At 45.1% G+C, this 57,671-nt stretch carries 43 protein-coding genes, 1 pseudogene and 1 riboswitch (1 of these 45 running past the window's edge); of the genes and pseudogenes, 22 read left to right on the top strand and 22 right to left on the bottom strand.

The features are described 5' to 3' along the window. Positions 1-755 carry the 5' portion of a D-alanyl-D-alanine carboxypeptidase family protein gene (locus tag R8N49_RS17620; RefSeq protein WP_186585074.1) on the bottom strand. It extends 403 nt beyond the left edge of the window, so the window shows 755 of its 1,158 coding nt (coding positions 1-755); it begins with the start codon at positions 753-755; its stop codon lies beyond the left edge, outside the window. A gap of 210 nt (positions 756-965) precedes the next feature. Here R8N49_RS17620 and R8N49_RS17615 point away from each other — a divergent pair, with 210 nt between their 5' ends. Together R8N49_RS17615 and R8N49_RS17610 are read left to right on the top strand one after the other, a co-directional pair. Further along, on the top strand, positions 966-2,261 hold the full coding sequence (locus tag R8N49_RS17615) for an alpha/beta fold hydrolase (protein ID WP_186585073.1): 1,296 nt from the start codon (positions 966-968) through the stop codon (positions 2,259-2,261). A 455-nt stretch (positions 2,262-2,716) separates the two neighbouring features. After that, entirely contained in the window at positions 2,717-3,697 is a 981-nt protein-coding gene (locus tag R8N49_RS17610) for a rhodanese-related sulfurtransferase (protein ID WP_005374899.1), read from the top strand. Between the two features lie 68 nt (positions 3,698-3,765). On the opposite strand, the gene R8N49_RS17605 is transcribed toward R8N49_RS17610, so the two are convergent. Next, complete coding sequence (locus R8N49_RS17605; protein WP_005374898.1) at positions 3,766-4,071, bottom strand: DUF6482 family protein; 306 nt, start codon at positions 4,069-4,071, stop codon at positions 3,766-3,768. A gap of 108 nt (positions 4,072-4,179) precedes the next feature. Between R8N49_RS17605 and R8N49_RS17600 the strand changes: the two genes are divergently transcribed. From R8N49_RS17600 to gbpA, 3 genes are all read left to right on the top strand, one after another. Then, entirely contained in the window at positions 4,180-5,661 is a 1,482-nt protein-coding gene (locus R8N49_RS17600; protein WP_017820144.1) for a cryptochrome/deoxyribodipyrimidine photo-lyase family protein, read from the top strand. Positions 5,662-5,741: 80 nt separating this feature from the next. After that, complete coding sequence (locus R8N49_RS17595) at positions 5,742-6,242, top strand: fasciclin domain-containing protein (RefSeq protein ID WP_186585072.1); 501 nt, start codon at positions 5,742-5,744, stop codon at positions 6,240-6,242. 272 nt (positions 6,243-6,514) lie between these two features. Further along, positions 6,515-6,615, top strand: a riboswitch (cyclic di-GMP riboswitch). Between the two features lie 98 nt (positions 6,616-6,713). Continuing rightward, the gene (gene gbpA, locus R8N49_RS17590) at positions 6,714-8,177 is read left to right on the top strand and encodes an N-acetylglucosamine-binding protein GbpA (protein ID WP_186585071.1); all 1,464 of its coding nucleotides are present in this window, start codon (positions 6,714-6,716) and stop codon (positions 8,175-8,177) included. 53 nt (positions 8,178-8,230) lie between these two features. On the opposite strand, the gene R8N49_RS17585 is transcribed toward gbpA, so the two are convergent. Then, positions 8,231-9,103 (bottom strand): patatin family protein, encoded by an 873-nt coding sequence (locus R8N49_RS17585; RefSeq protein WP_186585070.1) that lies wholly within the window; start codon positions 9,101-9,103, stop codon positions 8,231-8,233. A 190-nt stretch (positions 9,104-9,293) separates the two neighbouring features. Beyond that, the gene (locus tag R8N49_RS17580; RefSeq protein WP_186585069.1) at positions 9,294-9,935 is read right to left on the bottom strand and encodes a MarC family protein; all 642 of its coding nucleotides are present in this window, start codon (positions 9,933-9,935) and stop codon (positions 9,294-9,296) included. A gap of 195 nt (positions 9,936-10,130) precedes the next feature. On the opposite strand from R8N49_RS17580, the gene nfsA reads away from it, so the two are divergent. Next, complete coding sequence (nfsA, locus tag R8N49_RS17575) at positions 10,131-10,853, top strand: oxygen-insensitive NADPH nitroreductase (protein WP_054728823.1); 723 nt, start codon at positions 10,131-10,133, stop codon at positions 10,851-10,853. Positions 10,854-10,922: 69 nt separating this feature from the next. Here the strand turns inward: nfsA and R8N49_RS17570 are convergent, their stop codons facing one another. Further along, positions 10,923-11,816 carry a hypothetical protein gene (locus tag R8N49_RS17570; protein WP_318190026.1) on the bottom strand — a complete coding sequence of 298 codons (894 nt, stop codon included), beginning with the start codon at positions 11,814-11,816 and terminating at the stop codon, positions 10,923-10,925. Positions 11,817-12,274: 458 nt separating this feature from the next. Here R8N49_RS17570 and R8N49_RS17565 point away from each other — a divergent pair, with 458 nt between their 5' ends. The 3 genes from R8N49_RS17565 to R8N49_RS17555 all read left to right on the top strand — a co-directional run bounded on the left by R8N49_RS17565 (position 12,275) and on the right by R8N49_RS17555 (position 16,182). Continuing rightward, positions 12,275-13,393, top strand: coding sequence for a polysaccharide export protein (locus tag R8N49_RS17565; RefSeq protein ID WP_017820139.1), 1,119 nt, complete (start codon positions 12,275-12,277; stop codon positions 13,391-13,393). Between the two features lie 128 nt (positions 13,394-13,521). Then, complete coding sequence (locus R8N49_RS17560) at positions 13,522-13,962, top strand: phosphotyrosine protein phosphatase (RefSeq protein ID WP_085569411.1); 441 nt, start codon at positions 13,522-13,524, stop codon at positions 13,960-13,962. Between the two features lie 51 nt (positions 13,963-14,013). Then, positions 14,014-16,182, top strand: coding sequence for a polysaccharide biosynthesis tyrosine autokinase (locus R8N49_RS17555; protein WP_186585067.1), 2,169 nt, complete (start codon positions 14,014-14,016; stop codon positions 16,180-16,182). Positions 16,183-16,247: 65 nt separating this feature from the next. Here the strand turns inward: R8N49_RS17555 and R8N49_RS17550 are convergent, their stop codons facing one another. Continuing rightward, positions 16,248-16,619, bottom strand: coding sequence for a hypothetical protein (locus R8N49_RS17550; protein ID WP_017634450.1), 372 nt, complete (start codon positions 16,617-16,619; stop codon positions 16,248-16,250). A gap of 7 nt (positions 16,620-16,626) precedes the next feature. Further along, on the bottom strand, positions 16,627-16,935 hold the full coding sequence (locus tag R8N49_RS17545; RefSeq protein WP_186585065.1) for a monooxygenase: 309 nt from the start codon (positions 16,933-16,935) through the stop codon (positions 16,627-16,629). Positions 16,936-17,044: 109 nt separating this feature from the next. On the opposite strand from R8N49_RS17545, the gene R8N49_RS17540 reads away from it, so the two are divergent. The 3 genes from R8N49_RS17540 to R8N49_RS17530 all read left to right on the top strand — a co-directional run bounded on the left by R8N49_RS17540 (position 17,045) and on the right by R8N49_RS17530 (position 21,175). Next, positions 17,045-17,935 (top strand): LysR family transcriptional regulator, encoded by an 891-nt coding sequence (locus tag R8N49_RS17540; protein ID WP_033906667.1) that lies wholly within the window; start codon positions 17,045-17,047, stop codon positions 17,933-17,935. Positions 17,936-18,215: 280 nt separating this feature from the next. After that, complete coding sequence (locus R8N49_RS17535; protein ID WP_186585064.1) at positions 18,216-19,481, top strand: DUF1835 domain-containing protein; 1,266 nt, start codon at positions 18,216-18,218, stop codon at positions 19,479-19,481. 389 nt (positions 19,482-19,870) lie between these two features. Then, complete coding sequence (locus tag R8N49_RS17530) at positions 19,871-21,175, top strand: dicarboxylate/amino acid:cation symporter (RefSeq protein ID WP_186585063.1); 1,305 nt, start codon at positions 19,871-19,873, stop codon at positions 21,173-21,175. Between the two features lie 104 nt (positions 21,176-21,279). On the opposite strand, the gene R8N49_RS17525 is transcribed toward R8N49_RS17530, so the two are convergent. The 4 genes from R8N49_RS17525 to R8N49_RS17510 all read right to left on the bottom strand — a co-directional run bounded on the left by R8N49_RS17525 (position 21,280) and on the right by R8N49_RS17510 (position 24,157). Further along, positions 21,280-21,654, bottom strand: a complete 375-nt coding sequence (locus R8N49_RS17525; protein ID WP_053303903.1) for a YkvA family protein — start codon at positions 21,652-21,654, stop codon at positions 21,280-21,282. Between the two features lie 164 nt (positions 21,655-21,818). After that, complete coding sequence (locus tag R8N49_RS17520) at positions 21,819-22,943, bottom strand: M20 family metallopeptidase (protein ID WP_186585062.1); 1,125 nt, start codon at positions 22,941-22,943, stop codon at positions 21,819-21,821. A gap of 9 nt (positions 22,944-22,952) precedes the next feature. Then, entirely contained in the window at positions 22,953-23,420 is a 468-nt protein-coding gene (locus tag R8N49_RS17515; protein ID WP_005374849.1) for a YjiG family protein, read from the bottom strand. Next, positions 23,420-24,157, bottom strand: coding sequence for a nucleoside recognition domain-containing protein (locus tag R8N49_RS17510; RefSeq protein WP_186585603.1), 738 nt, complete (start codon positions 24,155-24,157; stop codon positions 23,420-23,422). The genes R8N49_RS17515 and R8N49_RS17510 overlap by 1 nt, the downstream gene beginning before the upstream one ends. A 448-nt stretch (positions 24,158-24,605) precedes the next feature. On the opposite strand from R8N49_RS17510, the gene R8N49_RS17505 reads away from it, so the two are divergent. Together R8N49_RS17505 and R8N49_RS17500 are read left to right on the top strand one after the other, a co-directional pair. After that, the gene (locus R8N49_RS17505; RefSeq protein WP_049872671.1) at positions 24,606-24,893 is read left to right on the top strand and encodes a hypothetical protein; all 288 of its coding nucleotides are present in this window, start codon (positions 24,606-24,608) and stop codon (positions 24,891-24,893) included. Between the two features lie 96 nt (positions 24,894-24,989). Further along, complete coding sequence (locus R8N49_RS17500; protein ID WP_005384623.1) at positions 24,990-25,706, top strand: DsbA family protein; 717 nt, start codon at positions 24,990-24,992, stop codon at positions 25,704-25,706. A 69-nt stretch (positions 25,707-25,775) separates the two neighbouring features. Here the strand turns inward: R8N49_RS17500 and R8N49_RS17495 are convergent, their stop codons facing one another. From R8N49_RS17495 to R8N49_RS17475, 5 genes are all read right to left on the bottom strand, one after another. After that, entirely contained in the window at positions 25,776-27,836 is a 2,061-nt protein-coding gene (locus R8N49_RS17495) for an alpha-amylase (protein WP_186585602.1), read from the bottom strand. 180 nt (positions 27,837-28,016) lie between these two features. Beyond that, on the bottom strand, positions 28,017-28,691 hold the full coding sequence (gene mtgA, locus R8N49_RS17490; protein WP_186585601.1) for a monofunctional biosynthetic peptidoglycan transglycosylase: 675 nt from the start codon (positions 28,689-28,691) through the stop codon (positions 28,017-28,019). Between the two features lie 137 nt (positions 28,692-28,828). Continuing rightward, positions 28,829-31,021, bottom strand: a complete 2,193-nt coding sequence (gene glgB, locus R8N49_RS17485) for a 1,4-alpha-glucan branching protein GlgB (RefSeq protein WP_250156841.1) — start codon at positions 31,019-31,021, stop codon at positions 28,829-28,831. Positions 31,022-31,304: 283 nt separating this feature from the next. Beyond that, a complete protein-coding gene (gene malQ / locus R8N49_RS17480; protein ID WP_005374838.1) occupies positions 31,305-33,485 on the bottom strand; it encodes a 4-alpha-glucanotransferase in 2,181 nt (726 codons plus the stop codon). A 117-nt stretch (positions 33,486-33,602) separates the two neighbouring features. Then, positions 33,603-36,056, bottom strand: coding sequence for a glycogen/starch/alpha-glucan phosphorylase (locus tag R8N49_RS17475; protein WP_005374836.1), 2,454 nt, complete (start codon positions 36,054-36,056; stop codon positions 33,603-33,605). 734 nt (positions 36,057-36,790) lie between these two features. On the opposite strand from R8N49_RS17475, the gene malT reads away from it, so the two are divergent. From malT to sstT, 7 genes are all read left to right on the top strand, one after another. Then, positions 36,791-39,499 carry an HTH-type transcriptional regulator MalT gene (gene malT / locus R8N49_RS17470; protein ID WP_318190025.1) on the top strand — a complete coding sequence of 903 codons (2,709 nt, stop codon included), beginning with the start codon at positions 36,791-36,793 and terminating at the stop codon, positions 39,497-39,499. Positions 39,500-40,077: 578 nt separating this feature from the next. After that, a complete protein-coding gene (locus R8N49_RS17465) occupies positions 40,078-40,995 on the top strand; it encodes a DUF368 domain-containing protein (protein ID WP_025998607.1) in 918 nt (305 codons plus the stop codon). Between the two features lie 243 nt (positions 40,996-41,238). Beyond that, positions 41,239-41,664 (top strand): hypothetical protein, encoded by a 426-nt coding sequence (locus tag R8N49_RS17460; RefSeq protein WP_017634464.1) that lies wholly within the window; start codon positions 41,239-41,241, stop codon positions 41,662-41,664. Between the two features lie 9 nt (positions 41,665-41,673). After that, entirely contained in the window at positions 41,674-42,288 is a 615-nt protein-coding gene (locus tag R8N49_RS17455) for an SCO family protein (RefSeq protein WP_017634465.1), read from the top strand. Next, positions 42,278-42,586, top strand: a complete 309-nt coding sequence (locus R8N49_RS17450; protein WP_017634466.1) for a PTS transporter subunit EIIB — start codon at positions 42,278-42,280, stop codon at positions 42,584-42,586. The genes R8N49_RS17455 and R8N49_RS17450 overlap by 11 nt, the downstream gene beginning before the upstream one ends. Positions 42,587-42,861: 275 nt before the next feature. Next, positions 42,862-43,938, top strand: a complete 1,077-nt coding sequence (gene rsgA / locus R8N49_RS17445; RefSeq protein WP_258489192.1) for a ribosome small subunit-dependent GTPase A — start codon at positions 42,862-42,864, stop codon at positions 43,936-43,938. A 356-nt stretch (positions 43,939-44,294) separates the two neighbouring features. After that, entirely contained in the window at positions 44,295-45,512 is a 1,218-nt protein-coding gene (gene sstT, locus R8N49_RS17440; protein ID WP_005374821.1) for a serine/threonine transporter SstT, read from the top strand. Between the two features lie 65 nt (positions 45,513-45,577). Here the strand turns inward: sstT and pdxY are convergent, their stop codons facing one another. The 6 genes and pseudogenes from pdxY to R8N49_RS17410 form a co-directional block, all read right to left on the bottom strand. After that, positions 45,578-46,447 carry a pyridoxal kinase PdxY gene (gene pdxY, locus R8N49_RS17435; RefSeq protein ID WP_186585600.1) on the bottom strand — a complete coding sequence of 290 codons (870 nt, stop codon included), beginning with the start codon at positions 46,445-46,447 and terminating at the stop codon, positions 45,578-45,580. A gap of 101 nt (positions 46,448-46,548) precedes the next feature. Further along, entirely contained in the window at positions 46,549-46,737 is a 189-nt protein-coding gene (locus tag R8N49_RS17430; protein ID WP_042522194.1) for an AbrB/MazE/SpoVT family DNA-binding domain-containing protein, read from the bottom strand. 147 nt (positions 46,738-46,884) lie between these two features. Continuing rightward, entirely contained in the window at positions 46,885-48,195 is a 1,311-nt protein-coding gene (gene potE / locus R8N49_RS17425; protein WP_042522196.1) for a putrescine-ornithine antiporter, read from the bottom strand. A gap of 61 nt (positions 48,196-48,256) precedes the next feature. After that, positions 48,257-50,353 (bottom strand): annotated as a pseudogene (gene speF, locus R8N49_RS17420) (ornithine decarboxylase SpeF); the annotation flags it as partial. 479 nt (positions 50,354-50,832) lie between these two features. After that, positions 50,833-51,279: a helix-turn-helix transcriptional regulator gene (locus R8N49_RS17415; protein WP_025768646.1), complete on the bottom strand. Its 447-nt coding sequence runs from the start codon at positions 51,277-51,279 to the stop codon at positions 50,833-50,835. A gap of 537 nt (positions 51,280-51,816) precedes the next feature. Continuing rightward, on the bottom strand, positions 51,817-53,013 hold the full coding sequence (locus R8N49_RS17410) for a tetratricopeptide repeat protein (RefSeq protein WP_186585598.1): 1,197 nt from the start codon (positions 53,011-53,013) through the stop codon (positions 51,817-51,819). Between the two features lie 545 nt (positions 53,014-53,558). Here R8N49_RS17410 and pulA point away from each other — a divergent pair. Beyond that, positions 53,559-57,548: a pullulanase-type alpha-1,6-glucosidase gene (pulA, locus tag R8N49_RS17405; RefSeq protein WP_186585597.1), complete on the top strand. Its 3,990-nt coding sequence runs from the start codon at positions 53,559-53,561 to the stop codon at positions 57,546-57,548. Positions 57,549-57,671: the final 123 nt, after the last annotated feature.

The following is a 57,671-nucleotide window of genomic DNA, read 5'->3' as shown; positions in this document are numbered from 1 at the left end:
ATCACCACCGAGATAAGGCGCATTCTTCCTTCTTTGGCCGAGCTCACCAAGCTGTATCCGGCATTGCTGGTGTAGCCGGTTTTGCCCCCGTCGACATCAATGGAATTGTCCCATAACAACTTATTGCGGTTGTACTGCGTAATGTCGTTCCACTTGAAGACTTTCTCGCTGTATAGCGCATACACATCAGGAACATCGCTGATGATCGACTGCATGAGTTTTGCCATATCGGTTGGTGAGGTTTGGATGCCATCACTATCAAGACCATGGGAGTTCACAAAATAGGTGTCTTGCAGTCCTAATTTCTCCGCCCAACCATTCATCAAGGCGACAAAGCCGCGTTCACTGCCTGCAACGTGCTCAGCCAGTGCAACGCACGCGTCATTTCCTGATTGGATGATCACGCCGCGCATTAAGTTCGCAACACTAATTTCATCTTTCGGTTTGATGAACATTTTAGAAGAACCGGGAAACTTGGCCGACCACGCGTTTTCGCTCACGGTGACAACATCATCCCATTTCAAACGCCCCGCTTTGATTTCTTGTCCAACTACATAAGCGGTCATCAACTTGGTTAAACTCGCCGGAGCAAGGCCTGCTCGCCCGTTATGCTCGGCAATAATGGCACCGGATTGAAAGTCCATTAATACGTAACCTTTTGCCTGTAACTGAGGTGGGTTGGGCGTAACAACGGCAAAAGTAGGTACGCTCATTAAACAAGTCACAATTGTCCATCGAGCCAGTGACACTTTCATCCGACTTCCTCCATGCTCTTACTTTGTCGCAACTCTATTGAGCATAGCTCACTCAACCAGTTGCACCAGTCGCTAATCGTTTCATTTTCTTGAACTTACATTGATTTGACCAAGGTATAGAACTGAAGAGGCAATTGGGAAATAGCGTTGGTTCTTCGCGCCATTCGCAGTAAAGTAGCGCTACCCCTCAATAAGGAAATAAAGATAACAATGAACGCTCAATCATTTATCGACGCAGGATTGCATTACACTCCCCACAGTTTTACCGTTCCTCTGGATTACCAAGACGCAAGCAAAGGCACCATTAGAGTCTTCGCCCGTTCGGTTTGCCTAGTTGGCGATGAAGAATCGACCAAACCTTGGTTGGTTTACTTTCAGGGCGGGCCTGGCTTTCCCTCTCCACGTCAAAACGGCAATAATGGCTGGGTAAAACGCGCCCTGCAAGAGTACCGAGTTTTGCTTCTCGACCAGCGCGGTACGGGCAACAGCAGCGTAATTAATCACCAGACGCTTGCTCACCTCACGCCAGAGCAACAAGCAGACTACTTGAGCCACTTCCGAGCGGATAACATCGTGCGCGACGCGGAATACATTCGTGAGCAATTTGGCGTCGAAAAATGGGCGATCTTAGGTCAAAGCTTTGGTGGGTTTTGCTCCCTCACCTATTTGTCTTTGTTCCCAGACAGCTTGCTACAAAGCTACATCACAGGTGGCGTGCCATCAGTCTCGCGTCATGCCGACGATGTGTATGAAGCCACCTTCAAACGCACCATGGAGAAAAACCAAGCGTTCTTCCAACAATTTCCAAGTGCGCAACAACTTTGCCAAAACATTGCGAATCACTTGCTGGAAAATGAAGAGTACCTACCAAATGGTCAACGCTTCACGGTGGAACAATTTCAACAAATCGGCATCAATTTTGGTGTGAGTGATACTTTCTTGCCAACTTACTATTGGCTAGAAAGCGCGTTGATTGAAGTGAACGGCAAACCACAACTTCGCTATGAGTTCTTGAACGATATGTTGGCGCAGCAAAACTTCCAAACCAACCCGATCTACGCCATTTTGCATGAATCGATTTACTGCCAAGGCTTTGCGTCGAGTTGGAGTGCGCACCGTGTTCGCCAAACCCGACCAGAGTTTAATTATGAACTTGGCCAGCCATTTTACTTTACGGGGGAAATGGTCTTCCCGTGGATGTTCGACCAATACGTCAACCTTAAACCACTAAAAGACGCCGCAGAAATATTGGCCGCGAAAGACGATTGGGCTGCGCTGTACGATCAAAATCAACTGGCTCAAAATAAAGTGCCTGTCAGTTGCGCCGTTTACGCCGATGATATGTTTGTTGAAATGGATATCAGCCGAGAGACGCTCGCGTTAATCCCAAATTCAAAAGCGTGGATCACCAACGAGTACGAGCACAACGGTTTGCGTGCCGACGGTGAACGCATTCTCGACAGGCTCATTGCCATGGGTAAACAGACCGCAGCTGCGTTGAAATAAGCAGGACAGACGTTAGAAATACGCCTTTTTAGTATTTGATGAAAAGGCGTTTATAGCGGTTTATGAACAATGGCGATCAGTCATTCACTCTTTGTCCCTAAACCTTTATCCCTCACCACCTCATGTATAAAACTGCGACATGTCCTTTCCTTGTCAATGACTCCGGTGATTACTTGGTGCTTCTTGCGCCTAACTTTTTTGAAGGGCCCAAAACAGCATAAATTTAAACCAAAAGTATCGGCTCCAACCTACCTAACCCACTATAATTAATGCTTATAATTTGAACACATAGCGGCTTCACCTGCGGACATGCTCCCCCTATCAAAGACCGCCAGGCCCCGCCTACTCATAATATCCGTATAATTTGTCCGTATTTCCGACTAGTTTAGTCAGGTATACTTCGTGCCGCTAAAATTTTAAGGTCGTTGACCACCTGTATTTTTAAAGGAAACCTCATGAGTCAGTATGTAGTTTGTGCGCTGTACAAGTTTGTTGAGCTGAATAACTATCAAGAGCTACGCGAGCCATTACTTGCGTTGATGGAAAAACACCATATTCGCGGAACATTACTACTGGCAAGTGAAGGTATCAACGGTACTGTTGCATCTGATCGTGCAGGTATTGATACGCTACTGGAGTGGCTAAACAACGAACCTCGTTTGACTGGCACCGTATACAAAGAGTCGTATTCTGAGACCCAGCCATTCAATCGCACCAAAGTGAAACTGAAAAAAGAGATCGTAACATTAGGTGTTGAAGGTATAGACCCTCGCCACGTGGTGGGTACTTACGTGAAACCTCAAGAGTGGAACGATCTTATTGCTGATCCTGAAGTGTTTGTTGTCGATACACGTAATGATTACGAAATCGAGATCGGGACATTCAAAGGCGCTGTAAACCCAAATACTGAAACCTTTCGTGAATTCCCAGACTATGTAAAAGAAAACATGGACCCGGCAAAACACAAGAAAGTTGCGATGTTCTGTACCGGTGGTATCCGCTGCGAAAAATCAACGGCTTACATGAAAGAACAGGGCTTTGATGAGGTCTACCACCTAGAAGGCGGCATTCTTAAATATCTTGAAGAAGTTCCTCAAGAAGAGAGCATGTGGGAAGGCGATTGTTACGTATTTGACGGTCGTGTTGCAGTGAACCACCAGCTAGAAAAAGCAGATTACGATTTATGTAACGCTTGTCGTCTACCGATCACTGAAGAAGACAAACAGTCAGAATTGTTCGAGCAAGGCGTGAGCTGTCCAAAATGTCACGGCACACACTCAGAAGAACAAATTGCTCGATTCCGCGAGCGTGAAAAACAAGTTGTTCTTGCAGAGCAGCGAGGCGAGCAGCATGTTGGTGGTGAAAGTGCCAAGCAAAGAGAAGCCCGACGTGCCGCTAAGTACGCGCAAAAAGAAGCGCAGCGTAAACAAGACTAAGCCCAACTCTCCTTATATTTAGCGAGCTGCCGTAAGGTGGCTCGCTTTTACTACGCAACAATACTCTTTCAATACAATTTTGTATCCCTCACCAATACCTCTAGTTGATTGTCTCTTTTGCCTTCGGGTAGCCCCACCATTTCATCATAAGCACTTTGATGTACTAAAACCTGCTTATTTGCTTTGATATTCCTGCACTTCTTTTGCATCTCGATCAGGGAATGAGCCCTCAAAAAGATACCGTTGTCATCAGTGATAAATTGCGCTTCTCCATCAATCACGACAGATGCCTGGTACAATGCGAGATCAAGCGAATGAATGACCAATTTGTCTACATAGAAGTATTTTTGTAACTTACTCAATGGTATTGCCATGTGTCACCTCCCTGAAAGTTACCTCTACGTTTTGTAGAATAAAACCGATCATTGGATGAGATTTCTTCGGTTTACTTGCGTACAACATCGGAAACAAAGAGGATTCCGATGCAAACAATCAATGTCGTGTGGTTAAAGCGAGATTTAAGGCTGACTGACCATCAACCACTAACTCAAGCATTATCAACAAAGCACCCAACTGTGCTTTTGTATATTGTTGAACCATTGCTATTGAACAACCCACACTATTCTGAGCGCCACTGGCGATTTGTTTGGCAATCACTGCAAGACATGGATGAAACGCTCAAAGCGTATGGGCATCGAATCACGGTGCTGTTTGACGATGCCTTAGCATGTTTCCAATCAATTCAAGCGCAATATCAAATCAACGCTGTTTTTTCTCACCAAGAAATAGGACTCAACTGCACCTTTGAACGAGACCGACAAGTTGCCGCTTGGCTGTATGAGCAGAACATCGACTGGTTTGAATTCGAACACGGTGCTGTAATCAGAGGTGCAATAAACCGGCAAGGTTGGGACAAACATTGGGACTCTGTCATGAGAGCCTCAATAAGCCCTATTGAGCTCCAAACCGACTTATTGCATTCATTGGATGCAGAAGCTCTCGGCTGTTCGTTTTCGCCACCATCATCCTGGCTATCAAAATGCAAAGGAATGCAAACGGGAGGAAGCCGGCTCGCTTGGAAAACACTAGAGGACTTTTTCCATCGTCGAGGTCGTGATTACTATCGAAGCATTTCTAGTCCCACAGCCTCACGCACAGCCTGTACTCGACTTTCTCCATATCTCGCTTGGGGTAACATATCCTTGCGTGAAGTTTATCAATACCTTTTGAAACACTGGCAAGTCGCTGGGTTTCGTCGCAGCTTAATTGCATTGTCTTCACGGCTTCATTGGCACTGTCACTTCATCCAAAAATTCGAATCGGAATACGACATGGAGTTTTACTGCGTTAATCGGGCTTACGAACCATTGATTAAACAAAGTAGTACTTTCGATGAAGAAAAGTTAGCAGCATGGAAATCCGGGCATACTGGCGTACCTTTGATTGATGCCTGCATGCGCTGTTTGCACCACACTGGTTACATTAACTTTCGCATGCGTGCCATGCTGGTTAGCTTTCTTACTCACCACATGAACATGAATTGGCGAGTAGGTGTAACGCATTTAGCGCAACTGTTTCTCGACTTTGAGCCCGGAATTCATTACCCACAATTCCAAATGCAAGCAGGAGTAACCGGGACTAACACAATCCGTATTTATAATCCGATCAAGCAAGCCCAAGAACATGATCCTGACGGCACGTTCATCTACAAGTGGGTACCTGAATTGCAAATGGTTCCTCCCCCTCTTTTATTCGAGCCTTGGACAATGACCCAGATGGAAGCTGTCATGTATCAGTTGCAGCCAGATAGCCGTTACCTTGCACCTATTATCACACCAGACAACGCAGCTAAGGCAGCAAGAGAGCGCTTATGGACGTGGCGGAAACGAGCCGATGTGAAACAAGAAGGCAGACGAATTCTTGCGCGACATGTTAGACCCTCAAAAGAAAGTAGGACGCGATGATCATCTCTCAATCACAATGCGTACAAATGCAAACACACTCCAGGGAACCAGTTGTACCCTCAACTAGTAAGGAACACATTATGTTCAAACGTATCTTAGTTATCGCGGCGACACTGATGGTGACGTTATCTTTTATGCTTCCCGTCAAGGCTCATGAGCATGGCATGATGAAAGCCGATATTGTCGACGTTGCCGCTGAAAACGGCTCTTTCAATACGCTTGTTGCTGCGGTAAAAGCAGCGGGCTTGGTTGACACTCTCAAAGGGGAAGGCCCATTTACTGTTTTTGCACCAACGGATGACGCTTTTGCAAAACTGCCAGACGGCACAGTCGACATGCTCTTAATGCCGGAAAACAAAGACAAGTTAGTATCTGTTTTGACTTATCACGTCGTCCCAGGGAAAGTGATGGCTGCCGATGTTGTTAAGCTAGACAAAGCGACTACGGTTCAGGGGCAAGATGTGATGATTAAAACCATGGGCGATAAAGTCATGGTTAACGATGCAAATGTCATTGCAACCGATGTGAAAGCTAAAAACGGTGTCATTCACGTGATTGATACTGTCATCATGCCGAAATAACACCATTCAAAGGGCGGTACACTCCGCCCTTTAGACAGAACTTCTTCCACCCTTAGCACGATTCCTCTCCACTTATCCCCAACAAACCCCCACTCATTCACGATGACTATAAAAAAGATAAAAACAAAATTAAAATCAATACCTTGCAAGACAACACTGCACAATATTGACGAGGTTAAGATATCGTTATCTTTCAATTTGAGAACAGGATTCCATGTCAGTGACGTTTACTTTTCCACATGTAAATTCTTAAGCTAAATTTTGGCTGCTCAATCACATTTCGGCAAACCATTCGAAAGGGTGGGACGCAAAGCTTCCGGTCTGTCAGCATTTAAAAATCTAAAAGAATGCTCATGATAGCGGGGTTACCATGACGCAGTGTTACAGAAGTCCAATTTCTGTAGAGTTGCTTTATGCTCAGCATGCGCCGGAGTGTGACATTAGTTTGTCAGCCATAACAGAGGACATGTGATGAAATCATTTCCAACCAAATCCGTACTCGCGTTAGCACTTGCAAGCATTAGCTCAGGTGCTGCGGCTCACGGTTATGTATCAGAAACCAATGGTGGTGTCGCTGCAAGTCGCTCGGCACTATGTAAGTATCCAACGCCAGATACTAACGAAAAAAATAATAACTGCGGTGCGATTCAATATGAACCGCAAAGCGTTGAAGGCCCTGATGGCTTTCCCGAAACAGGGCCTCGCGATGGTAAAATAGCGAGTGCCGAAACCGCTTTAGCAGCTGCCCTTGATGAGCAAACTGCCGACCGCTGGGTAAAACGCCCTATTCAAGCAGGTACACAAACTTTTGAATGGACATTTACCGCTAACCACGTGACGCGCGACTGGAAATATTACATCACCAAGCCTGATTGGAACCCAAACGCTTCACTATCACGAGACTCTTTTGATCTAACTCCTTTCTGTGTCATCGACGGCAATATGGTTCAACCCCCGAAACAGGTAAGCCATCAATGTAATGTGCCTACTCGCGAGGGATACCATGTCATCCTGGCAGTATGGGATGTTGGCGACACTGCAGCCTCATTTTATAACGTGATCGATGTGAAATTTGATGGTGACAGTCCCGTTATTCCAGATTGGAAGCAAGGCGGTCAAATTATTCCTACAATGGATTTAAATATTGGGGATTCGGTTTATACACGCGTATTTGATCAAGCAGGTGAAAACGTGGCGTATAGAACTGAACTAGAAATTACCGATGCAGCAATGGGCCAAGCGAAAAACTGGTCTTACGCACTCGCGACTAAGCTAAACCAAAAACAAGCAAAACTGCAAGCCGGGCAGTATGCAGAGGATAAATTCACTCCTGTTTATGGTACTAATCCGGTGTATCTGCAAGCAAATAGCGGCCTTGAGCGAGTAGAGATCGGCTATAACATTGAAACTCCTGTCCCAGAATACTCACTCACAGTAGATGGCTTAGCAGACGAGTATATCATTGAGTCAACACCGACAACGTTGGATCTGACACTAACTGCTGAAGGCGATTTAAATGCAGAACTCACCGTTTACAATCACCATCGCGAACCACTTGCAAGTTGGGCAAACGAAATGAAAGACGGCTCGGTAGAGGCGATATCGCTCGCTTTAAGTAAATCGGAGCCGGGTCACCATATGCTCGTAACACGTATTAAGGATAAAGATGGCAACTTGGTGGATCAGCAAACACTCGACTTTCACTTAAAAGAAGAGTCAGTTACTCCACCACCATCTGGTGAGTACGATTTTGTCTTCCCTGAAGGACTATCTAGCTACACGGCGGGCACAAAAGTGCTTGCCAGCGACGGGGGCATTTATCAATGTAAACCTTTCCCATACTCTGGTTACTGTATGCAGTGGAAAGAAAGCGCAAACCATTACGAGCCTGGAATAGGTTCACACTGGGAGATGGCTTGGGATAAAGTCAACTAAATCACCCTTTGAACGTTAAGTAAAAAGAGCCTCACTATGAGGCTCTTTTATAATCAAACGCAAAAATGACAGCTTTCCCGGTCTAAACCATGAACACCAGATAAACTAGTGAGATGCGCTCGCCCCTCAATCAGCCCCATTTCATACCCTTCTAGTAAAACGGATTGTCGCATTGATAAGCGCTGAACATGAAAATTATCTGGTGGGGCAATCACCCTAACATGTGTTCCTGGTGGAGGGTTACGAATAAACTCTAATGATTGATTATAGTTATCTGCACGTCTTAACATCGCATCCGCCATTTTGGGGTGCTCCGCAAACAGTTTCTTCATCAGCCATGTGGTCTTAACTGGTTTTTTGGCATAATTCAGCGGGTGAGAGAGTACTACGGTTATGTCGCGAGCCCCTCGACGATAAGCCTCACGCACTGGGATAGAATCAGCGACCCCACCATCGGTATAACAACCACCAGAAAAACAAGGGGTATGCTTGTAGGCAATCGGTAACGCTGTTGTCGCTTCAATCGCATGGTGAAAATTATCACGTGTCACGCGATAGTAATCTGCTTGCCCTGTATCTACATTTGTTGTCGCTGCGAGAAAAGGAACGCCATTAAACAGTTTATTTTCATCGACGGGATACAAGCGATTAGATTCTTCAAACAACCACTTCACATCGATGAGGTCCCCACCTTTAACGAAGCGAGTCGGGTCAAAAAAGCGTTTGCTTGTGGCCAGCTTAGTAATGACGTTAATACTGCGATGTGGGTAGTCGGTCAAATACCCAATCAAATTTGATGCACCAGCAGATACACCGACTGCAAAATCAAACGGTTTATAACTCTGCTCTAAAAACGCATCTAACACTCCGCTTGCGAAGACGCCTCGCATCGCGCCACCTTCTACTACAATTGCTTTTGTTGCCATATTTCCCCCATTCTCCTTGCCAAAAGAGTAATGAAATTCGTGCAATCACAACAATTGAATATTCTTATTATTGAAATAGGTGAAGTCTATTTATTTCTCTCTTAGAAAATGAAAACTAAAGTTCAAAAAATCCGTACCCGTTAGAAATGTAATTGCGGGCTTAACCAAGGTGGCAAGGTCTAAGAGAAATCTAGGAGAAAACCGTTTTATAGGCTTCGCCCGCGCCATCAATGAACATTTGAGTACCAATAACCGCTAGAATTAAGCCCATCATTTTAGTCACAACATTTAGAGCACTTGGTCCAACCGCTTTGACCAATTTGTCTCCAAATAAAAACAGTACATAGGTGATCGCACAGAGGACAGCGAAAGAAACGATAGTAATAATGGTTTGATCGAAACCACCCGCTGTCGCAAAGTTCATCGCGGTAGCAATCGTTCCAGGCCCAGCTAATATTGGCATCGCCAGTGGAGACACTGCAATACTCAATGCCGCCCGTTGCTGAGCTGGTGAATACGCCTTCTCTTTGGTTTTCTGATGCGTCGAATCACCTTGAAGCATGTTAAAACCTATCAAAAACACCAAAATACCGCCTGTTATTCGCAATGCATAAAGCGTGATGCCAAACAAATCAAAAATTAACTTACCGGCAATAGAAAATATCGCGATGATAATAAATGCAATAAAAACCGAGCGGAGCGCAATGGAACGGATGGTTTCTTTATCTTCATCAGCAGTTAAACTCAAAAAGATGGGAATATTGGCGATAGGGTTCATGATGGCAAAGAAGCCCATAAACACCGTAACTGTATGAACAATGAGTTCTTTCATATTTTCCACTGCATTTAAATTATTGATTCTAAAAACAGTATATACGCTCTCAAACAGAACGAGTGGTGTATTCTCGATTCGTCTTCACACTTATGCACCAAGCATTGTTTTTCTTTTGAGATAGTTTACCGACTCATCAAATGTCGCTAAGGTGAGTCTTCAGCCTTTACACGTAACAGGGGATGTTAAGTCACCATGAACAGCACGATTCAAACAATTCTCAATCACCGCTCAATTCGAAAATTCACCTCACAACCGATTGAGAGCGAACAATTAGATGCCATTCTTCAAGCCGGTCTTGCGGCGTCCTCATCAAGCATGTTGCAAGTCGTTTCAATTATCCGCGTGACCGACAAAGAAAAACGTACGCTATTAGCTCAATATGCCGGAAATCAAGGGTACGTTGAAAGCGCGGCTGAGTTTTTGGTGTTTTGCATTGATTACCAACGCCACGCCAGTATCAACCCAGATGTTCAAGCTGACTTTACCGAGTTAACGCTAATAGGCGCTGTAGACTCGGGCATCATGGCACAAAATTGCTTGCTAGCGGCGGAGTCGATGGGACTAGGAGGTGTGTATATTGGTGGTTTACGAAACAATGCCCAAAAAGTAGACGAATTATTAGGTTTACCTAAAAATACCGCCATTTTGTTTGGTATGTGTCTTGGTCATCCAGATCAAGCCCCTGAAGTAAAACCTCGCCTACCTAAGCATGTCGTGGTGCATGAGAATCAGTATCAATATCTAAACTTGGATGATATTCAGACGTATGACCAAACTATGCGAAACTACTATGCAAACCGTTCGAGCAATCAAAAACAGAGTACTTGGTCACAAGAAGTCACCAGTAAACTGGCTGGCGAATCACGTCCGCACATCCTGCCTTACTTAAACAGAAAAGGGCTCACTAAAAGGTGATGACTACAATACGATAGGATCAAAAAAGGCCTCTGAAGAGGCCTTTAGAATTTATCAGCAAAAACTTGCTTAGTTACCGCCTGTCGCGCCAGTGCCTGGACCCGGTGGATCTTCAGGTTCAATTGGCTCACCGACTTCCGCATCTGGAATTTGTGGTACGTCAGGTTCGATATCTTCTAATGGAATGTCGTTATCGATAGCCTCTTGTACATCAGCAACAACTTTCTGAGTATCTTCAGCTGGAATCGTTACGTAGATAACATCTCCTGAATCATTCTCAGGATAATTTGGGTTCGCCGTGATTACATCTTCTGTGATTGCTTTTGCAGCAACAGCTACAGCTTCAGGCGAAGCTGTTGGGTTCGCTTTGATGATATCTGATACAACGTTTGCTGTTGCAACTAGCTGAGTAGCAAGTGCGCTGTTACCACCCTCACTGCCAAGTCCTGCTACTACAGATTCTGTATCACGAAGGATTTCGTCAACTGTTTTACCACTTGCATTGATATCGATACCCAAATTCTCGAATACTTTTTCAGCGATATCAGAAGAGTATACTTCACCATCTTTTAAAGAGTTAGCAACCAAAGTCGTAAATGGAGAGCCTGTTACCAATGAATCCGCCTGGGCTAGGCCTTGAGGGATTTTGTAGTCAGATGTAATAGGTTTGCCATTTGACGCGTCTTTACTATCTTCTGTGTGCGTTAATACGAAAGCACAATCACCTGGCGCATTTACAACGTTGATATTTTCAAAACGCGCTTTACCAACCATACCTTCATAGTTTGTTGTATTTTCAATCGCGTCGTATGTCTCACCACCACATACTGCTTGAACTTTCATGCCGATAACAGCTGGGTCATAAGCCTGAACTGAGTATCTTTTTACCTCAGGGTCGCTGTCACTACCACAACCTGCTAGTAGGACTGCTGCCACACTTGCCGTTAAAAGTTTGATTTTCAAAATTAGCTCCAATATTTGTTGTTATATCCGACCGCAACAGGAAGCATAACGGCAGTTGCATATAGTGTAAATAGGATGCATACAACTTTGGCATGAGTTTTTTCACATTCTTGCCTGTTTGCTTGTGCAAAATCATGCATTCATCTCAATAACGTTAAATAGACACAATTTTGTCATGTATTCGTCAGTATTTTTTCAAGTAACTTGTTGCCTTTATTGCAACCAGATGGATAATAGTTGACTATTTTTTGTGGGTCGGATTTTCACACCTTCATTAATGAAACTAAGAGCTCTAAGTCGCTAGCAGCCATTTGGAGTGTTTATTACACAAATAATTCTGAATGGACTCGCTTTCTAAAGGCTTAAAACTGCAGTAAATCATCAATATTGATGAAATGCAGCTCAATTAGAATGAATCAATTTCAGTCGGCAAACTTTCTTTCGGTAGTTATAAACCAATGAACACATTTAATAAATTTTTGGGGATATCAGTACTTCCTATCCTTCTTACAGGGTGTACTTTGCCTGGTAGCCACCTTTCGGTCAGTGACAAAACAGTCATGAGCACTGAATCGAGTGATATAGAGTCTCAGGTTACCGTTTATCCCTTAACTTTGGAGCGCGTAACGTCTTTAAATTCAGTGGACCCTTTTTCAAAACCAAACCCAGAGTTAGATATTGAAATCGCAAAATATGAATACGAAGTAGGACCTGGCGATATCCTAAATATCACTATTTGGGATCACCCAGAGCTAACGATCCCAGCGGGCTCATACCGAAGCTCAGCCGAAGCGGGTAACTGGGTGCATTCGGATGGCACGATCTTCTACCCTTACATAGGTGTCGTACATGTTGAAGGCAAAAACGTACGTCAGATTCGTGCAGACATTGCAAGCCGCCTTGCAAAATACATTGAGAGCCCACAGGTCGATGTAAGCGTTGCGGCATTTCGCTCTAAAAAGACTTATGTAACTGGCGAAGTTAACAAGCCAGGACAACAACCAATTACAAACATCCCCCTTACACTTCTAGATGCTGTGAATAGAGCTGGCGGACTGGCTGCCGAGGCTGATTGGCGTAATGCGACACTGACACGCAATGGCGTTGTTGAAAACGTCTCTTTGTATGCTCTGATGCAACAAGGCGATTTAACTCAAAACCGCCTTCTAAAGCCTGGCGATATTGTTCATATTCCTCGAAACGATGCGCAAAAAGTATTTGTTATGGGCGAGGTTAACGATCCGAAATTACTCAAAATTGATCGTAGCGGCATGAGCCTTACTGAGGCTCTTAGCAGCGTTGGTGGTATCAGTGAAATCTCCGCAGATGCTACCGGTGTGTTTGTCATCAGACGTTCAAAAGAAGAAGCTAAAATGGCGGACATTTATCAGCTAGATGTTTCTGACGCTTCTGCTTTGGTGATTGGTACTGAGTTTGATCTCAACCCTTACGACATAGTCTATGTGACGGCTGCACCTGTTAGTCGTTGGAATCGTGTGATTGCTCAGCTCGTTCCAACCATTTCCGGCTTTAATGAACTAACTGAAGGTGTACTACGAGTACGCACTTGGCCGTAAAACAACGTGCCGCAAGAAATTATCTCTTGCGGCACGTAATCGATAGCTACTCAGCTCAATTGCGCAATATAAAGAAGCCAGCAATTCAGTTGAGATCATAAGCATACAACTTAAAGTAGGGTAAGCATTTGTTTTCTAATATTCTTGTCGTCTGTGTCGGTAATATTTGCCGCTCTCCAACAGGAGAGCGGCTTTTGCAGTCTTTACTACCAAACAAACATGTCGCATCAGCAGGAATCGCAGTAGATAAGAGCCATCTAACGGGAAAAGCTGCTGACGAGATGGCAACCACTATCGCGAACGAACATGGCGTAAGCTTAGATGGACACGAAGCACGACAATTAACACCTGAGCTTTGCGCTCAATACGATCTGATATTGGTTATGGAAAAAGGTCATTTAGAAGCCTTAACCAAAATCGCTCCTGAGGCACGAGGTAAAACGATGCTGTTTGGACAGTGGATAAATGAAAAAAACATCCCTGATCCATACAGACAAAGTAGAGAAGCTTTCGAACATGCATATACGCTTATAGAAAAAGCAGCAAAAGCGTGGTCTCAAAAACTATAAGCCGCAAGGCTAAATAAACGCCAATGGCAAGGTATTTAAGAAGTTAAAGTAATGACAACACAAACTATTAAGCAATCACGTCAAGCCGACGATGAGATCGATTTGGGAAAGTTATTTGGGATCATTCTCGATGCCAAATGGCTCATTCTATGTACCGTAGTCCTATTTTCAATTATAGGCGTCGGCGTTGCCATGCTATCAACACCTATCTATAAAGCTGACGCTCTTATCCAAATCGAAAGTAAGAGTTCAGGTGGTATTTCAGCGATGGTTGGTGATATGGGAGAGCTGTTTTCAGCAGAATCATCAGCGACAACAGAAATAGAGATCATCAAATCTCGTATGATCTTGGGCGGTACTGTTGATAAGTTCAACTTAACGACTGTCGTTTCTCCAAACTACATGCCAATTATTGGTAAAGGCCTCGCTCGACTACAAGGTGAGCAAATCAGTCTGAGCGTTTCACGATTTAATGCTCCTTCTTACGCAGTTGGCGTTCCTTTAACTCTTGAAGTTATTGATTCTGAAAAACAGACGTTCAGGCTCTTAGAAGATGACAATAACGTCATTTTAGAAGGTAAAGTTGGTGAACTGCTTGAGAAGAATGGATACCAGTTTTTGGCGACTGAACTTGTGGCTCAAACTGGTGACTCATTCACGGTCAGCAAAATCAGTAAATTAGATGCAATTAATAAACTTCAAGAAAACTTATCGATTAGCGAACGTGGTAAGCAAACCGGGATTATATCTTTAAGCTTCTCTGGTGAAGACCGCGCTAAGATTCAAGATATCTTGAACGACATTAGCCAAAACTACTTCTTACAAAACGTTCAAAGAAATTCTGCAGAGGCAGAGCAAAGCCTCGAGTTCTTGAAAGGTCACCTCCCAGACATCAAAACAAAACTGACCGCTTCTGAAGACGTTTTAAATCGATTCCGTCAAGAAAATGAATCTATCGATTTAGGCCTTGAAGCTCAGTCAACGCTGAAAGTAATGGTTGAGTTAGAAGCACAGCTAAATGAGCTTACATTCAAAGAAAGTGAGATCAGCCAACGCTTCACACAGGATCACCCAGCTTATAAGTCGCTACTTGATAAACGTGAAACACTATTAAAAGAGAAAGAACGTCTTAATAAACAAGTTCAAAAGTTACCGAAAACACAGCGTGAAGTTCTACGTATGACACGCGATGTAGAAGTAAACCAACAAATCTACATCCAACTATTGAACAAGGTTCAAGAGCTCAACATTATTAAAGCCGGAACAGTTGGCAACGTTCGAATCTTAGATAACGCTCAATCTTTCTCTAAGCCAATCAAGCCGAAAAAAGCGCTTATCGTTGTGCTAGCAACACTGCTTGGCGGTATGGCAGGCGTGGCTTTCGTATTAATTCGTGCAGCATTCCACCGTGGTGTGGAAACACCAGATCAAATTGAACAGATTGGCATGCCAGTTTACGCAAGCGTTCCAAAATCTATTCAACAACTGGAATTTGCAAACAAGCTTAAGCGCAACAAAGGCAGCAACAATGAGCTAGTCCTTCTAGCGGAAGCTAACCCAGCCGATCTTTCCATTGAGGCTCTACGTAGTCTTCGCACTAGCTTGCACTTTGCAATGATGGAAGCGAAGAATAACGTTCTTATGATTTCAGGTCCTGCACCATCTATCGGCAAAACATTTGTATCGACCAACTTTGCGGCCGTCGCTGCGAAAACCGGTCAGAAAGTGCTGCTTATTGATGCGGATATGCGTAAAGGTTATTTGCAGCAATGCTTCGGTCTACGCTGGGACAACGGTCTTTCTGATTACTTGAGCGGTAAGACATCCCTTAGCAACATCATTAAATCTACATCCATTGATAATTTAGATGTTGTGACTCGCGGCCAAGTACCACCAAATCCGTCAGAACTTCTTATGCACCCTCGCTTCAAGAGCTTTGTTGACGAGATGTCTGCACAATACGATCTAGTCATCATCGATACGCCGCCTGTACTCGCAGTTACCGACCCAAGCATTGTTGGCGCGCTTGCAGGAACAACTCTGATGGTCGCTCGTTTTGATCAAACGACTTTGAAGGAGATTGAAGTCGCGCAAGGTCGCTTCGAGCAATCAGGCGTTGAAGTTAAAGGTGTGATTCTCAATGCAGTTGAGAAAAAAGCATCTAACTCATACGGCTATGGATACGGCTACTATAACTACGCGTACAAAAGCGAATCATAACTTGAATTTAGATCGCTAATTAAACCAAATATGACAAAGCCCTGCTAGAAACAGCAGGGCTTTTTCTATTGCACTCTTAATTGCTTGTACGTAATCAAACTAAGCAAGACAAAGAATATTGGGTCACTCCAACCAAAACCGACAAATACTCCGATAATGCCGGCATAGGTAGTAATCACTGCCCCTAAGCCATTAGTAATCAATAATGCTTTAAACAGCTGTTTCGCAGTATGCCCTGATTCCACATTACGTAACATCAAACTCACCGCTGCGATTCCACCTAAAAAGATCGAAGTATGCTGCGATAAAAACAGCGCGTACTGGTCGTTAATTTGTACTCCATACATCGGCCACATTATGGTTGGTACAAAAAACAACGCAAAAGCGAATACCGTATATACGACACCATGAACGGTTAGAAAAGTGCGGTTGGTCATCATCTCCTTATCCTCTAATAGGCCCTTGATTGAGCGTCGTTAACGGCACATTGATATCGAAAATTTGACCTCGTACTTCGACTACGCCCATTTTTCGTAAGCGTGCGGCATGCGTTTCGAGATAAGCTTGCGCCGTGGCTTCATCTTCAAAAAGATAGATACCACCACCGAGTTTGTCTTTTTCGCTTTCCGTCCAGATTTTCCAAATCATGCCCGGCTCTTGGTTAATCGACTTAGCTAAGTCGACCAGAGCATTCGACATCTCGTCACCAAACGGACCATGAAATTCAAAATCAACTTGCAATAATTTCGCCATCTTGAGTCTCCTCTTCTTATTGACTCGTTTTCGATGACAAGATTATTACCTTTATAAAACTGACAGAAAAGTTCATAATTTCGCCATTAACTGTCTAAAAAATTGACTCATGAGACTAAAAACGACCTTAGAACAATGGCAAACGCTACAAGCGATTAATCAAGAAGGCAGCATTCAATCCGCAGCTTTACTGCTCAACAAGAGCCATACCACATTGATCTACTCGGTGAGGAAGTTAGAAGACCAACTTGGTATTCAACTTATCGAAGTACGAGGGCGCAAAGCGGGTTTGACAGAGCACGGCAAAACCATACTGCGTCGTGCACAATCCATGCTTGAACAAGCGCGGGAACTAGAAGTCATCAGCGAGCAGTTAAAAAGTGGTGTGGAATCTCAAATCACGGTCGCAGTAGATCATCTTTGTGACCCTTGTTGGCTTTATGCACCACTCAGTCAATTTTTGGAGGACAACAACACGACCTCCGTTCAAGTGGTTGAAACGTCACTGAGCAAAACAACCGAAATGGTCGTAAATGAGCTCGCTGACATCGCAATCATCAACTTACCGATAACCAACTACCCTGCCGAAGCATTTGGCGTAACAACCATGCTGCCTGTAATCGCAGCACACCATCCACTCGCTAAAAAGCCGCATGTTTCCATCGACGATTTTGCAACCACCAGCCAAATTGTCATCCGTGACTTAGGTGATTCAGACAAAACGAAAAGAGATGTGGGTTGGTTACGCGCACGTCAGCGTATTACCGTCGATAACTTCGACCACGCTTTTCACGCCGTAGAGCAAGGCGTTGGGTTTTGTCGGCTACCAGCGCACTTAGTCTCAGCCCGAAAGAGCGATAAAATTAAAGTATTGGAGCTCGAACACTCCCATCAATATCAAGTTGCGCTGCACCTCACTTTGCCCAAAGGAGCCAAAAGTGGTCCTGCGACTCAAGCGCTTTATCGTATTTTACTCAAAAGTGTAGAAACTCGAGTCTAGCAACAGTGGTATTGAGTTGAATCGCTAGTGTTATCGCCTATTGATTCTCCCTAAACATAGAGAAACGGCCATTTTGTGACGCTACACTCTCACAAAAGGTTGCACGAAGGATAGCGACCACCTACTATCACTCTGCTCATGCCTAAAGCACCCAACACTCGCGGAAAGAACTCGGTTCACGGCAATATCCTCACCTGCTTGGTTTAGCAGGCACAATCTGTTTTTACCTTCTTTTTAGCTTCTATTTAGGCGAGTGTGGAAGAAATAAGAAAGGTGAAATATGAACTCTACAAATAGCTTCTCGATCAATATCAATCAGCAAAAATCCATTGCTAAAAAAAGGCTCAAAGCTATCCGCCTATACGATGACGCCACGTTGGAGTTAGTTAAGCGATTTCACTCCAAACCAGAATCTTTGGCTCCCAATACAATTCAATTGGCTGACGTTCAACATGCACTCGCAAGAGAACTGGGCTTATCCAGTTGGAGTAAACTAAAAGCTCATGTCGAAGAGCTAGAAGCGCACAAACTAGCCATCAAAGAACAAAAACCGCCCCTAGATGCAAAAGTAAAAACGCTACACGTTCGTTGTGGCCACGACATTCAACAACAACTTAAAGCCAGCGGATTTGAAGGGACATTTTTAGCCCTGATCGATCCGCTTTGTATTGGCCCCATACCAGCAACACCGCAGAACTTCCTTGCCATTCGTGCCCAATATGTCGTAGAGACTCTGCTGCCCGTGATGAAGCGTGAAGACTCGGTTCAAGATATAGTCACATTGGAACAATCAAACCTCGATCTGTTGCAAAGTGATGTATTTGAACGAATCGTCTTTTGGGTCGAACATGACAGTTATGATCAATTGATGCTAATTCGTGCTCTAACACAGTTAGAGAATGTAGAGAATAAAGTGATAGAGATCATTGAGTTGAACCAGTTCCCGGGCACTGAACGATTCATCGGCTTTGGGCAGTTGCCTGAAGAAGCTATTCGTTCTTGTTGGCGATACCGTAAACCTGTGACAGCAAAATTATTCAGTCAGGCTAAACGGTGTTGGCACGCTATTACATCACCGACACCTATTTCCATAGTTAATTTGATTCAGCAGCATAACCTGGATTGCTTGCCCAATATATTCAACGTGCTTAAACGCCATTTGCAAGAGTTACCTAATTCACAAACTGGATTGAGCTTGACACAACACCTCGCACTAAAGGTCTTGAGCTCGCAAAATCGTTCAATTCCCATCAAAGATTGGTTTGAGCAATATCAACAACTAGAACCTCTTCCTTACCTAGGAGACGTGATGTTTTACGCGTTACTCCTCCCTCTAGCACAGTGTCAAACACCTTTGATCACGATTGAGCCACGTGAAAGGCACTGGTGGGAACAAAGCGTCCGTATCACTGAGGCTGGCAAGCAGTGTTTGGAAGGCTTAATACGAGCGAAACAATGCTATTGGATTGGAGGGATTAAAAATACCAGTCAAAGTTATTGGAGCTGGGATCACCTCCAACTAACTACACTTGCCAACCATCATTGAGTTGACAAATATGAAAGCATAAAGGGTTCGTTGGCTCTGATGAACACTCAATACTAAATTATCCCTAAAGAAGCGACCGCTAGCCTGAATATAACTTAAATAGTTATGCAGAAATGCATCCACTCCAAGAGAGTATGCACTCTATCTCTTATTAAAATTTATTGTAAATCCTCTTTGTTATCGGTTGTATATTCGATAAAAGTGTTAAAATACAAACTTTTCATCCGGCCAATTCGTTAATATTTGGTTAAAATCCCATTTTTATTAGTGATAAAGTTCACATCTATTAACCATTTAGAGGATTATTCTTTCGTATTTTCTCACTCCGCTGCTAATCTGCTCGCCGCTTTGAAGTGAACTCAAGGTGCATAACTATAAGGAGTGTTCTCATGAATACCAAGAAACCGATGTCGCTTACCAGCCGCGTAATTTTAGGTATGGTTGCGGGTATCTTGACAGGATTTGCAATTCGCACACTTTTTGCCGACAACGGATTTGTCGACGCATACATTGTTAATGGATTATTCGAAGTTGGTGGACAGATCTTCGTTGCCAGCTTAAAAATGCTTGTTGTACCGCTAGTATTTGTTTCGTTAGTTTGTGGTACTAGCTCTCTCAAAGACCTCTCTACACTGGGTCGCATGGGCGGTAAAACCCTCGCTTTCTACGTTACGACAACGGCTATCGCGATTACGCTTGCTCTAACTATGGGTACTCTATTTCAGCCAGGGGCAGGGGCAGATCTAACGGCAGCAAGTTCATTCAAATCAGCCGAAGCGCCATCTTTAGGTCAGGTGATCATCGATATGTTCCCGACCAACCCAATCAGCGCAATGGCAGAAGGTAAAACTCTGCAAGTTATCGTGTTCGCCGTGCTATTCGGTATCGCGATCAGTGCAGCGGGTAAACCAGGCGAACGCATCGCAGCATTCTTCTCTGATCTGAATGAAGTGATCATGAAACTGGTCGCGATTTTGATGAACTTGGCGCCTTATGGGGTGTTCTTCTTAATGGCGAAGCTATTTACTGGTCTTGGTCTGGGCGCGATCGTCAATCTGGCAGAGTACTTCTTAGTACTGGCTAGTACGCTTGTCCTACACGGTCTAGTTACTTACAGCTTAATGTTAAAAGGTTTCACAGGTCTAAACCCAATTACGTTCCTACGTAAGATGGAAGACGCGATCATGTTTGCTTTTTCTACAGCTTCATCGAACGCGACCATTCCAGTGACAATGGAAACAGCAAAACACCGCATGGGCGTAGATAACCGTATCTCATCATTCACTGTTCCTCTAGGTGCAACTGTGAATATGGACGGCACAGCCATCATGCAAGGTGTCGCAACCGCATTTATTGCTCAAGCATTCAATATTGATTTGAGCATGGGCGATTACATGATGGTTATCATGACCGCAACACTTGCATCTATCGGTACTGCGGGTGTCCCTGGTGTTGGCCTAGTAATGCTTGCTATGGTATTGAACCAAGTTGGTCTGCCACTTGAAGGTATCGCGCTCATCATGGGTGTTGACCGTCTTCTTGATATGATTCGTACCGCGGTAAATATCACTGGTGACAGTGCTGTAACCGTCATCGTTGCGAAATCAGAAGGTGCATTGGATGAAGCTCGCTTCAACGACCCAATGGCAGGCGTAGCCGAAGAAGAAGTGCATCTTAAACGCGCTGACGCCTAAATCGTTCTACGATTACCATTCTGAAATTATATAGTCCTGTCTAAAAGAAAGCCCCGATGGAAACATCGGGGCTTTTGTTTTCTCCGCGTCTAGAAATACTCTTTCTAATCCGCCATCGAATTCAGCTTTTCTCTCGCTTGTTCTTCATGCTCGTCGGTGATGGCATTACCGACTGAGTTCGCGGCTAAGGTAAGTGCTGCCATGTCATCGGTAAAACCGACGCCAGCGAGTACGTCTGGCACCATATCTGTTGGTAGGACAAAGTATGCCAGCGCACCACCTAAAATCGCCTTATGGCGAACAGAGGTGTTAGAATCTGTCATCGCGAGCCATGATTTAATGCCCATTACGGCAATTTCTTCACCCGCTTTCTTAACCGACCCTTTCATTTTTCGCCAGAATGTTTTCTCATCTGGCGCTTGCATCGTTTGATCTTTGGCGTCTTTCGGCGCCGATTTTACAGACATTGTTGTGGTCATCGTTGCCTCCGAAATTTATGACTGTGGCCAACATATTAATAAATCGAACCTGAACGCAAGATTAATAACAAGAAATGATAGTAAAGTGAAACAAAAACACAGATAGAAAATCCCCAAACCGAAGTCTGGGGATCGTGATGTTGGGAACTAAGTTGTCGAGTGCACTACTGAGCTATCTTCTCCAGTACACGCATCAGCATTTTGATTCGCGGTTCGATAGACTCAAGCAACAAGTACTCTTGATCGCTGTGGAAGCCCGCACCGATAGGTCCTAGACCATCCAAAGTTGGAACGCCAAGAATCGCCGTATTGTTTGCATCAGAGCCGCCACCGACTTCTTTCCAGTTGATGTCGATCGCCAGTTCACTTGCCGCTTCTTCAACTAATGTCATTAAGCTTTCTGTTTGTGGGCTTGGCACCATAGAAGGCTTATACGCTTCACTAACCAACTCAATGCTCACGCCATCAACGAATGGTGTTTCCAGCATGCCGTTTAGCTTGCTATCGACATCATCGTATTCTTCGTTGCTCCAGAAACGCACATCCACGATCGCTTCAGCGTGCTCAGGGACGATGTTCGCTCCGTTGCCACCAGAAACAATACCGACATTCAGTGTGGTACCAGATTCAAAGTTGGTCATTGCATTGACTGCTAGAATCCAATTCGCCATCTCAGTGATTGCGCTGCGGCCATTTTCTGGCTCGTTCCCTGCGTGAGCAGCAACGCCATTAAAGGTCATTTTGTAGCGAGCCATGCCTTTACGCGCTTTCACTAAACCACCGTCTGCACGTGCCGCTTCTGCAACCAGTACATTCTTAGCGTTTTTCGCTACTGATTGAATCCAATCCACAGAGTTCAGAGAGCCCGTCTCTTCATCTGGGTTCATGCAGATAGCGATAGACAGCTTATCCAACACCGCTTGGTCTAGATTACGCATCGCGTACACGATGTTCAGCAAACCAGATTTCATGTCAGACACACCTGGACCGTACGCTTTCTCTGCATCTTGAAACATTGGACGAAGCTCAGCGGTACCCACAGGGAACACCGTATCCATGTGACCAATTAGCATCACATCGATTTGCTCAGCTTCCGGCTTGTTTCGAACTTCAAGACCAACACCCGCTCTGCCACAGTCGATGCGTTTTACGCTCCAACCTGACATCGCTTGGTACTTATCTTCAAATTGAGAAGCGATGAACTCGATGCCATCAGTCGTGTAAGTGCCACAATCCACATTGATTAGCGGACGTAGCTCTTCTAGATATTCATTTAGAGAGAATTGCATGACTCACTCCTAGACAAACAGATTCATCACCAGCATTGCGCCAAACGCGTTCAATACTGAGATTGCAATCATAACTGGGATGTAACGACCTTCAGTACCGATTGGGCCCATGATACGACCCATGTACTGAACTTGAGAGCCCATAAGGTAGATGGCAGGCGCTAGAATCGCAATGTGCGTGCCGTTAAGGATACCTTGGTCAAACAGCGTGATAACCACCCCCACTGCGCCACCCATCGACATCCAAGCACCGATCAATACCGCTGCAGCTTCACCCGGAAGACCAAACACCGCCATGATTGGAGAAAACACAGTGCCCATCAGATCCAGCGCACCAGTGATTTGCAGCGCTTTGATGATAACGAACGCCATTAATACGTTAGGAACCGTAGAGGTAGTCGCAATCACCCAACCTTTCTTAGCACCTTCGACGAAGATATCCGTCACCATTGGTTTTTTCGCTTTAACGTCACCCATTATGCCGTCTCCTCTTTTAGGTTCTCTGATTTGTTTTGGTCTTGCTTGTCTTCGTTACCTTCCGTCATGTTTAGGTAGATACGGAACAGGTTCGCACCAATGATCTTAAACGCGAACATCACCACAACCGCCAAACCAATAGAAGAAGTTACTGCTAGAGAGCCGTCAGCCATCGTCAGTGTGAACAGCACAGCACCCGATGAGAAGAAGTTCACGATGGTTGCACCTGCAGTGAACTGGAACATGGTAAATACGTCCGTTTCACGCTTAGTTAGGTGACCTTCATCTTTTAGCTGACGCGTCATTGCCGCACCTGCATCGGTACTTTGTAGAGAAGCAATTAAAGCCAGACCAGAGTTACCAGGGATGCCCATTAGAGGACGTAGAAGAGGAGTAAGAAGCTTACGAGCTGCTTCAAGTGCACCGTAGTGCTCAAGTACGTTGATCATACCTAAGGCGAACATAACAGTTGGAATCAAAGTAAGTGCGAAAATGAAACCGTCGCGAGCACCGCTACCACCAGTACCGCGAAGCGACGTTGTTGCAACTTGCACACCGTCAGCCGTTTCGGTGACACCATACGCCACCTTGCCGAAAGAGCCATTGAGCGTTGTAAAATCGAATACACCGTACCATTCGCTAGATTGCATCAGGCCAGAAAAGAACACAACCGCAAACGCCAGAGCAACGTAGCACCCCAGTGTAACTTTACGCTCAGTTTGAACAGGAATTTTCATAACATTACCTACACATGTGGAACTTAACACATATGTTCACCTGAATAATGTGCTAGAGAGATGATCAAAATCAATCCGCCTGCCGAACATTATCGCGACTCAGTTATGAAGTTTTGTTTTATGATTCCAATCACAATTGAAAGATAATAAAAATTTGTGCCAACAATTAGGTATTTTAATCTATATCGATAGCTCACGACTTCTTCATCAACTCAACAAATGATTCTGACGAATATTGCTTTCTACAACATTCATGACGTACTTCATACTTTGGCATTGAGGCAATATCGATTAACTCGAAAGTAACATTCAGCCACGAAATTTAGGTTAGGATGGCCCGGTCATATGTAAACGGCATAAACCAGAATTAACAGGACTATACGACCCATTGTTACGCTCACAATATAAAATAGCCAAATGGACACTCGCCCTCGTGCTTTGGGTGGTGATGATATGCTTAAGCCAAAATTCTGGTTTCTCGAAAAGCTGCCCGAAGGCTCACCAAATACAGAGTCAGCAAGATGAGAGTGTGAATTTATCACCATCTTGCGACCTTTCAGAAAAGCTGGTTCAAGCGTACCAACATCAGTTTGATCATATTCTTATTCCATTTTTTCTGTTTGCTTTGATTGTGGCGCTGCCGATGACAACCACAGCAATTCGTTATCTGGAATACACAGAACCGATACCGGAAAAGTATCGGGTTCACCTAAAACTTTGCGTGTTTAGAGAATAAAGCCAGCAAGGCGAGAGACCTTTCTGCCTGACTTTTGTACATATTTTATTCACTTCACATAACAAACAACGAAATTTAAAAGTTTTAGGAAATATTATGACATTCACTCGTACACTTTTGGCGTTAACGATGGCTATCGTATCTGCCGTATCTTTCGCATCAGAAAAGACCGCAGAACAAAAGCTAGAGGAAGTTAATCAGATACTAAAAGATAACCCTCAAATTCTTGATTCATTGCACCAAAACCTTCAAGAGTACATTGCGTATCAACAGTCATTTGGCGACACCTTGAAGGAGGTTCGTCAATATCTAAGTGATGGCAAACATTCCTCTTTTGGTGCTGAAAACCCTGAGTTAACCATTATTAACGTAACAGACTACAGCTGCCCTTTTTGTAAACGTTTAGAAGGAGAGCTGGTCAAAGTTGGTAAGGAATATCCGCAGGTAAAAGTGCTTAACCTCAATGTCTCTTTTAAAGAACAATACGAGAAGAACGGTTACAACTCGGCAAGTTACGCATTAAATGTTTGGCAAAACCAGCGAGATAAGTACGAACAAGTGCATGAGTTATTGGTGAAAAAACCGGGCGCACATGACGCACGTTCCTTAAATCAAATCGCGAAAAAAACGGGGACAGAAGCACAGCTTGTCGACGACAAAGAGACCAAGGCGTTGCTTGATAAAAACTATCAGTATTTCACGCAACTTGGTTTACGCGGCACGCCCGCGTTGATCATTAATGATCAAGTCATTCCTGGCTATGTGCCGTTTGACGAGCTAGAAAAAGTCATCGACCAAGAACTGGCGAACTAATACAACAAAGCCCTTCCCTGATAACTCAAGGAAGGGCTTTTTCTATCTAGGCTTAAAACGAAGTTCTAACTACTTGTCGCGACCCACAAACGCCACAACGACTTTGTCATTGCCAAGCGAGCGAGAGAACACGTACGCGCCTTCTTGTTCAATTACTTGATGCTGACCCGCACCAATCGCTGGGTGCGCTTTACGGAACTGACCAAGAGTTTGCCAGTGTTTGAGCAGCGCTTGCTTCTCATCAGATAGCTTCCATACCATGTCAGAACGAGTGCCTTGGTGGAAATCGTCCGCGTAAGGACCAATGTTACGACCAACTTCATCACCATAATAAACCTGAACAGCACCAGGACTCAGAAGCAGTGCATTCGCGGCGTTACGCTGCATACCGTAATCTTTGAAGCGAGAGAAGAACAGCTCGGTATCGTGAGAAGACATGTAGCTCACAGGGTTAAAGTCTTTCTCATTGGCGATAGTGTCCGCATAGCTTTGGTAAGTGTCTGCCATTTGGCTGAAACACGCCGCGCCTTTGTCTAACTTCTTCTGCATGTCGAAGTTAATCAACGCATCAAAGCCATCGTCAAAGTAAGGGCTGCGATAAGCGGTATGTCCCCATACTTCACCCATCATCCAGAATGGCTGACCTGACTTACCGTTCTCTTTACGCCACTGCTCAAGGCTGCTTGATGCCTCTTCTTTCAAGCGTTTCCACACATGGCCTTCAACGTGCTTCACCGTGTCGACACGGTAACCATCAATACCAAAGCGTTTCACCCAATCAGTTTGCCACTCAATTAGGTAGTCCGAGACAGTGTAATTATCACGCGCCTCAACGCGAGTGCCAGGGTTATCCAATAGCCATTGAGCTGGCTTCACGGCTTTGTCTGATTCAGTGATAAAGTCAGGCAAACCCGCCAATGACATGGTGATATCACTGCTGCCCGGAGCTGGGTATCCCGGTAGACCTGTTCTTACCCAGTCACCGCCCCACCATTTCGCCCAGTTTGGACTCTGGTAATCAATCTTCTGGTGGTAGCTATGCCAGTTTTCACCCGCTTTTGGTTGCCAATCCCCCCACTTCTTAGGTAGTTCAGCGTTTGGTTTTAACACCTCAATACCATCAAATTGCAAATCGGCTAACGTCGAGTAACCGGTGTGGTTGATTACTGCGTCCATCAATACTTTAAGGCCACGTTTGTGTGCCTCTTCCACCAGCTTTTTCAGATCATCTTCGTTACCGAAGTTCTCATCAATCTTGGTGAAATCGCGCGTCCAGTAACCGTGGTAAGCGTAAAATGGGAATGAGCCACTATCGCCGCCGCCCACAAAACCATGCACTTGCTCAACGATTGGCGACAACCAAATTGCATCTGTACCTAGGCTCTTGATGTAATCTAGCTTTTCGATCACGCCTTTTAGGTCACCGCCGTGGAAGGTGCCGATCTCTTCTTTGCTGTCTTTCTTACGCCCATAGCTGTTGTCATTGCTGGTATCGGCGTTGTTGAAACGGTCAACCATCACGAAGTAAATGTTGGCATTGCGGTAATCAAACGGCACTGCTTCTTTGGTTTTCTTCACTGGCTCTAGTAGCACCAACCCGCCTGAATCTTTGCTTGGCGTCAGCGATACTTGCTGATCTTTTACTTCGACCATCTGCCCAGAGTAAGCATCACGCAACTTGGTGCCATCGGGGAAACTGTCACCCAGCGCAATGGTGACTTCGCCGCCTTGATAAACCTCACATTGCACTTGTGGGATTGGGCGTTTGAATTCTGTCTTCGCGGCTTTCTTAGGTTCACGCTTGAAGCGCAATGTTTTCGCTTCCGCATCAAAAGCAAAAGAGTAATCGCCAGTAAAGCGGATTTTTAATGGCAGTTCTGTTGGCTTTCCACAGTTCAGCGCGATAGGTTTGTTGAATTTGACCTTCTGGCTATCAGGCGCGACACAGTCGCCCTCAACGCCCGTGATTTTGAGCGTGTATCCGTCTTTGGTTAAGGGCACAACCAAAGGCTGTTCTGCACTTAAGGGAAAGTCACGGCTGTTAGTCGTGGTAGAGATGGTGATGTTTGGCTCGGCGATGGCACTTGCCGATGCAAGCAATAAGGTAGTCGTAATCAGATTCAGTTTCATCGTTCAGTCCATTGGTTGCGCATAGGCGCAGTATTCGTGTTGTAGTTTTATTCACACTAATAGTAAATGGATGAAAAACTGAGCACATCATTCTGAAAAGCTACGCCCTAAAGCTTGTGACGCTTCACATTTTGCTTTTATGGGGGCGTAGTTCTACTTATGAGCAGGGTAAAAAGGAGTTTAAAGCAGAACGCTACCAAGGTTACGCATTTGTCTCATCGCCCAATTGACGCGGCTGATGGTGTAAGAAGTCTGAGGGTAAACTTTGATGCGATACGGATTTGGCAGCACCACCGCAAGCCTTGCTGCTTGGCGTGTTGAAAGTTGTTTAGCAGGAATACCAAAGTAGTTTTGCGCAGCGGCTTCCGCGCCATAAATACCTGGACCAAACTCCACCACATTCAAATACACTTCAAGAATGCGTTTTTTACTCCACATTGCTTCCATCAGCAGAGCAAAATAAAGCTCATACGCTTTGCGCACATAAGAGTGTGAAGGAAACAGAAACACGTTCTTTGCAGTTTGCTGAGTAATCGTGCTCGCACCGCGCGAGGGACCGTTCTCGCCAGACTCTGAGATCACTTTAAACAAGGAATCAAAATCCACTCCGTAATGGGTCGGGAACTTTTGATCTTCTGTCGCAATCACGGCCAGTTGAATGTGTTTAGAAATATCACTCAAAGGCACCCATTCATTTTGACTCTCTTCAGGAAATCCTTCAGGAGGAGAAATTATGCGGCTGATCTTCCATCCCCAAATTGGTGGATCGATGTATTTCACTATGCCAACGAGCATCACTGGTAAAAGCAAAAGCACCAATAAGATATTGAACAGAAGGGATTTAATCTTTCTCAAAGTCCGACCTAGCCTGATTTCATAAAACAATATGATGCAAGTATAGAGTATGCAGTCTGTTTATCGTTAGTGAAAACTTGGTTAAAAAAAAGCCCGATTTACAATGTAAAACGGGCTTAGAATTTGATTAGACTAAATTATTTGTGCAGCTTGTAGAACACGGTTGAAAGTGGAGGCAAACGAAGCTCAAGTGATTGAGGCAGTGATTCACTTTCGACTTGTTCCGTTTTCACACTGGTCAGCACTTTAAAATCGCTTCCGCCGTATTTGCTGTCGTCCGTGTTCAGCAGCAGTTCGTATTGACCTGCATTTGGAACACCTAAACGGAAACGCTCGTGTGGTACGGGCGTAAAGTTGGTGATGATGAGAATACGCTCACCCCCTTTACTGATACGCTCGTGCGCTAGGATGCTTGCATCTGCCTCGTCTTGTAGACGCCACTCAAAACCAGCAGGAACACAATCTTGATCGTGCATCGCCGCTTCATTTCGGTACAAGTGGTTCAAATCGCGCATCAGCTTTTGAACGCCTTGATGACGTTCGTATTCCAGCAAGAACCATTGCAACTGATCATCGTGGTTCCACTCCGCCGTTTGGCCGATTTCCGCGCCCATGAAGTTCAGCTTTTTGCCCGGTTGACCATACATATAACCGTAGTATGCACGTAGGTTTGCGGTTTGCTGCCATTCATCGCCCGGCATCTTGTTATGGATAGAGCCTTTTCCGTACACCACCTCGTCGTGAGAGAGAGACAAGACGTAGTTTTCGCTGTGCGCATAAACCAGCGGGAATGTGATGGTATTGTGGTGGTATTTGCGGTGAACAGGATCTTCTTTGATGTATGAAAGACTGTCGTGCATCCACCCCATATTCCACTTGAAGCCAAAGCCTAAACCACCCATAAAGGTTGGCGCAGACACACCCGGAAACGCCGTTGACTCTTCCGCAATCGTCATCGCATTCGGGAAGTGCTTGTACACTTCTTCGTTCATCCATTTTAAGGTTGCGATTGCGTCGTAGTTTTCGTTGCCACCATCAACGTTCGGGACCCACTGATCGTGGCTACGTGAATAATCGAGATAGAGCATCGACGCGACGGCGTCCACGCGAATACCATCAATATGGAATTGTTCAAACCAGTACAGCGCATTCGACACAAGGAAGCGACGCACATGTTCACGGCCTAAATCGTAAATGTAGGAGTTCCAGTCTTGGTGCCAACCGCGACGCGGATCTGGATCATGGAACAGAGGCGTACCATCAAAGTTCGCTAAACCATGATCATCCGATGGGAAGTGCGCCGGTACCCAATCCAGCACAACACCGATACCTGCTTGGTGACACGCATCCACGAAGAATTTGAAATCATCAGGGGAGCCAAAGCGGCTAGTTGGTGCAAACAAGCCAACGGGTTGATAGCCCCATGAACCATAGAATGGATGCTCAGACACAGGCATCAGCTCAACGTGGGTGTAGCCCATATCCACAAGGTATGGCACCAACTGCTCTGCGAGTTCTCGGTAGTTGAGGAAATCACCTTTCTCGTCGCGCTTCCATGATCCAGCATGTAGCTCGTAAAACGATAACGCTTCATCACGCTTTTGCGTCACTGCACGGTTTTGCCATTTCGCATCTTGCCATTGGTAACGCTTGTGATCGTAAGTAATGGACGCGAACGATGGGTATTGCTCAGAGTAGAAACCCCAAGGGTCTTGTTTATGAGGAAGCCCTTCCCCATTTGGCCCTTTGAGCTCAAATTTGTATTGTACCCCCTCTTCCAGACCAGGAATGAATAGGCCCCAGATACCGTAGTCTAGGCGTTGCATTGGATGACGACGGCCATCCCATTGGTTGAAGCAACCCACAAGGCTAACAGCCGATGCATGTGGTGCATAAACAAGGAAACGCACACCAGAGATGTTTTCACCGCCACGTTCTAGCGTGACAAAGTGTGCGCCCATGTAGTGATACATGTCTTTTGGCGTATGCAGATGCTCGTACTCTTGGTAGATATTGTGATACTGGTACGGGTCATCAATAATTTGTTCAACACCATTCCAATCGACCGCTAAACGGTAGTGGGTCAGGTGTAAATCGCGTTGCTCTTTTAAGATGAAACCGCTGTCGCCATCACGCTCAAGCGCCACGCGAGGTTCACCATTAACAAGTAGTTCAACCTTGTTTGCGCCCGGCATCCAAACTCTCAGCGAAGCTTCGTCGTCAATGAATGGACCCAGCGCAGCAAATGGATCTGAGTAAGCCGCCTCAGCAAGCAGTTCGTATGCGCGTTCGTGTTGTTTCTTTATTTTCTTGGTTTTGGTGGTTTTCAAATCTTTCTCCCTAGAGCCAATATCCTTTTCAAGACCAGAGATCTGAATCAAACATCGGTTTCTCCACAGCCAACGTTGTGAACTCACAAAAAGACTCCGCTTCTCACGTTCGTTGCGTAAACGGCGTCAAAATACAAAAATGCCCGCTATTGTCGCGGGCATAATAACGGTACTTCATCCTAACGGATTGTGTTTTAGGAATGAGTGACCTAGACGGAACTTTCGTACCTCTGAGCTAACAAAATTGGTAATCAGCTCGTCCATCTACGCCACTCTAGGCATTTTACTTACTCGCCTGTGCACGAACTTCAGTAAGGCGTTTAGAAATACGATTCACATCTTCACGGCTGAAGATTTCATCTAGGTTCATCGACAATTTACGACGCCAGTTTGGATACTCATCCACCGTACCAGGAATATTGACCGGTTGATCCATTTCTAGCCAGTCTTCAAGCTGCACACTAAGCAGTGCAGAGTCACCTGCGGCTACGTGCAGTTGCAGCGCTTCGCTTAGGTATGAATCCATTGGCACGTACTGAGCATCATGACCAATGCCTTCTGGCAAATAGCCATGCCAGCGAACACTGTCTAGAATGCCTTGTTTGCACTTCAAGCGATCAGCGAATAGGCCTTCCAACTGCTGCTCATCAGGGTACAGACCAATCTCACGCCCCATCTTCAAGTCATCACAGTGCCAGAAACCGCGTAGTGTTGGCATATCGTGCGTACACAGCGCAGCCATAGACTGCTCAGCGTAGTGCTTCGGAGAAATAAAGCCACCGTCGTCTTTTGATGTTTCGAAGAAGAAGACTTTGTACGAATGCACACCCGCATCACGAAGGATATCAACGATTTCATCAGGTACAGTACCCAAGTCTTCACCGATTACAGAACACTGATGACGGTGAGATTCCAACGCTAGGATTGCTAGCATGTCTTCCACTGGGTAGTACAAGTATGCGCCTTCTGTCGCTTTCTCGCCTTTTGGAATCCACCAAAGGCGAAGCAGGCCAAGTACGTGGTCGATACGCAATGCACCACAATGCTTCATGTTAGCACGTAGCAATTTGATGTAAGCGTCGTAGCCAGTCGCTTCTAAAACCTGAGGGTTAAGCGGAGGCAGACCCCAGTTTTGGCCTAGTGGACCAAGTACATCTGGTGGTGCACCGATGCTTGCATCCAATACTAGCGCGCCTTCATCAGCCCATGTTTCACTACCAGAATCAGCAACACCAACCGCAAGGTCACGGTACAAACCCACAGCCATGCCTTTTTCTTCGGCTAGCGCTTGCGCTTCTTTGATTTGATCGTCTGCGATCCATTGCAGGTACATGTACAAGTGAACACGATCTTGGTTATCCTTGATGTACTTCTGAGTACCAGCTGCGTCGAATGTGCGGTATTTCTCAGGGAATACAGGCCAACCCCACATGTTTGCATCTTCTGCATGTAAATCAGCATGAAGTGCATCGAATGCAGCTTGATGTAGCAAGCTGTCGCCGCCTTTTTCAACAAAGTCCAAGAAGGCACGAGCGCGATCGGTGTTTTTGTCTAAATGGCGAGCTTTAAACTCACTGAATAGTAGCGGAAGAACGCTCATTTTTAGTTGCGAAACTTCGGTGTAATTCACCCAATGAGAGTCTCGCGCTTTTTGTAAACGTTGTTGGAACTCTGCGCTACCAACACGCTGTTGTGCTTCTGCACTTAGCGCGAATTCAGGTACAGAGCTTACGTCGATGTACATGATGTTCAGCCAGCGACGAGAAGACGGGCTGTATGGGCTTGCCCCTTCTGGATTCGCAGGGAACAGCGAGTGAATCGGGTTCAAGCCAATGAAGTCACCGCCACGAGAGGCAATATCACTCACCAGTTGTTTTAGGTCACCAAAATCACCGATGCCCCAGTTATGCTGAGTACGCAGTGTGTAAAGCTGGATACTAGGACCCCATAGCTTTTTGTGTTGGTTTAGATCGTCTTGTTTGAAACACGCTTTCGGCGTAATGATCAATGACATCTCGTAAGGTGTTTTACGACGCTTACGACTGATGATCAGTTTGTGATAACCCCAAGCCAAGTTCTTTGGCAATGCAAACACTAGAGGGCCACCCTCAGCACGCTCATCACGAACAATTTGGGACTGAAGATAGCCTTCAAGTACCTCTCCTTGTTCTGTTTCTAAACGCCAGCTGAATTCACTCTCACGAGCACTCGTACCTAGGTTTAGTTCCACTTCGACTGGTTCGCCGTCGCGTAAAACAAGAACAGGGGCTAGTACGTCTTTTTTATGTTTCTTTTCAGCAGAAGCCAGTAGTTTTTCATCACTGCTAGTATCGTAGCCAAGCGAAGCGAGCAAGCGGCGTAGCGTCTCCTCAGACACTTTAGCCTCATCTCCCCAAGCACTGACATAGCTATCAGCCAATCTCGCCATTTCCGCGACTTTCTTTAATGCTGTTTGTTCTTTCATCGCTTTCTCCGAAGGTAATACCAACACCTTCCATGTAGGGTTTTATTGTTATCAATAACTTCTTTTGGAAAATGACCAAAGGTAGCGCTTGGCTACCTTGGTCTTAACTAGGTTCTATTAGCGTTTCACCGCTTCAAGTTTCCAGATATTGTTCACGTAGTCGCGGATTGAGCGGTCTGACGTGAACTTGCCAACAAGGGCGGTATTAAGAATGGCCTTCTTCGCCCAGCCAGCTTGATCTTTATATTGTTCGCTCATGTCTTCGTGTGCTTTCACATAAGAGGCGAAATCCGCGAGACATAAGTATGGGTCACCACCGTCTAGCAGGCTGTCGTATGTGGCACGCAGTAAGCCTGGTTGGCCTGGTGTGAACTCTTCACCCAATAGCAAGTCCATTGACGCTTTGAGTAAGTGATCCGCATTGTAGTAATCAAATGGGTTGTAACCTTGAGCTTTCAGCGCTTTCACACCTTCAACATCTAGACCGAAGATGTAGATGTTCTCATCGCCTACTTCCTCACGAATCTCAACATTTGCACCATCCATTGTACCGATAGTTAGCGCACCGTTTAGCGCCATCTTCATGTTACCTGTACCTGATGCTTCTTTACCCGCTAGCGAGATTTGTTGAGAAACGTCAGCCGCAGGGATAATGATTTCAGCCATGCTCACGCGGTAGTCAGGGATGAATACCACTTTCAGCTTGTTACCGATGCGAGGATCGTTGTTCACCTTGTCTGCAATCTTATTGATTGCGAAGATGATTTCTTTCGCTAGGTGGTAACCCGGTGCTGCTTTTGCTGCGAAGAACACAACGCGTGGCGTACACTCAAAACCTGGTTCATTAAGAATACGGTGGTACAGAGACAGTACGTGTAGCAAGTCTAGATGCTGACGTTTGTACTCGTGCAGACGCTTGATTTGAACATCGAAGATTGCATTAGTATCGAGCTCGATACCCATGTTCTCTTTCACCCAAGTTGCTAGGCGTTCTTTGTTCTCTTTCTTCACTGCCATGAATTCTTTTTGGAATGTCGCGTCAGTAGCGTACTTCGCAATACCTTCAAGTTGCTCTAGTTTCGCTGGCCATTCTGGGCCGACTTTCTCAGTGATAAGCTGAGACAGACCTGGGTTACAGAACTTCAACCAGCGACGTGGCGTAATACCGTTCGTTACGTTGTGTAGACGTGTCGGGTACATTTCGTGGAACTCTGGGAATAGGTCTTTCTTAACCAATTCAGAGTGAAGTGCTGCTACACCGTTTACTGCGTAAGAGCCGATTACACATAGGTTTGCCATACGAACCATGCGGTGGAAACCTTCTTCGATGATAGAAAGCTTCTGTTGCTTCGCGACATCACCCGGCCACATTGCACGTACGTCTTGTAGGAAGCGGTGGTTAATCTCGTAAATGATCTCCATGTGACGTGGTAGCAGGTGCTGGATTAGCGACTCTGGCCATGTCTCTAGTGCTTCTGGAAGTAGCGTGTGGTTGGTGTACGCAAATGTCTTAGAGCTGATTTCCCAAGCCGCTTCCCAAGCTAAACCTTTTTCATCCATCAGGATGCGCATTAGTTCAGGAATCGCAATCGTTGGGTGTGTATCGTTAAGCTGGATAGTCTCTTGCTTAGGTAGATCCGCTAGCGAGTAGCCCGCAGCTTCGTGGCGACGTAGGATGTCACGTACAGACGCTGCTGAGTGGAAGTACTGCTGCATTAGACGCAGTGTTTTACCTTTCTCGTGGTTGTCGTTCGGGTAAAGCACTTTAGTGATGTTACCTGCGTCGATCAGTGCGTGCTGAGCTTCGAAGTAATCACCATTGTTAAAGCTTGCTAGTGAGAATGGTGCAATCGCCTGACATTCCCAAAGACGTAGCGGGTAAACCGTGTCTGATTCGTAACCCACAATTGGAAGATCCCAAGGCATTGCTCTTACTGTCATGCCTGGTACCCATTTGCGAACCTCTTTACCGTTCTCGTTAATCACTTCAACGTGACCGTAGAAACCGATCTCTTGCGCAAGTTCTGGACGCGCAATTTCCCAAGGGTAGCCTTCTACACCGCGCCATGCGTCAGGTGCTTCTTGCTGGCGACCATCTTTGAATGACTGTTTAAATAGACCGTATTCGTAATGTAAACCATAGCCGACAGTTGGGAATTCTTGTGCCGCACATGAATCCATGAAACACGCAGCCAGACGACCAAGGCCACCGTTACCCAATGATGGGTCGCGCTCTTCTTCTAGCAGATCAGTTAGGTTGTAACCCAGTTCAGCCATTGCTTCTGTTACTTGTTCATACAGACCCATGCTGATTAGGTTGTTACCCGTCAAACGACCGATAAGGAATTCTAGCGAAAGGTAGTTAACGCTCTTCGCACTTTTAATGCGTGGATCTTCTTCTGTCGCAAGCAAATCTAGAGTAGTAAATTCAGCCAGAGCATGCCCCATTGCTAGGTACCATGCGCGGCTGTCTGCGTTTTCAATCGTATGAGCGTAAGTTACAGATAGGTGTTTCTTTACGCTTTCTTGGAACGACTTCTTGTCAAATTGTTTTTGTTGAGTAGGTTTCATTACGAAATTCTCACGTCTTTTGGTAATTCATCTGCCATACATCGTGCATTTACCTCTGTGAATAAACATCCTCCTAATTCTCATCCTTTGAAGGAGGAGGGCTGAGGGCGTAGAGGGGGTACCATTGCTAGGTTAGTGATCCAAATCTCAACAAAGTGAACTTTGCACCAGTTCTTAGTGATTTTGATCACAATGGAATGTGAGAAAGGTTAAAACCCGTTCATGACGCTTTTTATAGTCCACTCATCTGATGATGTGAAAATTGTAATATCGGTCACATTAACTCGGTCAGCGTAGAAGAACTTTTCGTAATCTATGTGCAACGCGATCTTAACGCTAACGAAACAAACGATATTTAAGTGACGACAATCACAAATAAAGGGCGTAGTTGATGGTAAATCCATCAACCCTTGAGAATTAGGAAGTGGATCAAAGTAACGAACATTTCTGATGTCGTAACATCCCTCTCAGCTCACAGGATTGTACGCTTTTTATACAAACTAGAATTAGGCGATGTGAGTTATTTCTAGTTTTCGCTAGCTTTTATATTTAAGTGACCGTATGGAATGGTTTTTCAGACGGACGCAAGCCCCAATAGTAGCGACATTATCCGGTATTCAAACAGTGTTTTTGATGCTGATGGCATCATTCAGTAAGACGGCTTTCAAGGGGGCTTTACTAGAATGATCACGTTGCTGTCATTTGGGTATACATAAATAAGGACATAACTACTAATGTGGATTCCATCTAAGCTTACTCGACCAGGACGCCTGCACAATGCCATCGTGCGCCCACGAGTGTTGGACTTACTACAGCAAGCGCCTTACTACAAATTGGTTTTATTCCGATCCCCAGCAGGTTACGGAAAAACAACAATGGCAGCGCAGTGGCTATCCGATAAGCCAAACGTCGGTTGGTACAGCATTGATGACAGCGATAACGACGGCTTTCGCTTTGTAAACTATCTGCTTCAAGCACTAAACAAAGCCACCAACTTCAGTTGCGCTAACGCACAAAAACTGGCGGAAAAACGTCAGATCTCGTCTTTACGCTCCCTATTTAGCGAAGTATTCGCAGAAATGGCTGACTTTCATCAAGAGTGCTACGTGGTGCTTGATGACTACCATTTAATCACGAATGATGAAATCCATGAATCCATGCGTTTCTTTTTAAAGCACATGCCAGACAACCTCACCGTTGTGGTAACCAGTCGTGCAGCGCCGCCTCTAGGCACTGCAAACTTACGTGTTCGTGATTTAATGATCGAAATTGGCAACGAGATGTTGGCGTTTGATACCGAAGAAACCACTCGCTTCTTTAACCAGCGTATCGCCGATGGTATTGATGAAGACATGGCGAACAGCCTAAGAACCTATGTTGAAGGTTGGCCATCGGCGATGCAGTTGATCGCATTACAAGCCCAACATCAAAACCGCACATTGGCGCAAACTGTAGAGTCGGTATCGCAGTTCAATCACGCGCATTTGTGGGATTACTTGGTCGAAGAAGTGTTTGACTTACTCGATCACGAAACTCGTCACTTTTTAATGCAAGTATCCGTGCTTGACCACTTCAATGATGAGCTAGTGTTTGCCCTTACCCAACGCGAAGATGCACTGGGAATGATTGAATCGCTTAACCGTTACGGCTTATTCATTTATCCGCTCGAAGGGGAACAGAACTGGTTCCGGTTCCATAACTTATTTGGCGAGTTTTTATCGCATGAGCGCCAAGCTCGTATTCCTCAGCAAGAAAAAGATCTCCACCGCAATGCTGCTATCGCTTGGTTACAACAAAAAGCACCACACCAAGCGATTCATCATGCACAAAAATCGAATGATAAGGACTTAGTGGTAGAGATCCTAAACGAATTCGGCTGGAAGATGTTTAACCAAGGCGAACTCAGCACACTGGAAAGCTCAATTAACAAGTTGGACGATGATCTGTTGTTCAGCCACCCAAAACTTACGATGCTCCGAGCATGGTTGGCTCAAAGTCAGCATCGTTATAACCAAGTGGGCCACCTGCTTGAAGAAGCGGAAGAGGAACACAAAAAGCGTAACATTGCGTTAGATATTCATTATCAAGGTCAAGCAAACGCGTTGCTTGCTCAAGTGGCTATCAACAGTAACCAACCAGAAAAAGCTCTCGAATTAGCGGAGCTAGCGCTTAGCCAACTTGATAACACAATTTACCGTAGCCGAATTGTGGCGACTTCGGTTGTTGGTGAAGTTAACCACGTGCTAGGTAAACTAGACCGTGCTTTGCCGATGATGCAACAAACTGAAAAGCTAGCTCGTCAGTATCAGGTATATCACCAAGCGTTATGGGCAATATTGCAGCAAAGCGAGATTTTAATTGCACAAGGTTACGTGCAAGCTGCCTTTGAACTACAAGATTCCGCATTTCGTCTGATTGAAGATCAGCAGCTTCAGCATGTTCCTCTTCATGAATTTTTGCTGCGTATTCGCGCGCAAGTACTTTGGTGCTGGAACCGACTTGATGAAGCGGAAGAATGCGCGTACAAAGGTCTGCAAATTCTCGAAAACCAACCACCAAGCAAGCACTTACATAGCTATTCGATGTTGGCGCGTATTGCGATTGGACGCGGTGAATTAGACAAAGCAGGTAAATTCATTGAGCATATACAGCACTTGATGAAACAGTCGACTTATCACGTAGATTGGACTGCAAACGCTTCACTATCGTTGATTCTATTTTGGCAAGCGCGCGGGAATACCGATGCAATGCAAGAATGGCTCAACACTGCGGTTCGTCCTGAATCGGCATGCAACCACTTTTCTCAATTGCAATGGCGTAACATTGCTCGCGCCCACATTAATTTAGGCCAATATACCGACGCTCGTGCTGCGTTAGATTTTCTCCAAGGTGAAGCTCGTCGCACTAACCTAATCACAGATACTAATCGCAACTTAGTGGTTGAAGCGGTCCTTTCTGCTCGCCAAAAAGATGAGGAGCAAGCCAAGGCTCTGTTAAAAGAAGCATTAGTAATGACGAACCAAACTGGCATGGTCGGAAACTTCCTGATTGATGGTGCAACCATTGGCGGTCTGCTGGAGAAGTTGAGCCTCCGCCATGAACTGGGCGATCTTGAGCGTCACCGTGCTCAACAGTTAATGAAGGACATTTCATCGAATCAACGTAGCCGGTCGATTCACTTTGATGAAGACTTTATTGAAAAGTTGGTGAATCACCCTAATGTGCCAGAGCTAGTACGTACCAGCCCATTAACACAACGCGAATGGCAGGTTCTGGGACTGATTTATTCAGGCTTTAGTAACGAGCAAATCGCACAAGAGCTGGATGTGGCAGGTACGACAATTAAAACCCACATTCGCAACCTGTACCAAAAGCTTAATATTGCTAATCGTAAAGAAGCCATTGTGACAGCTGAAAATTTGCTACAGTTAATGGGATACTGAACTGCTAGATAAACGGGTTAAAACGTAAAGTAAAACACAAGGGTTGGCGTAACACGTCAGCCCTTTTTTATGACTGACAGTAAGAGAAGTGCAATTTGCAAAGCACGTAAGTAACGTTGTTCATATAAAAAAATAGCCAACCGCAATAATCGCGATTGGCTTATATTTAGTGTGAACAAATTGTATTCACTAACAACGTCAGTTGGCTAGGTGACCCTCGGCTTAAGAAGGGTCGAGCAGTATTATGCATTAATCATGCCAAAATGCAAAGACTTATTTTTGGGCACAAGATCTCATATAAGCTGGATTTATTCACGCGCAAATTATCAAAATGCAACTTTGTAATGCAAATTGCAATTGCATAATGCAACCAAGACTGATAATTGATAGTAGAGTTAATCATCTCAAAAATGTAAACCAAGCATTAAAAGCTCGTTACGGCGACATTGTCTCTTGGCGGGTAATAAAGATAGGCAATAGATTGGATATAAAACCAAGTAGTTACAGCACTATTTCATACTTTTTTCATCGCAATGTTTGTATACTCTCTGCCATCGAAACGACTTAGCATTAGAGCAATGAACTACTTAATTACTTTCTTCAAGGGAATCGCCATGGGTGCAGCAGATGTTGTACCTGGTGTATCTGGCGGCACCATCGCGTTTATCACTGGTATTTACGATACGCTGCTTGAAAGCATTCGACGCATTAACCCCTCACTTTTCTCTATCTGGCGAAAAGAAGGGGTTAAAGCCGTGTTTAATCACATCAACGGATTCTTCCTTATCGCTCTGTTTGCCGGCATTTTCACCAGTATTGCAACGCTAGCAAAGTTGATTACTTGGCTTCTTGACACACACCCGATCCCACTTTGGTCATTTTTCTTTGGTCTAATTTTGGTCTCTGTGTATCACATTATTCGTCAGGTTGAGCAACGCGATCTTGTCCGCTTTGTCATTCTGCTCGTTGGTGTCGGGTTTGCTTATAGTATTACTGTGCTCAAACCTTTACACATGGAACCAACGGCCATTAACACCTTATTCGCTGGAGCTATCGCGATTTGTGCAATGATCTTGCCGGGTATCTCTGGCAGTTTTATTTTGCTGCTGATTGGCATGTATGCTCCTGTATTAGCCGCAGTGAAAGGTTTTCAAGTCGATACATTAGCGCTATTTTTGTCTGGCTGCGTGCTCGGTTTACTGTCCTTCTCTCACTTATTGTCGTGGTTACTACGCAAGTTCCGTGATTTCACCCTGATGTTTTTGACTGGATTAATGATTGGTACGTTGCCAAAGATTTGGCCATGGAAAGAAACCATCACTTGGCGCACCAATTCGAAGGGCGAACAAGTGCCATTGCTACAGCACAACCTATCACCATTTGAATTTGAACACGTGACATCACAACCTTCTCAGTTAGTACTTGCTGTCGTGATGATGCTTGCAGCCATTGCTCTGGTTTTGGGTCTAGAGAAATTCGCAGATTCAGATAAATAACTTTGGTATCAAACACATACTGAACCAAATAAAAACGGAGCCAATTGGCTCCGTTTTTATCTATTGGCTAAGGGCAAAACATCTCAATTGAAAACTCTGCTGTATTTGATGCAATAAAGTCCGTCGCGTTACTAAGAAGCTGGTCACCGAGGTATAACGCACAATTTACCGAGGTCACGAGTTGGCGAGCGGCGCATCTGTGCTACGATGCTCGTAATGTTAAGTGATAAATGCTGAACCTTAATGAAACTGTTACAAATCGCCGCTGTTTCAGCCGCATTAGTTGCGGGATTTTATGCCCCGACTCTAATAAAAAACTTTTCTTCTTCCACTCAAAGCAAGTCAATAGATGAATACTGCTTTCTCTCTACAACCTCTTGCGTCCAAGAAAATGTTACGATGACGCTAAACTCAGAAACTGCTCAACCCTTGGTTCCTACCACTCTAAATGTTGAGTGGCATACAAGCGATGCTAAGCAACTCATCCTAAGTCTTTCAGGAAGAGAAATGGAGATGGGTGAGCCTAAGTTTTTGCTGAAGCAAATCGCTCCTGGCCAATATCAAGGTGACATCATTCTCCCAGTTTGCACGGAGGATGCAATGACTTGGGTTGGTGAACTCAGTGATGGAGAGAATACCGTTTACCCTGCTATAAAAATGCAAAGATAAGGAATCGTTATGAGCCGCAATTGGTCCCTATTTCTCGTAGCTGCTTTCGCACTCGGGTTTGGCGTAAAGAGCTATTTAGATAATCAGAAAACGAAGCCAGAGCAAGTGGACAGTTCCACCTCTCAACAAACAGTATTGTTTGGGGAAAATAACCAAGCCATCAATATCTTCGATGTGAATGACCCTCGCATCCGAGTCGTCTATTTTGGCTTTACTCGCTGCCCAGACGTTTGCCCAACTTCTCTTGCAATGCTGGCAGGAGCACTGAATCAAATTGACGACGCGCAAAAAGCACAACTACGCCCGATGTTCATTTCTTTAGACCCAGAGCGTGATGAGGCCGATGCATCAGCAAAATATGCCCATTACTTCCATCCAATGATTGAAGGCCTATCGGCACCACTTGATGTAACGACACCTTTGGCACACAACTATGGTGTCATTTTCCGCAAGACAGAATTGGAAGGCTCGGAACTAAAGTACACGCTGGATCATAGCTCTTACTTTTACTTCTTGAAGCCGGATGGCACGTTAATCACTAAAGTACCGCATACGCTCTCGCCGGCACCGATTGTTGAAGCCATTTCAAAACTAACGACCGAAGGCTCTTCAAATGACGGTTAAGTCAGCGCTGAAGCAATTTTTCAATTTCCTAACTCATACCAACCCCAATGTCGAACAAGACGTCGATACGATCATTGACGCCATTGGGGGCATAGAGAACCTGCTAGAAACTGGTGCATGTGCGACTCGGCTGCGTCTTACCCTCAGAGCGACGTCCGTCATCGATAAGAACGCACTCAAAAATCATGGCGCGCATGGCGTCGTGATATTGGATGATCGTCATGTCCAAATCATATACGGCTTAAAAGCCAACACGTATTCGCAAATTATGGAAGAGCGCATCACAAAACAAAGTTAATATTTTTGCAGTATAGCTACCCTCTTTAAAAAACGGCGGCTATACTCTTTTGGCTTAATTAACTCACTTATTTATTAACCAACGAAGAGGACACAAGATGATTGTATTGAATAACACTAACTGGGCATCGCAAGGGTAACCCTAACAGCACCAACTCTGTGGCATAGCCACAACTCCCCTTCTCTGCCCGGTCTTCACCGGGGTCAACTCTATCCGAATTAGACCCTAATGCGATTTGTATTAAGGCGCTTTGTTGCGTCTGGGATAATTCAATGATGAATCAAACACATACTTTTTGTGACACATTAGTTTCAACTTCAAACCCTCTAAAACAATTGGGTTGGAAACCATTTTTTCAGCAACAACTGACATTAGACGATTACGACAACACTATCTTTGCTCGTGTAATTGCGCATCACCGAAGTGGTTATTTATTGGCAACAGAAACTGGGCAAGTTCATCTTAATGCCCACCATTCTTTACCCAATATGACCGTCGGAGACTGGGTAATCTTAAATGAAGATCAGCAATTTGTTCGCCTACTGGATCGCTTGAGCCTCTTTAGCCGCAAAGCCGCTGGCAGCAAAGTGGCAGAGCAACTCATCGCAGCCAATGTGGATACAGTGTTTATCGTCTGTTCCCTTAACGACGACTTCAATTTAAGTCGTATTGAACGTTATCTTGCCTTGGCTCATGAAGCCGAAGTCGAACCCGTCATCGTGCTTTCCAAAGCCGATTTGTGTGACAATACTGATGAACTAAAAAGCCAAGTACAGAAGCTCGACCCTCTATTAGCGATAGAGACAGTCAACGGCTTAGAAATAGAGAGTGCTTCTAAACTCATGACCTGGTGCAAAGAAGGACAAACCCTCGCTTTTATCGGTTCTTCAGGCGTTGGCAAATCAACTCTTGTTAATGCATTACTCGGGCAACAAGAACAGGCAACTGGGCATATTCGTGAAGACGATAGCAAAGGGCGACATACAACTACATCGCGCTCTATCCATCTATTACCTGATGGCGGCATCTTGATTGATACTCCGGGAATGCGCGAGCTTCAACTAGCAGATTGTGAATCGGGGGTCAGTGAGGCATTTTCTGATATTGAGGCTCTCGCTCAGCGTTGTCGCTTTGGTGATTGCCAGCATCAAACTGAGCCGGGTTGCGCAATTCAAACTGCGATTGAAAATGGCAAACTGGAAGTTCGTCGTTTCAATAACTATCAAAAACTATTGCGAGAACAAGCCTTTAACGGTGCGACTTTGGCAGAGCAACGAGCTCAAAGTCGACCGTTCGGGAAACTCACTCGAAATGCCATGAGTGATAAGCGCAGGCGCCAACAAAGTTATTAATTTGTTGCGTTTGAGTTGTCAATAAAATCAAAGGAGACGAAAGTCTCCTTTTTAACAACTTTATTAAAAACCATTACTCATAACTAATGATAATTTTCAACATAAAAATCTTATTTAAATAACATTGAGCAAACACTTAATCCAAAAACAAACTAAAACTAGACACAAAATATTACCAAGCTAAGATATGTGATATTCAGCAAGAAAATGGCTGAATTTATAAAAACAGGATAATTGATAATCATGTGTCTTAGTGACCAGAAGCAATGCTCACCCCTTGCAATACAAGGGCATTATCGCCGTGTAATGATGGACTATTGCCCTGCCACTCTGGCATAAAATTGCAGGAATGATGTATGCAACACAACAGCCTCGTTGCCCGATATGCTCGTGGTAACCTCGTCGTCCAGATCCTTGTCGGTATCGTCTTTGGTATTTTGCTCGCGACAATTTCTCCAAGCCATGCCGAAAGCGCGGGATTAATTGGTAGCCTTTTTGTCGGTGCGCTTAAAGCGATCGCGCCAATTCTTGTGTTTATTTTGGTTGCCGCTTCAATTGCAAACCAAAAGAAAAACCAACACACTTACATGCGCCCAATCGTTGTACTGTACCTGATGGGTACATTCTTCGCGGCGCTATCAGCAGTGGTTCTAAGCTTCCTTTTCCCGACCAATTTAACGCTTGTCACCGGCGCTGAAGGTGCAACGCCTCCTCAAGGTATTGCTGAAATTCTACGCACATTGTTGTTTAAACTGGTCGACAACCCAGTAAATGCACTAGTAGAAGCAAACTACATCGGCATTCTTGCTTGGGGTGTGGGTCTGGGTCTTGCACTACACCACGCATCGGCAACAACGAAGGCCGTATTTGAAGATCTAAGCCACAGCGTGTCTCACATTGTGCGCTTTATCATTCGTCTTGCACCATTTGGTATCTTTGGCTTGGTTGCTTCAACGTTTGCGACAACAGGCTTTAGCGCGCTAGCAAGCTACGCACACCTTCTGGCGGTTCTTCTTGGCGCAATGATGATCATCGCACTCGTTGTAAACCCGGCGATCGTGTTCGTTAAAACCAAACAAAACCCTTACCCACTTGTATTCCGTTGTCTACGTGAAAGTGGTGTAACAGCGTTCTTCACTCGTTCAAGTGCGGCGAATATTCCAGTAAACATGGCACTATGTGAGAAGCTAAAACTGGACGAGGATACATACTCAGTATCTATCCCTCTAGGTGCGACCATCAACATGGCTGGTGCTGCAATCACTATCACAACGCTAACGCTTGCAGCTGTGCACACTATGGGTATCGAAGTTGATCTACTGACTGCGCTACTTCTAAGTATTGTAGCTGCGGTTTCTGCATGCGGCGCATCAGGTGTTGCAGGCGGCTCTCTACTACTTATCCCACTTGCGTGTGGCCTGTTTGGTATCTCAAACGACGTAGCAATGCAGGTTGTAGCGGTTGGCTTCATTATCGGTGTGATTCAAGACTCTGCAGAAACTGCGCTAAACAGCTCAACAGACGTTGTCTTTACGGCAGCAGTTTGTAAATCAGAGCAGCAAAAAGCTCAGTAAGACTGACAGAACAAATAGAAAGGGGAGCCGATGATGGCTCCCCTTTTTTGTTTAATTGCGCTCAATTATGCGGTGACCAGAGCCACTTCTTCAATCGGGAAGTGTTTGCTTGGTTCAACAAACTCTTGCTGCGCCGCGATAGTTTGCAGCTCCCATTCGCCTGCATGATACGTTGCACTTAACACCCCGTAGCACGCGTCATGACAATGTTGGAAAGCTTGTTTAGGAGACCAGCCTTTTAAGAGTCCCGCGGTAAAAATAGCTGAAATAAGATCGCCCACGCCAACAGGTTGTTTAGCAAACTCAAATTGAGGACGCTTCGCAAGGTAAATACCTTCTTGCGTAGCCAATAGCATGTTAAAGCTGCCATTTTCTAGGCAGTAAAGGTGCTTAACTAGCACCACTTTTGGACCTTTCTCTAGCGCACGTTGGCATGCGGTGATCGCATCGTCTAGTGAGTGGATTTCCATCTCAGCAAATTGACTTAGCTCGAATTGGTTCGGAACGATCACGTCCGCCATTGGCATCAAACGCGTTAGAAGATTTTCAGCAATGCCCGGAGCCACAATGCAGCCTTTGTCTGGCGCGCCCATCACAGGGTCGCAAACGTAAAGTGCGTTCCGGTTCGCTTGCTTCACTTTCGTCACGGTATCTTCAACAGCAAGGCACTGCTCTGCGCTACCTTGGTAGCCCGTCAATACCGCTTGGCACTTTTCCAGCGCGCCGATGTTACCAAGTCCACGAACTAACTCGCTGATGTCTTCAGCCGCAAACGCTCGCCCAGTCCAGCCTTCTTGATACTGCGTGTGGTTAGAAAATTGAACGGTATGAATCGGCCATACTTCGAAGCCCATGCGTTGCATTGGGAAAACAGCACTGCTGTTACCAGCATGACCAAAAGAAACATGAGATTGTATAGAGAGGATACCTTGCATAGTACCTTACCTCTTATTGTAGTTATCGATAGTTCAAAGACAGCGGCAAGCGCCAGTTTTGCGAAACCAGTAGTGTATCCGACAAACCAAGATTCTCTAACTCAATTCTCCTCGATATCTTCAGAGTAAGTTGGAGCGTTGGTTTTCAACACCATCTTCTTAATTTCCATTTTGTCTTTATTCAGTGCGATTTCTAGGGTATCTCCTTCCCTTATCCTAAGCTGAGCCAGGATTACGCTTGGAATGACTACGGCGGTGTCGTCACCGATTTTAACAGGTTGACTTATCATCTTTCGTCCTCCAAATGTCGAAAATGAGTTTTCACGTCATTGGATGTCTAGCCTCAAATACGTTGAGCTGACTTGGGTTTGGCGTAAATGCCTAAAAACAAAGAGCCTTCCACACCGCGTTTGGGAAGGCTCTTTCTGTATTATTTTTTAATTTGCTAAAGGCTCATGCTTCGCAGCAATCAGACCGTAAGCACTCCAGCCTAGGAAGGTTACGATAGACCCCCACATCATCGCTTCGTAGCCGGAGCCGTAAAGCGCATAGAAGCTGTACAGAGAGCCAATCAGAGCGATAACGTTGGTGGTTTTCATCTCGCGCTCTGGCACGTGCGCCACTTGCTGCATAATAAAGATTGCGCCCATACATAAGATGTAAGGAATAACGTTTGTTACTACCGCTAGGTTAACCAGTGCTTCGAACTGCTCGTTCAGCGTTGGAGAAATCGTCATTAGAGACAATACTGATTGGATGATAGTAATCGCGATCATACCTTTGATCGGTGTGCCGCGTTTGTCCACTTGAGAGAACAATTTAGGGAAGAAGCCCGCATCAGAAGACGATTTGAACACTGACGCGATAGTGAATTGCCAACCCAATAGAGAGCCCGCACAAGCCAATACCGCCATACCCGCAACCACTTTACCTGCTGCTGAGCCAAGCATCACAGACCATACGGTTGAGAATGGTGCGGTAGAAGCGGCAAGCTCAGAGTTTGCAACGATACCAGAACAGATGTTTGTCGATACAATGTAAACCACAGCCGCAATTAGCGTACCGCCTAGCACTGCGATTGGTACGTTCTTCTCTGGATTTTCTACTGCTTCAGAGTTCGCACAAGCTGATTCAAGACCAAGGAATGCCCATAGAGTCATCGCAATAGAAGCACTCACCGCTTCACCAAATGGCAAGCTGTGTGGGTTCCAAGCTTCAATGTACATGGTTGGGTTAAACCAGAACCAACCAACAATACCCAATGAACACACTGGTAGGATTACGCCCCACACGGTGAATGTACCAATTTGACCTGTGATTTTCGCACCACCGAAGTTAGCGAAAGTACAAATCCAAAGAATGGCGATGGTGTACAAACAGGTTTCGACCGGAGATAGGGTCACTTCAAAGAATGCGGAGCCGTAACCCACACAAGTAATCGCGATCGCAATATTCGCAATAAGGAGCGACAAACCGTAAGTCCAGCCCGCCATAAATGCACCCGATTTACCGAATGCATAAGACGCGTAACCGTTCATACCACCGTCACGTTTACTAAAGCGACCACATTTTGCGAACACGTAAGCCAACGCCAAAGAGCCCGCCGCCGTGATCAGCCAAGACAACACAGAAATGGTGCCCACTTGCGCCAGTTTACTTGGCAGCATGATGATACCGGAGCCAGCCATATTGATGAACGTCAGAATGGTTAACTGCACCACCGACATTTTTTTAGTTTCAGTACTCATAAATTATTCTCCACGAATAAGCGGTTCGCACCGACGCCGGAGCGTGGTGCGAACGGGTAGATTAATCTTTTAGGACATAACAATGTGCGGTAGTGCGACCGTTAACATCTTCAAGGTACACACCTTGAATTTCTGGCGCGAAGCCTGGGAAGCGGTTAATGCCTTCTTCTAGAGATAGGAAGTAATCCACCACCTGTTGAGTCCAGACTTCACCAGTGATCACACAGATAATGCCTGGAGGGTAAGGAAGTGCACCTTCAGCGGCTACGCGGCCCACGGCCTCTTTAAGTGGTAGGTAATTGCATTCACCACGGAAGTATTTGCGTGTTGCTACTTCAGGTTTGTGAACCATTTGTGGGAAGTACTCGCTGCGGAACATCGCTTTTTGTAACTGTTTCACGTTCAGCTCTTTGTACATGTCATGCATTTACTGACATAGCTGACGGATGGTGTAGCCACGGTAGCGTTCTTTATTCGCTTCGTAGACGCTTGGAAGTACGATACTTAAAGGGGCATCATCACGGATGAATTTTTCGAATCGGTTAATTTGAGCTACAAGGTGACGGATCTTACCCATATCTTCCGCAGGAGTGAGTAGGAACAAGATAGAGTTCAAGTCACACTTCTCAGGGATGATGCCGTTTTCACGAAGGAAGTTCGCCAATAGCGTTGCAGGAATACCGAAATCTGCATAGCTGCCGTCTTCTGCAATACCCGCAGTAGTTAGCAACAATTTACATGGATCAACGAAGTATTGACCTTCACCGTAACCTTCAAATTTGTGCCAGCTTGCGTTTGGCTCAAACATGAAGAATTTCTTGTTCGTTGCTATCACGTCAGTGTCGTAGCTGCCCCAAGGTTGGCCTTCGACTTCATCTGGAATGAACGGACGAATCAATTCACAACTCTTAAGGATTTCTTTACGCGCTTCGATACCTGTCTTAACCGCATCGCGCCATAAACGCAGACCTGCTTCGCCGTCGTGGATCTTCGCGTTCACATCAAGCGCAGAGAACAGTGCGTAGAATGGTGAAGTCGATGCGTGCATCATAAACGCGTTGTTAAAGCGTTTGTGGTTACAGTAACGAGCTTGACCTTTGATATGGCGGTCTTTTTTGTGGATTTGCGATGTTTGAGAGAAGCCAGCTTGTTGTTTGTGAACAGACTGAGTCACGATCACACCTGCGTCTTCTGGTTTCAAATCCAGCAGCAGTGGTGAACAGTCTTTCATCATAGGGATGAACTGCTCATAACCAACCCACGCAGAGTCAAACAGGATGTAGTCACAAAGATGACCTATCTTATCCATTACGTAGCGAGCGTTGTAGATAGTACCGTCGTAAGTACCAAGCTGGATAATAGCAAGACGGAAAGGACGTTCATCGCGTGCACGTTCTGGGTCCACTTTCGCGATTTGAGCACGAATGTATTCTTCATCGAAACAGTGTTCATCCATACCACCGATAAAGCCCCAAGGGTTACGCGCCGTTTCTAAGTAAACTGGCATACCACCCGCTTGGATTAACGCACCGTGGTGGTTCGATTTGTGGTTGTTACGGTCGAACAGTACCAAATCACCTTCAGTTACCAGCGCGTTACACACCACTTTGTTTGAAGCAGAAGTACCGTTGAGTACGAAGTAAGTTTTGTCCGCGTTAAATACTTTTGCAGCGTGCGCTTGCGCTTGGTGTGCAGAACCTTCGTGGATCAGCAAGTCACCTAAATCCACGTCCGCGTTACACAAGTCACTACGGAACAGGTTTTCGCCAAAGAAATCGTAGAACTGTTTACCAGCTGGGTGTTTTTTGAAGAACTGACCACCTTGGTGTCCCGGACAGTCAAACGCTGAGTTACCCATCTCAACATAGTGCGTTAATTGCTTGAAGAAAGGAGGAAGAAGACGACATTCGTACTTGGTTACTGCTTCATTGATTTGACGACAGTAGTACTCAATAGATTGTCTTTCTAAATCGATAACGCCAGTTAGCCAAACGTAATCTTCTGCCGAAACTGGGTTTTCATCCGTTACTAAGAAAACTGGAATACCGTAACCCGTTTCAGAAATCATTTTATGCAGACCTGCTTTAATGTCTGCTGAAGTAATAATAGCCGCACCAACGTCGGTTAATTCAACTTGCTCTAAGGTTGTAAATGACGATTAAATTGTTCATCTAAAGACTCAGCTAATAAACTGAAGTCTTCTGGCATGTAATTACTAACACCTATAATTAAACTTTTCATTTGGAATATCTCTTTTTTGTTCTTTAAAATTGACAAGTACAGATATTACAAACGAAAACGATATTTAAAATTCAAAAAACAAATTTCGTGATTAAATTTTCACATTTAAAAGACTTATTTCCTCGAATTAAAATTTCGCGACCTTCATCACTTTCCAATTGATAGTCCAATGATATTGAAACCAGAATTAAAAGGAAAAATAATTAAAAATTGTGTGACCACAACCATTATTGTTAGAAATAAAATATCAAGAAAATAATTTTTTGAGATTTCCATCACTATATAATTATTAGGAATGATAAATATTTTAATTTTAACTAAATTTAAACACATAATAAAAAAGCCATCAACACATGTATTGATGGCTTTTTACTTTAGGTGCAAAGGAAACACAATTCAATTAAATAAATGACTATCTAGTTTGACTCCATCATTCGACCATTGCTGATAACGTTTTACAGACATGCCTGACGAGTACATAGTGTGTTTACAATCCATGCACTCGACAAAATACAAGCCACTCATGCCAGCCATAACGTGCAGTCTACGGCTATCACAACGCTTACAGGACAAGCGTTTTACTTTGGTATTGACGTCAATACGACGAGCAAAGTTTAACGTTTCGTGAGAACATAAAGCCTCAACAGCACTATCTTTAAATGGATGTTCACTCAACAAGTAATTAATGGCGTAATCATACACCGGGGGGATTGAAGATTTTCCACTTTCAATATTACTTATTTTAGCGACGGAAACACCTAATAAAGAAGCGAACTCAGCCTTACTGTACTCTAAGATAAACCTTGAAGAGATAAATTTATCTGCACTAATGATTCTCAACATACACAAATCTCTAATATAAATAAAAACAGAGATAAAAAATTATCTCTATTTATTATGAAACATGTAATGAAAAAGTTACTTCCTAGTGTAATTCTGCATATTAACTATGCTATTTTATTTTTACGTTATCTTGCGCCTAATTAATCATAAAATCAATAATCGACACCTAAATATAAAAGAACAATTTAAGATTTATAATACATTTTTTAATTTAAATTATTAGATAAAGTAATGAGTACTATTCACCTATAAATCGGGGCATCAAGTATTGCTCTTCAATCATTATTACTATCAATTGAAAAGTCTTGATCTAAGCCCAATAGCGGAAGTAAATAAAGAGGGAAAAACCTCTTTTTTAAGGTAAACAGATCCCATCTTAGTTAAGTACTAAAAATATGTTGAAAAATCGCATAAATAGTATGCACATCAGTAAAATGACTGCTTAAGTAAGTTTACATTCTGTTGTCGTGACTGATAGAGATACTGGCAAAAGAGCAAAAGAAAAGCCTCAATCTTGAGGCTTCTGGATAAGATAGGTTATGGTTGAAGGAAGTTTTGAGTGAAATCGAGCGCCTCTTTAGAAAGTTTTTTTTCGTTGGGCGATGTGCTTGCCTGACCTTCTGCTGTTACCGTTGTCATGTTAGGCTGAAAATCTAGTGTTGATGCCTCCTCCCAAGCCTCGGAGGCGTCTTTATTCTCATCATTCAACACCGCATTGAGCTCCTCTTCCGCAGGAAAATACGCTTCGCGTTTGTACACTTTGTTAAGGGCTCGAATAATAGAGTGCTTTCTCACCATTCCTGAGGCCAGTTTTCTTTGCAACGGCTTCGCTATGGACTGCAATCCAACGACAATATCAACACCAATATTGGTTGCCACTTCATCACGTAACGTACGCGCAGGTTGGTAGCCCATATTGGCAGCAAGAAACAGCCAAACGTAAGCAATTGCATTACCCGTTTTACCTTTATCCTTCCACGCTTCGCCAGCATGATACATCGCTTTAGCACTGCCACCTTCCGCGGCCCGTTCCAGCCAGTAGCAACCTTTAACCATGCTTTTTTCTGTACCAATGCCATTTAGGTAACATAAGCCGACTTGGATCTTGCCATCCGCACTGTCTTTTTCCGCCGCTTTCATAAACCAGTAAAGCGCATCTGCACTGCGTCCTGCACTATTGTCTGGTGAAAGCTGCCACTCACCCATGTAAAGCATGGCATCAATGCAGCCTTCCTCGGCTGCGGTTTCAATCAGTTGGTTACCTTTGGGAATATTTTTTTCCGTTCCGCGACCAAAAACCAACGCTTTGCCTGTCGAAAATTTCGCTTCGGTATCCCCTTCCATTCCCGCAATTGCGGTACGCCAGAAGTTTGCCTGCTCTTTTAAAATCACATCTTCGCGCATGCGTTCACTTAAGCGAACAATGCCGTACATCCCCGTCACATTGTCCAGTTTAGCGGCTTTATCATACCAATACAGCGCTTGACGAATGTTGTCCTTTTCGGCTTCTTTCGCTAGAAATAAAATGGTGGGGATATGCCCGGTTTCTGCTTTGAACTCTCGCTCTTTACGCTCTTGCTCTCGCGCTTTATGCATCGCCTTTCGATAAGCGGCTTCGCGAGCTTTCCTCTCTGCCTCGAGTCTCTGTTTCCGCATCGACAACGAGATCATCCACACAAATATCAGGACGAGTGAAAGGCCAGTTGCCGCAATGGCAATGCCCATACTACTCATAAATAGCCTCTTTTGGTTTCAGGGCCCAATTCAACTCCCTTTCAGGGAAATCTTATGATTACGCGCCGACATAACGCCGACTACCTTCATTATATAACGACCACTTAGCGAAAATCTGAAGCTTGCGAAGACTTAATGGCGGTATTTTATTCAACATCACTGCAACTTATTTTTAAAAGAAAAATATAGCCCTCATTTTTATAGAACTTAATCACGGTTTTGGGGCTGAGACATTCTCATCCCCTATCATCCCCCCTTACTCCTCCCATAAAAATTCACATTTTAATGATGTGCAGAATCTCTCACTATGCGCCTGTTTTATTATTTAATTTGTGAACAAAATCGACTGTGACAGAAAATTTGCACCTGTAAAAAACTTAACAGCCTGCTCTCACATTTTGCTGATGATTCAGTGTATTAGCATCTAATTGAACATTTCCTTTTTGGCATCTGCCTTTCTAGCGTGTGCAAAACCTTCTTGATGATTGAGTCAGCGAAGGCAGCGCGCAGCTCAATATCAATTCAATAACAATGGATTTGTAAACGTGGACAATAAGACATTTAAATTATCAACAATTGCCAAAACCGTACTGCCTTTGATTTCCGTCGCGGTAATCAGCGGTTGTGGTAGTGATAGCACGAACGAAGATACGACGAACCCTGGCTCAGGCTTGTACCCTGCGGGAGAGAACGAAGTCGTCATTTATTACAAACGTGACGTAGCATCAGCTTCAACGGCCAGCGACTACGAAGGTTGGGGCTTGCACCTATGGAACGGTGAGGGCTGTACCAGCACAGATTTAGACGCAATGGGCATTCCGGGAACAGGAACGGATTGGTCTGCGCCACACCCATTCGATGGCATCAACGACACCTACGGTGCTTACTACGTACTGAAAATAAACCCAGATGCCTCTGACCCACACGAATGCATGAACTTCATTCTGCACAAGGGTGATGAGAAAGCGTTCGGCAGCGCAAACTCAAAAGTAGAGTTGACGAAAATCGGCGAATCGAAAGGTTTGTTTGGCTTCCACGGCAGCAGTGAACTTTACTACGAGCCAATAGAAGAGCGCCCTGTTGATATTGATGGTCAAAAAGCCCATTGGTTAGACGCCAACACCATTGCATGGGAAGCGGCGACCAGTGCGGATTCCATGAAGCTGTTCTACAGCCTTAGCAATGACATCAAAATGGATGAAGATAAGCAAATCTCTGGCGGTACAGCGGTTGAGCTGACAAAAGCTGGTGAGTTGTCTGATGGTCTGAAATCACGCTTCCGTCACCTTGCTAGCCTTCAAGCTGCGGGTATCGATGTCGATGACGCGACCTTGCGTACGATCCTGAAGTCACAAATCGTTATGGTGGCTTACAACGCAAATGGTGACGTCATTTCTGCAACTGAAGTGCAAAAACCGGGCGTTTTGGATGCGGTGTTTGCCGATTCCAAGGCAGGTAACGCGATCGGTCAAGAACTCGGTGCGATTGTGGAAGGCGGTGCCGCAACCTTCAAACTATGGGCACCAACTGCCCAAGATGTTGATCTGATAATCTACGATGAAAACTTAGCAGAAGAAGCGACCGTTGCCATGACGGAAGACCCAGCAACAGGTATCTGGGTTTCTGAGGCACAAAGCAACGTTGTCAACAAATATTATCGCTACCAAGTTAAGGTATACCACCCAACAACTGGCGTCGTTGAAACGCGTTTGGTAACAGACCCATATTCAATGAGCTTGTCTAAGAACTCACGATACTCGCAAGTGGTTGATTTAGATGATCCAAGCTTAATGCCTCAAGATTGGAAAAACTACGCACGCCCAACGGTTAAAAAAGACGAAGACCACGTCCTTTACGAGTCACACATTCGTGATTTCAGCTTTAACGACAGCAAAGGCACACCAAGTCTTGATGGCAAATATCTGGCGCTTACAGAACCTGAGCGTGAGTCTGTATCTCACTTACAAGCTTTAAAAGATGCTGGCCTAACAACGCTACATATCCTGCCTGCGTTTGATATTGCAACCGTGGATGAAGACGCTGACAAGCGAGTCGATATCACCGACACCGTGGGTAAACTTTGTGGCATCAAGCCAGAAGCCTCCATTTGTGAGACCGAAGATGACGGCAAAGTAATTGAAGAGGTATTAAATAGCTACGACCCAACAACGGGCAAAGCACAAGCGTTGATGAACGATCTTCGCATGCTAGACAGCTTCAACTGGGGTTATGACCCTTACCACTACACCGTGCCAGAAGGCAGTTATGCGACCGATCCTAACGGGTCTAAGCGTATTCTTGAGTTCCGCGAAATGGTTCAAGCGACGCATAAAATGGATCTGAAACTGGTCATGGACGTCGTGTACAACCACACAAATGCATCTGGTGTGAACGAAAAATCAGTACTGGATAAGATTGTCCCTGGGTACTACCACCGCCTAAACGTCAACACTGGCGGCGTCGAAAACTCAACCTGTTGTGATAACACCGCAACCGAGAACTTGATGATGGGTAAACTAATGGTTGACTCATTGATGGTATGGGCGGATGACTATAAAGTCGATGGTTTCCGTTTTGACCTTATGGGCCACCAGCCGAAAGATGTGATGGTTTACGCACTTGAAAAAGTCCGTGAAATTGACCCGAATACCTTGTTCTACGGCGAAGGTTGGGACTTTGGTGAAGTCGCGCAAAACGCTCGCTTCGATCAGGCGACACAAGTCAACATGGCGGGGACAGAAATCGGTACTTTCTCTGATCGTCTGCGTGACGCAGTTCGTGGCGGAAGCCCGTTTGATGGCGGTGTAGATTCTGAAGGTAAGCACCCACTTCGCTTTAACCAAGGCTTTGGTAACGCCGCTTATCCTAACGAAGAAACCAAAACTGACGCAGAGTCGGTGAATGGTCGTTTACACAACCAAGATCTGGTTCGTCTAGGTATGGCTGGTAACTTGGCTGATTACATCCTTCTTGATTACAAAGGCGAAACCAAACTGGGTAAGAACGTTGATTACAATGGTGCGCCTGCAGGCTACACAAAAGTGCCATCAGAGAACATCTCTTACGTGTCTAAGCACGACAACCAAACATTGTGGGATAACAACGCCTACAAGATTGCGACAGGCACTTCATCTGCCGAGCGTGCACGTATGCAGTCTGTGTCCCTATCAACGGTGATGCTTGGTCAAGGCATTCCATTTATCCACATGGGTTCTGAGCTATTGCGCTCTAAATCTATGCAGCGCGACTCGTACGATTCTGGTGACTGGTTCAACCGTGTATTCTTCGACGGAAGCGACAATAACTGGAACGTTGGTCTACCACGTGAAGACAAAGACGGTGCAAACTGGGAGCTGATCAAAACCATCGTTGGTGACAGCACGGCGAAACCAGATTCAACCGACATCGAGCTGACTAAGCAACAATTCCTAGAGCTACTAAAAATCCGTAGCACAAGCGAACTGTTCCGCCTAGATACCGCGCAAGAAGTGATGAACCGTGTGGACTTCCGCAACGTAGGGAAAGACCAAGTGGAAGGCTTGATTGTGATGTCTATCGACGATGGTACATCAGCGGGTGCCGATTTAGATTCGAACTACGATGCTGTCGTGGCCGTTGTGAACTCAACATCAACTGAGAAATCTTTCAAAGTTGCTGGCGCAACTGGTTTCGAACTGCATGAAGTTCAACAAAACTCTGCGGATGACATCGTCAAAGGTGCAAGCTTCACCAATGAAACGTTCACAGTACCAGCACTGACAACAGCGGTATTCGTGCAGCCACAAAACGGCGCACAAGGTGCTGGCCTACCAGTAAACACGGATAACAAAGACGTATCGAGCATTCCTCCTTACGGCGAAACCGTTGTTTACGTGAAAGGCACGATGAACGAGTGGTCTGATAGCAGTGATTGGGCGATGACCTTTATTGGCAACGGTATGTACTCTGTAACTGGCGTTCTTGAAGCTGGTGAACACGAGTTCAAATTCGCGGACTCTGGTTGGGCAAATCCAAACATCGGTTGTGATGCTGCGAATATAGCTTCTGGTTCACTAGACTTAGGTTCAGAAGGTAACTGTAAGCTGTCTGTTGCTGAAACAGGTAAGTACAACTTCACTCTGAACGCGCTGCATGTTCAAGATGAAAGCGTAGAAAAACCGGTCGTGTCAGTGACCAAATCAGCAGATGCACCAACATTCGGTGAAACAGCACTTTACTTACGTGGCACTATCACTACATGGGATGCTCCAGCACAAGACTCAACAGCGAAGTTCAGCTATGTTGCAAATGACGTTTATTCGCTAGACATTGACCTAGCGGCGGGCAACTACGAAATGAAAGTTGCGAGCGCAGACTGGGCAGCAGACACCAACTTCGGTGGCGAAGGCAGTGTTGAGCTTGGTAAAGCGCTAACGATGGAAGTCGGTGGCGGTAGTGCAAACCTGAAAATTGCGATTGCAGAAGCAGGAAATTACAACTTCCACTTCAACGCGGCTGACAAGTCGGCGCCAATCGTGACGGTAACGAAAAACTAATTTCATTTAAAAACATCCGTAATGAAAAAGGGGAAGCATCACGCTTTAATGCCGATCAGTTAAGACTTTAATCGGCAGATCAGTTGAATGATCCTACCAACATGTAACAATCCGATAGACCCT

This window comes from Vibrio sp. 1978 (assembly GCF_033344345.1).
This window is presented reverse-complemented; position numbering and strand designations above follow the sequence as displayed.

What these genes read in the sequence shown, in the direction of transcription:
- R8N49_RS17615 (WP_186585073.1), top strand. Translation starts at nt 966, where the DNA reads ATGAACGCTCAATCATTTATCGACGCAGGATTGCATTACACTCCCCAC.
- R8N49_RS17610 (WP_005374899.1), top strand. Translation starts at nt 2,717, where the DNA reads ATGAGTCAGTATGTAGTTTGTGCGCTGTACAAGTTTGTTGAGCTGAAT.
- R8N49_RS17605 (WP_005374898.1), bottom strand. Translation starts at nt 4,071, where the DNA reads ATGGCAATACCATTGAGTAAGTTACAAAAATACTTCTATGTAGACAAA.
- R8N49_RS17600 (WP_017820144.1), top strand. Translation starts at nt 4,180, where the DNA reads ATGCAAACAATCAATGTCGTGTGGTTAAAGCGAGATTTAAGGCTGACT.
- R8N49_RS17595 (WP_186585072.1), top strand. Translation starts at nt 5,742, where the DNA reads ATGTTCAAACGTATCTTAGTTATCGCGGCGACACTGATGGTGACGTTA.
- gbpA (WP_186585071.1), top strand. Translation starts at nt 6,714, where the DNA reads ATGAAATCATTTCCAACCAAATCCGTACTCGCGTTAGCACTTGCAAGC.
- R8N49_RS17585 (WP_186585070.1), bottom strand. Translation starts at nt 9,103, where the DNA reads ATGGCAACAAAAGCAATTGTAGTAGAAGGTGGCGCGATGCGAGGCGTC.
- R8N49_RS17580 (WP_186585069.1), bottom strand. Translation starts at nt 9,935, where the DNA reads ATGAAAGAACTCATTGTTCATACAGTTACGGTGTTTATGGGCTTCTTT.
- nfsA (WP_054728823.1), top strand. Translation starts at nt 10,131, where the DNA reads ATGAACAGCACGATTCAAACAATTCTCAATCACCGCTCAATTCGAAAA.
- R8N49_RS17565 (WP_017820139.1), top strand. Translation starts at nt 12,275, where the DNA reads ATGAACACATTTAATAAATTTTTGGGGATATCAGTACTTCCTATCCTT.
- R8N49_RS17555 (WP_186585067.1), top strand. Translation starts at nt 14,014, where the DNA reads ATGACAACACAAACTATTAAGCAATCACGTCAAGCCGACGATGAGATC.
- R8N49_RS17550 (WP_017634450.1), bottom strand. Translation starts at nt 16,619, where the DNA reads ATGACCAACCGCACTTTTCTAACCGTTCATGGTGTCGTATATACGGTA.
- R8N49_RS17545 (WP_186585065.1), bottom strand. Translation starts at nt 16,935, where the DNA reads ATGGCGAAATTATTGCAAGTTGATTTTGAATTTCATGGTCCGTTTGGT.
- R8N49_RS17540 (WP_033906667.1), top strand. Translation starts at nt 17,045, where the DNA reads ATGAGACTAAAAACGACCTTAGAACAATGGCAAACGCTACAAGCGATT.
- R8N49_RS17535 (WP_186585064.1), top strand. Translation starts at nt 18,216, where the DNA reads ATGAACTCTACAAATAGCTTCTCGATCAATATCAATCAGCAAAAATCC.
- R8N49_RS17530 (WP_186585063.1), top strand. Translation starts at nt 19,871, where the DNA reads ATGAATACCAAGAAACCGATGTCGCTTACCAGCCGCGTAATTTTAGGT.
- R8N49_RS17525 (WP_053303903.1), bottom strand. Translation starts at nt 21,654, where the DNA reads ATGACCACAACAATGTCTGTAAAATCGGCGCCGAAAGACGCCAAAGAT.
- R8N49_RS17520 (WP_186585062.1), bottom strand. Translation starts at nt 22,943, where the DNA reads ATGCAATTCTCTCTAAATGAATATCTAGAAGAGCTACGTCCGCTAATC.
- R8N49_RS17515 (WP_005374849.1), bottom strand. Translation starts at nt 23,420, where the DNA reads ATGGGTGACGTTAAAGCGAAAAAACCAATGGTGACGGATATCTTCGTC.
- R8N49_RS17510 (WP_186585603.1), bottom strand. Translation starts at nt 24,157, where the DNA reads ATGAAAATTCCTGTTCAAACTGAGCGTAAAGTTACACTGGGGTGCTAC.
- R8N49_RS17505 (WP_049872671.1), top strand. Translation starts at nt 24,606, where the DNA reads ATGATATGCTTAAGCCAAAATTCTGGTTTCTCGAAAAGCTGCCCGAAG.
- R8N49_RS17500 (WP_005384623.1), top strand. Translation starts at nt 24,990, where the DNA reads ATGACATTCACTCGTACACTTTTGGCGTTAACGATGGCTATCGTATCT.
- R8N49_RS17495 (WP_186585602.1), bottom strand. Translation starts at nt 27,836, where the DNA reads ATGAAACTGAATCTGATTACGACTACCTTATTGCTTGCATCGGCAAGT.
- malQ (WP_005374838.1), bottom strand. Translation starts at nt 33,485, where the DNA reads ATGAAAGAACAAACAGCATTAAAGAAAGTCGCGGAAATGGCGAGATTG.
- R8N49_RS17475 (WP_005374836.1), bottom strand. Translation starts at nt 36,056, where the DNA reads ATGAAACCTACTCAACAAAAACAATTTGACAAGAAGTCGTTCCAAGAA.
- malT (WP_318190025.1), top strand. Translation starts at nt 36,791, where the DNA reads ATGTGGATTCCATCTAAGCTTACTCGACCAGGACGCCTGCACAATGCC.
- R8N49_RS17465 (WP_025998607.1), top strand. Translation starts at nt 40,078, where the DNA reads ATGAACTACTTAATTACTTTCTTCAAGGGAATCGCCATGGGTGCAGCA.
- R8N49_RS17460 (WP_017634464.1), top strand. Translation starts at nt 41,239, where the DNA reads ATGAAACTGTTACAAATCGCCGCTGTTTCAGCCGCATTAGTTGCGGGA.
- R8N49_RS17455 (WP_017634465.1), top strand. Translation starts at nt 41,674, where the DNA reads ATGAGCCGCAATTGGTCCCTATTTCTCGTAGCTGCTTTCGCACTCGGG.
- R8N49_RS17450 (WP_017634466.1), top strand. Translation starts at nt 42,278, where the DNA reads ATGACGGTTAAGTCAGCGCTGAAGCAATTTTTCAATTTCCTAACTCAT.
- rsgA (WP_258489192.1), top strand. Translation starts at nt 42,862, where the DNA reads ATGAATCAAACACATACTTTTTGTGACACATTAGTTTCAACTTCAAAC.
- sstT (WP_005374821.1), top strand. Translation starts at nt 44,295, where the DNA reads ATGCAACACAACAGCCTCGTTGCCCGATATGCTCGTGGTAACCTCGTC.
- pdxY (WP_186585600.1), bottom strand. Translation starts at nt 46,447, where the DNA reads ATGCAAGGTATCCTCTCTATACAATCTCATGTTTCTTTTGGTCATGCT.
- R8N49_RS17430 (WP_042522194.1), bottom strand. Translation starts at nt 46,737, where the DNA reads ATGATAAGTCAACCTGTTAAAATCGGTGACGACACCGCCGTAGTCATT.
- potE (WP_042522196.1), bottom strand. Translation starts at nt 48,195, where the DNA reads ATGAGTACTGAAACTAAAAAAATGTCGGTGGTGCAGTTAACCATTCTG.
- R8N49_RS17415 (WP_025768646.1), bottom strand. Translation starts at nt 51,279, where the DNA reads ATGTTGAGAATCATTAGTGCAGATAAATTTATCTCTTCAAGGTTTATC.
- R8N49_RS17410 (WP_186585598.1), bottom strand. Translation starts at nt 53,013, where the DNA reads ATGAGTAGTATGGGCATTGCCATTGCGGCAACTGGCCTTTCACTCGTC.